The organism is Lysinibacillus sp. G1-3 (assembly GCF_056322905.1).
In genome coordinates, this window is record NZ_JBWHYQ010000011.1 from 1 (window position 1) to 55,426 (window position 55,426).

A 55,426-nucleotide genomic window follows, 5' to 3' on the forward strand; every position below is an offset into this window, starting at 1 on the left:
ATCACACACGAAAACAATGGACACTAAAAAAGATGGCTCCGGCAACTTACCGAAGCCATCTCATTGCGGCTTAACTTACAACTACATCCCTTTTTATTAAACTGTCTACAAAATAGGGTTCAGTTCAAATATCTAAAGGTAGTTCTCTTTATATAAATGAAATCAGTACCATAACACTCGAATATGTGAGTGCATTAGAAATATTAACTGGAAGGAGAGATATACTAAATTTGACAATGTTAAATTGGCAGGGGATCTTTTCTAAAAAATTACGTAGCCCTTATAGAAAGTGGTGTCCAGCTTGTTTTGAAGATTGGAAAATGACGTCCAAAGAAATATATGAGCCATTAATATGGTTTTTAGCAGATATTCAAACATGTGATATTCACGAAACACGATTACGTGATTGTTGTCCGGTGTGTAATAGAAAATTACTTTTTTTGCATAGTCATTACCAAACTGGTTATTGTCAATATTGTGAATCATGGTTGGGGAATCAAGGTGAAATTGGTGACATAACTATTTCTAAGGAAGAAAGATTTACTCTATTGAATTACAAACAGTTAATAGAAAACGCACCAAAGCTTGAATATTTCCCTAGTAAAAGATTTATAGGGAACTTTTTAAACAGAGTAATAAATGATTTAGGTTTTAGAAGTAAGCGTAGGCTTGCTGATTTTTTAGGATACAATCCTACCACTGTTTGGGAGTGGATTAATAATAAATACTTACCCTCACATGAAAGTTTATTTAAAATTACCCAAAAGTTAAACTATACTCTTTATGAAATAATTTATAAAGATAATATAAAGTTAGACATAGATATTACACCATATAATTATGAAAAAAAGAAAAGTATCCCATTAAGTGATATTCAAACTACATTAGTAAAAGAATTACATACACCAGAACCAATGAGTTTATATAGGATTGCAAAGGAAGGAGGTTTTGGCATTGATACTGCACAAAGACATTATCCTTTATTATGCCAAAAAATACAAAAAAATTATAAATCTTATTCAAAGCAAAGGAAGGTACAAAAACAAAAAGAGATAGAATCATCATTAAATGAGTGCCTACTTATACTTAGAGAGATTCCAATTAGTTTTGAACAGTTTTTAAAAGAAAGTGGTCTAGCAAAAAAAACGGTAAGAAGAAATGCACCGGATTTATGTAAAAAAGTTAGTAAAAGATACATAGAATACTTATCAAAATTGAAGGAAGAAAGAATAGAGAGAATTTTGTATGATATTCGAGAAGCAGCAATTAAATTGCATGACAATGATGTTTACCCTAGTATTAGTAAATTACAAAAAGCATTAGGGAATAAGAGTGTGTTTTTAGAAGATGATATTAGAAATGGTTGGGAAGAAATAGTCTTAAGTCTAGGTTATAAAATGAAATAGAAAACTTTCCAAATTTAATCCATTAAAAAATATCGAAATTAGAACTAATTTTTAAAACATAGTTTAGTTGTACGTTGGTAATGATAAAACTAAAATTGAAATTTATACAAATAAACTATTCTGGTTAGTCCTTGCGAAAAACAGGGTTTACTATTTAAAGTTTGATTGATGACTAACTTATATAAAACAAGTTTCCAAAAAGTCGCTGGAGAACACATTGAAAAGCCAAGAAACGTTGTTAAATCAATGTTTTTCGGCTTTTTCTATGAATATCATTGATAAAATTTTTATACTTAATTAACAAAAGCTAATTACTACAACGGTTGGTGAGCATTTTGAACATTTCTGCAAATGACCACCTATCTTATATACATTCTCTATTCGGAGTACTAAACAGATATATATAAAGCCAATTTTTTTGTCAGTTAATATAATTTTTGAAAACAATAATAAATCTGGCATTTTATGTATTATAATTTAATTTATATTAATAGAACGTGTGTTATTAGATTAATATGTATATAAAATTCAAGTTAAAGGGGATTCTATAAGTATGAAAGTAAACTATTTAGTATTTAAATTAAACCTTCAGCCGAATACTATAATTGATTTTAAAATTAATGGTGAGTTGAATTACTTAATTAATGAGTTAGTGCCTACCGTATTAGATCATGTAATTGGTATAAAACAAGAAAATAGTTTATTTGAATTACTTCCAAGAAAGTTTGATGAAGATGGATTTGAAGAGGAATATAAAAAATTAAAGGCAATTACTTTAAAATTACATGGATTATATAACAAAATATTATTAAATTATAAAGAAGACGGAGAAATCCATTATACGAAAGAATTTTTAGATTAAACGAAAACTGTATGAGAGTTAGAAGTGAGTTCGAAAAAAATATCCTTCAATTAAAAAGGCTTATAATTTAATCAATGACGAAAAAATGGAAGAAGAATTAAATTTCGAATTCGATAATAAAATTGGGACAGGTATAACTCATTTAAGAAAATTTTATAAGATTAAATTGTATAAGGAAATTTTTAAAAAGAAATCGATAAACCTTTTAAATTTAAAAGCCTATTATAAACCTTCAACAGAAAACATTTTCGTTGAATCAGAATCTGAATCAGATGCTATGGATTACATTATAGAATTAGAAAATATTATAAATAACAATCCTTATACTTCTGCGCAAATAGGTATGATTAATATCAATCCTATATATGATTTAATTTCATTTGACCAAGAAAAATATTCAGAAGTTAGCTTTGTAATTGTTTATCCAAATGGAAATCCATCACTAGATAGACATAACATATTAAAAAAATCTGAAGCTAAAGAATTACATACTACTTTATATGGAGCAGATGGTCAACCTTTAAAACTAGAAAGCATAGAAGAAGAAATAAATGAGCAGGCGAAAAAAGGTTATTTAAAATCAATAGTCGTAAAAGGAAATAGTAAAGGTAAAGAAGTTATTAAAAAAATTAAAAAAATTACTAATCTGGATACAATCTTTTAGGGAAGGAGATTATCCAAATGGAAGATAAATTTTATAAAAATCCCCTGCAAGTAATTTGGAAAGCAAAAAAAGTTTTGATGCCGTTTTATTTAGTTATACTTTGGCTACTATTATTCTTTGGTTCAATTATAGGTGCTTTTTGGTTGGGTTATTTTGATTTAACAAAATTCAAGATGGGAGACTATTTTTCAGTATCATCTACAGGTCTAGCATTAACTTTAGCTTTATTCGCTGCTGGTAAAAATGTTTTTAGCGATGAGGATATAAAAATCTTAGCTGAGTATCAAGATAGCAAAGTTGAAAAAGGTCAAGCTTTAATACATTTTCTAGGTCCATATGTATTTACATGTGTATTATTTTTAATTACTGGTTTGGTATCGATATTCGTACCATTCATTGATATAAAATTGAAAGCGGTATATGTAATTTTAGGTAAGCTTTTTTATATTAATTTTTTGAGTTTAGGTTTACTTAGTTTATTTAATTTAGTTATCACAATGCTAAGTGATGTATATTTATCAGCATATAGAAAATGAAATTTTTTAGTAGTGTTAAAAATAGGAGATAAAAAATTTCTTGGAGGTTGTGATTTTACAGTGTATTAATGGAAGGTTTGAGAAAGAGATAATAACAGGTGTAAATCTAGAAAAAATAAAGAAACAAATTTCTTGTGATTTCAATCAACCATAAAATTTCTTAAAGTAAAAAAATCAACCATAAAGACTCCTAAAGTATTGAAATTTGTCTGGATATCCAAGTTGTAATTAATAATTATGGCTATTTATTTTAAATTACCCTCTTATAAAGTGCCTTAAGCCCTTGTGGCCCTAAGTCTGGAAAGTTTATGGTTTATTCTTTGGAATTAAATGCTTTACGTCACATATCCGTTTACTTCTACAAAATCATGCATTCCCACTTACTTCCTTATCTTATTCCGAATATGCAGCAAACATGTTGATGGAGCTAGTGAAACATCAACAGGGACTTTTATGTTTCACAGGTGCGACTGATTTTGTCACAAGAGTACAAGTAAACTAGTCAATAAAATTCTAAATTAGTGATAATGATTTTAGGTCGTCCTTTTTTATATTTTTTGCTTGTTGGAGGGCGATCTTCGTAACGATACTCAATTTTTCGTATGAAGCGTTGTACGAATTCGCTTTTCTCTTCTTGATTTAATTGTGTGAAACAATTATTGAATGTGACTACAACATTCTTTATAGCATCTAAATTAATTTTTTCAGGTTCTTCATACCCATCTAATTGTTTCTGTAGGTTATTGAGGACAATTTTAGTATCATGCATAAGTTCTTCAAATTCAGCGTCATCGATATGGTCAGCAGCCCATCCACGTTGATACTTTAATCTTTGCTGCTCTATCTGTTTGATTTTCTGTATAATTTCTTCTGTTTCAATATGGAGGGCTGGTTCAGGTGCTTCTAAATCAGTGAAATTAATATTTTTCATGTATTCTGTCAGTCCCTCGATAAAATATCTTTCACCAGGTCTTTTTTGAGTCCGTTTATACTTTAAACAGTAATTACATCTATAAGTGTAACCAACTCGTTCTAAACCATCAGCGCGTTTTCTTATAAATCTTGTGGCTACTAATCTATGCCCGCATTCATCATTAGGACAAACTAAAACCCCACTGAAAATACCTGTGCTTTCAATATCTTTTCTAAATTGCTTGCCCCTATCATCAAGCATCTTTTGTAATCTTAGGAAACGCTCTTTTGTAATATAACCTTCGTGTGTGCCTTCTCGTATCTCTCCTTTACGCCTTGATGCTCCATATAACGCAGGATTTCTTGCTATGCGTAATACCGCATTAGCACTCCATCCTCTACTCTGATCTATTACTCTGTAATGGCTACTTATGCTATTGTAAGAGCATCCAACTTCTAATTTATTTATAATATCAAGCACGTACTTACCTTTGTCATTTTTCACTAATTTATCATTTTTATCTACATCGTACCCATAAGGTGGTTGACCTACCCATTCACCATCTGCTGCCTTTTCATCTAATGCCATGATAATCCTTTCTGATAAATTTTCCGTCTCCCATTGGGCTAATAGGGCAACGAGTCCAATGAACATTCTGCCCATCGCTGTGGTTGTATCGTAGACTTCAGTGGCGGAACGGAATTTACAATTGTACTCTTCAAGTAAGTCGAGCATCTGATGTAAATCACGTACAGAACGGGTGAAGCGATCAAGTCGATACACTAAAATAATACTGATTTTTTGTTGTTTAATATCTTCTAATAACAGTTGTAATTTTGGTCTTTTAGTATCTTTTGCTGATACACCCTCATCTACATAAAATTTATATTCTGACCAACCTTGAGCTTTACAATATGCTACTAAGCTTTCTTTCTGTGCTGCAATAGAATAACCCTCATTAGCTTGTTCGAGTGTACTCACTCGTACGTATAAACCTACCACCATATTTCTCACCTGCTTGTATATAAGAAAAGAGCGAGACGAATGAGTCTGCTCTTAACTTTTTAATTTCAAAACGTTTTGTAATTAAAGTATCATTTCGAAACTTATTGCTTTTCCGATAATTCTTGCTGGGTTATTTTCGTCAACGATATATGGAGCGTATTTAGGATTCTCCGGCATTAAAAAAATCGTATCACCTTGTTTTTTAACTCGTTTAAGCGTTGCTTCTTCGTCACCGTTTACTAATACAGCTGCAATTTCACCATTTTCAACATCTGGTTGAGCTCGTAAAAGAACAATTGCACCATCAGGTATTGTTGGTTCCATGCTGTCACCTTTAGCTTGTAATGCGAAGATATCTCCACTTGGTAAACTATCTGCAGGTTTATAAATATAGTTTTCTATATTTTCTTTAGCCAAAATAGGATCTCCACAAGCTATTTTTCCTAGGATAGGAACAGCAACTTTTTCTTCGCTTACAGTATTAATGTTTTTAATATCAGATCCAAAAAGTAACTCTATTACATCTACTTCTAATACTTCAGCAAACTTCGGTATTTCTTCCATAGATATTTTTCGGATGCCCTTATAGTATCTTGTAATTGTACTTCTATCTGTTCCTATTCTTCGTGCGAGTTCAGCACCGCTGATTCCTTTTGCTTCTGCTATTTTCTCTATTCTCTTAGCGACTTCTATGGATTTCAATTAATAGCACCTCCTTGATAAATATACTATCACGTTTCCTTATAGGAAACAATAGGAGGAATTAAGTAATATTTTTAATCTATTAATATATTTTTGTTGACTGAATGGAAACACTGATGCTATTATTTGGTTAACAAATGTTGGAGGTGAAAATATGAAATTCAACCATAATCGATTAAAAGCTGAGAGAGTCGCACGAGGTTTGACAGTTCAAGAAATGGGTGAAGTTTTGGGTGTATCAAAAGGGACGTATTCAAAAAAAGAAAACGGAAAATTACCAATAGATGTTGACGAATTTTCTTTAATTACAAATAAGTTTGGAATTGAACGAGAAAATATTGTGATTTTTTTTACACTTAATGTTTCCGAAATGGCAACTCTCGGAGAAATTCATGTATAGTTTGGTGCCGAAGTGTCAAAGTGTCAAAGTAGGAAGCTAAATAGATTAAAAGTAAAGCGCGCTGTGATACCGAGCCGATGACGGTATAGTATTCGGACTTATAGCTTATTTGACGATAGCAACGTTAAAAATCAAAAGAAGGAGATGGTTAAAAATACAACCAGTTAAACCACCGGATATTCCGACAGACACGTACAAACGTATGAAAGATTTTTTTATGCGGACATCGATACCTCGGATATTAGCGGAACAAGCGAAACAAAAAGAAAAGGTGGTGAAGTCAAATGAAAATCAAAGTAGCAGAGTAGAACGTAATGTCGGATAAAGATAAACAAGCTGCATTAAATAAACGAGCGAGAGGTTAATCTAATGAACATTAATCCTGTTCCAGTTGTATTAGTCGGTGAAGCATTAATGAGTGGTGTAAGCCCACTGTATGAATTACACCAAATAGCTTGCGAGTTACCATTAAACGTTTTGTCAGATGTTAAACAGCGTATAGGTGACTGGCTAGCAAGTGGAGGAAAAGAAACGGATCCATACATTAAGCAACAAGTCGCGTATGCTCAAAAAGTTTATCAGGCATTGAAGGGAGAGTGAAGAGTGTGGAGGACAATAAAAAATCCTCACCAGTTGCTGGAACAACAAGTGAGGCGAAGTCGAAACAATACATTAACACTCTAAAATTACAAAATGGTGATCATAAACTATGTAATTTCTGCAAAGAGGTGATTTGTATTTCAGACAACTATTGTGGGTATTGCGGAAATGCTAACCCCAAAGAGAATTCTTTACAGTTTCGCTAGCAACATCAACAAGTAAATTTTTCAATCCATCTTGGATGTACTTAGCAGCGTTAGGAATAAACTTTTTATATTTTGCCGTCGCTAATGGTGTGGTCGGAGTTTCAACAATTAAATCTGGCAAAGCACTCTTGATTATAGCTTTATCCTCATCAGACAAGTTATCATCTAACGCTATTAATTCAACTGCATTATTTAATAGTGTTTCAGTCCAAGGGAATGGTTGACCACAATTATAGCAATAAGCAGGAGAGTCATAATCAAAATCAATAGAGTATTCGGTCTCATAAGCTCCCTTAATAGCTGTGCTGCAACATGGACAGTGAGAGATAGTTATTTCACCGCATTTTTCACAGTAAGGTATGCTACCAAACTTTAAATTTACTGAACTAATAATATGCCTATTTGTACAGATAGTCGCATTGTGATAAAAAGGAGAAATTGAATTCATAAGTATCACCTACCTTTCTACCAATAGTTTAACAGAAAGGAAATATAAGGAGGGATAAAAATGAAGCTTCAACTAGCGAGTGAAATGAAAAAAGTTTCAAACGAAGCAGCTGCAAAATTCGAGAAGGATTCATTAGAAAGTGAATATTTCAAAGATCTAGTTAAAGGTATTGAATCAAAAGCAGAACAAGGTAGCAGTAAATTCACTTACATTTATCAAGGTGATGAACCACGTATACTAGGGGTTTTTTCAAAAGAGTTAAAGAAAGCTGGCTATACAATTCTAGATAATAAGGGCGTGACAGGGTTCACGGTAAATTGGGGTGAGTAAATGGAGAAGGTACAGGTTAGTCAAGATGTTGCGGATGCTTTAAACAATTTAATAAAAAACTACACAGAAAAAACAATTATTGATGCGCATGTAAGGTATCCAAATGGATGGAACCTAAACTCAAACAAAGCCTTAAATGGATTGGATTTAGATATTCTCATTCGTGCCTTGTATTGCGGCTATATTGTTGAGAAAACGCCAGAGGATAAAATAGCAGATTGGTATGAAGAATTAGAGTTATATCGCGCTAATAAAACTAATCCTCTAAATCGTATTCAAGAGGCAGATTTTAAAATGATTGCTATTAAATGCACTGTAGACACATTAGGAATCAAAATCAAAGGAGTGAATTGTTAATGAAATCAACAGGTATTGTTCGTAAAGTCGATGATTTAGGACGTGTGGTTCTTCCAATAGAACTACGCCGCACATTAGGAATTGATGTAAAAGATGCTTTGGAAATCTTTATCGATGAGGGTCAAATTATCCTTCAAAAATATCAACCAAATACAGAGAAAGATGAGGTTGTTGCTTCGCTGAAAAAGATGGCTGCAGGTGCTAAAAATCCAAATGTGCTCGAGACAATTAATCGTGCAATTAAATTAATTCGGTAGGTGAAAAACATGAACGATTGTCTTTTAGAGGTCCTGGGCGATTATTTTGTAGCTAACAATCTAGTAAATAAAGGTTGGGAGTTTCATGAGTTTGTAGCCGAATGGCAACGAGGAACTATAGTGATGGCAAAAAAATAAGAGCCTATACCGCTGCAACGGTTCAGGCTCCAATCAAAATAATTATCTGAAATAAGTATATCAAATCGGGAGGTTGTTTCCTAGTATGACGAGAAAACCACTCGAAAAAACAATTGAAAATCAAATAAAGAAATGGCTCGAAACGCAAGGTTATTGGTGGATGAAGGTACACGGTGACATGTTTCAAAAGTCGGGTGTACCAGACATCCTAGCTTGTATCAATGGAAAGTTTGTTGGCATTGAAGTAAAGCGACCAGGTGGCGTAGTGAGTGAGCTCCAAAAATACAATATCGAAAAAATACAAGCTGCAGGAGGTGTAGCATTTGTTGCATACAGCGTCGAAGATGTCCGAATTAATCTCGACCGATTCCATGTTATATGAGTATCAAAAAGAAGTATTAAAAGCTGCTAAACCTAATTGGCTCTATGCACTTGATACGGGTACCGGTAAAACCATCTTATCTATTCATCATTATTTGCTTCATAGCAACGGTGAACCTCTTTTGATTGTGGCACCACCACAAAAAATTAAAGAAGGTGGATGGGATAGAGATATTCAAACGATTGTTAACTATTACGGCATTGAAATAAATTATGACCTATTAAGTTACGGCAAGATTGCTAGTGATTGGAAGAATTACAAAGGTTGGTTCGTTATTTTCGATGAATGCCACTATGTAAAAACATCCTCATCACAGCGTGGTAAGGCTGCTAAAAACTTAGTGAAAGCAAGTACGTATTTTCTTCTTTTATCTGCCACACCATCTAGTAACGGATGGGTCGATACGATTAATTACTTTATTATGTTTAATTTGGCTCAAAATAAAACGCAATTTGAACGCGAGTTTGGTATATTCGACACCTTATATCTTGGTAAACGCCGCGTTAATAAGGTTGTTGGTTGGAACCGTGAAAGTATACTCAAGCAAATGTATCAATCCTTTAGTGTGAAGCTTTCCAAAGATGATTGTTTGGACCTTCCGCCGATGGTGATTGAAGATGTATTTTTCAAGCGATCCACTGAGTATTTGAAGCTTAAGAAAGACCGTATTTTAGAGGTTGGTAGCGAGAAGGTTGTCTATGATACGTATCCAAAACTAGCACAAGGCTTGCGATTCTACGCCAATCAAAAGAACAAGCTTGAATATATCGAAATGCTTGCAGAAGGTACCAACGAAAACATTATTATCTTCTATAATTTTAAAGCTGAAAAAGAAACATTGCTTTTATTACTGGCTAAGTTGAAGAAAAAAGTGTTTGAGGTTAGTGGTCAGAAATCAGAGTTACCACCACGCGATCGATGGTCCAAATTAAAAGGAAGTGTAACGCTTGTTCAATATCAGGCCGGTGCTGCAGGTATTGAATTACAATATGCAAACCTTGTTATTTTCTATACACCAACCTATAGTTTGCAAGATTATGAGCAGTCATTAGGTCGAGCATATCGTAATGGCCAGGATAAAAAAGTTACAGTCTATCATTTCATTACAAAAGATACGATTGAGGAATTAATATATGGTGCTTTGAAAACAAAGAAAGACTTCACGGACGAGCTTTTTGTGAAGTATATGGAGGGGTGAAATGTGTGGCTAAAAATGTAAAAAGAAAGGTTACTCAATCAGTAGCTGATGCAATGCAAGAATTAGAAAAATGGATGGGCGCTGATAAAGAGCGTTCTGAAAAAGTGTTAATAGTTGCTGAGTTGTTAGCTTATGGTTATGAGGTTGTTCCTACTCCAGAAGAAAATTTAAAGGTATTTTATGAAGGACTGGATCAAGATACGTATGACAGAGGAATGAAAGCTGGCATAAGTCACACTTTATACACGTTAGGTATCAAAATCGAAGGTGTGAATGAGTAATGGCTGAAACAAAAGAAAAAGCTGTACTCATTGACCTTGGAAATGTACGGATTAAAGAGTATGACAGCTTAAATGTACAAATTGAACGCCTCGAAGAAGTCTTTAATCCAACAACCAAAAAGACAACATCTAAGTGGCGATTTAAGGGCTATTCAAATACCATTTTGAACGCTTTAAAACTAATCGTTAACAAAGAGTTATTCATTGATAGAAAAGGCGCTAGTGGTTTGAAAAACTACTTAAAACAAGTAGAAGAAATACACAACAAAATAGCGATAGCTCTGAAAGGGGAAAAATAAATGTTCCAAACAGATGATAAAAACGTCACTGAAAACCGCCAAACCTTTGTAGGTGGTTCAGATGTTCCAATAATTTTAGGTCTAAGTAAATACAAATCACAATTTGAGCTTGCGAAAGAAAAAACTGGCGTAGTACCAACTGTGTTTGAAGGAAATGAATACACAGTATATGGCCAAACAATGGAGCCACAAATTCGAGACTACATTAACGTAATAAACGAAACGAATTTCCAACCGGATACAGTTATTAATAAAGAGAGTCGTATCCGCGGCAATTGTGACGGGGCTGATTATGACGAATCATTATTACTTGAAATTAAAACACATGGTAAAAAGCCAACAATGGATGTTTATAAAGTTCAAATGCAACTGTATATGAATGAATTTAATTTACCTGCAGCTTGGTTAGCACTCTATGAACGTCCAGATAACTTTGATGCTGAATTTGATCCGGAGCGTTTACAAATTGAAGTTGTACATCGTGATGAATCGAAAATAAATGAAATTTTACAAGCCATTGAGTTGTTCTGGAAACGCTGCGGGGCATTAAATCAAATTCCGGAAATGTCTGAGGCTGAATTTTATTCTATTACCTTAGAAGAAAAAAATGAGATTGCTATTGTTGCTAGTGAAGTAGAAAAATTTGAGCTGCAAATTCAATCGTTCAAAGAAATTGAGGCGCAATATAAGGATATGAAATCCAAGCTATATCAATTAATGATGGACCACAAAGTGAAGTCATTTGAAACGGATCTGTGCACTATTACCTTGGTGCTTCCAACTGAATCCACAACAATAGATACAAAAGCTTTACGTGAATCACATCCACGCATTGCTAAAAGGTTTGAAAAGGTCACGCCTAAAAAGGGCTATACAAAAGTATCTATGAAAAAAACTAAGGAGGCTAAATAATCATGGCACTACCACCAAATAAACCAAAGAAAACTATTGAAACACCACGTAATTATTTCATCTGGGGACCAACAATGAATGGGAAATCGTATCTTGCGAGCGAGTATCCTAATCCAGTTATTTTTAATACAGATGGAAATGCAGCACAAATTGAAACACCGTCAGTAGACTTGAAAAATGAGCGCGATCCAAAGACTGGCGAAATTAAGGTATCTGTAGTTGAGCAAATGTTAGGGCTCATTAAAGATTTAGAAAAAGGTAATCATGGGTTTGAAACTGTTGTTATCGATGTAGTGGATGACTTAATCACACTGATTGAACAAGCAATTTGTGAAGAAAATAGCGTTGATTATGTTGGGGATGTTCCATACGGAAAAGGATGGGGCTTACGTAAAACCTTCATTACGTCTATTGTGGTACGTCTTAAAGCCTTGCCAATGAATGTTATCTATATTAGTCGATATGCAACAAAGCTTGAAGGTACTTTAGAAAAGCCAATTCCATCGTTAGGTGACAAAGATTTAAACGTAGTAAATGGCAACTGTGATCTAAACATCATGTGTCAAAAAATCGGTAAAAAATATCTTCGCCGTGTAGTGGATCGCCGTAAAAATTATCAACGTGATTGGATTGAGGACGAGCGTATCTTAAAAATCTTAGATTCTGTAATTGGTGCTTTCGATAAAGGTTCTGCTGCAGTTCCACAAACTGAGAATAAGGTTGAAGAAAAGAAAACACTAACTGAAATTGCTGAGAAAGTATCAGTTGAGTTAGAAGATGGTTCCAGTGTGTCAGTTACAGTAAAACCAAACGATAACCTAGCAACTGAAACAATGTATTTTCAACATGAAGGCTCAGGAGAATTTATCAAAGTTGAAAAAGGTGAGTCATTAGATTTCTTAGACAAAGACATCTATGATCCGCGTACTAAAGAAGATTATGAAAAACAAAACATCGAACAATATGTAAATGACAACCCACCGCCAGCCAATGAACCGAACACAACAGTAAAAGCACCACGTACAGCAAAACCTGGAGCTCAAAGAGCACCGAGAGCTCCACGTACTAAATGATTTGTCCATATTGTCATAAACCGGCTGAGTTTATCAGTTCAAAGGATTTTTATGGCACGAATTATCGTACCAACGTATATGTATGTAGGCCATGTGATGCTAGGGTAGGTACACATGGGCGAGGTAAAACACAACTTGGAACAATGGCAAACGCCGAATTGAGAGAACTACGTAAATTATGTCATGCACGATTTGATGTACGGTGGAAGTTTGGAAAAATTAGTCGTTCAAAAGCTTATGAACAGTTAGCCGATATGATGGGATTAACCCGAGAAATGGCACATATCGGTATGTTTGATAAAGAACAATGTAAAAAATTATTATCACTATTACCAAAGGAGACGAAGAATATGAGTAACTTAGCAGCTATGGCTCAAAAATTATTAGCAGAGGGATTTGATCCTAAAACATCACCGGTAGATGATTATGAGGCACTACCAGAAGGTGGATATGATGTTGTACTTTCAGAGGTACAGTGGCGTGTAAATGATAAAGGTACAGAATGGTTACAACTAGACCTTGAAATTTTAAATGAAGGCTATGAAAATCGTAAACATTTTGGAATGATCTTCTTCACCGAAAAAATGATGGAACGTGCATTAAAACAAACGATGAAATGTGCATCGGCCCTTGATATTGAATTAGATCCATCTGTATTTGGTTCACCTGAGACAGATTTAGTCAATGCATTTAAAGAAGCGTTGGGTACCCAATGCGAAATGGATATTAAGCATTCTAAATCTAAAAATGGTACATTTGTTAACTTCTCATTAAGTCAACCGGAGCCATTCTAATATGTTCAAAGTGTATGATTTTGAGGTTTTCCCTAACGATTGGATGTGCGTCATCTTAAATCTGGCCAACAATAGAATCATACGCGTACACAACGATAAAGAGCGCCTAAAAAGCGCTCTTTCTTCAAAAGATATTCTTGTTGGCTTCAATAACTATCACTATGACGACATCATTTTATGGGCGATATTAACGGACCAGAACCCATATGAAATTAGTAAACAAATTATAGACAGTACTTTTAGACGGAAAGTAAGTTGTGGTTTTCTTACCCTGGACGTGAAGCAAGAGCTTATAAATAAAGGACTTTCATTAAAAGAAGCAATGGCCAACTTAGGTATGAACATAATTGAAACACCAGTAGATTTTGAACAAGAAACATTGTCACCAGAGGAAGTTGAAACGGTTTTTAATTACTGTGAAAACGATGTAAGAGCAACCGGGGAAGCTTTTCAAAAACGTGAAGATTATTTCACTTCTAAATTTGAAATTATTGAGACTTTCAAATTACATCCATCTGATGTGAAAAAGACACGTGCAAATTTAGCATCTTCAGTATTGAAAGCATTCAAAATTAAGAGCCATAAGCGAGATCGATTAAAGCTCAGCTATGACAAGCGACTCAAAATAAATGAATTACCAAAATCCGTTGTTGATTTTTATAACAATATCCATATTTCCTATTTAGAAGGTGGATCCGTAACGGATTTAGAGAAACGACAATTTGAATACAAACTTGCTGGATTAATTCATACGTATGGCTTCGGAGGGTTACATGCAGCGAAAGAAAATTATTTAGGAGAAGGGTATTTTATTCACATCGATGCGAAATCTTATTTTCCAACATTAAAGATCAATAACGGCTTTATAAGTAGAGCTGCAAAGATGCCTGAAAGATACGAAAAGATATACCAGGAACGATTAAAGTATCAAGCTGCAGGGGAAACAAAAGAGGAAATATATAAGATATTACTTAATGCTGCAGTAGGTGCTTGCAAGTCAGAGTTCAATGCGCTATTTGATCCGCAACAATTTAACAACATCGTAGTAAATGGCCAATTAATTCTTACGCATTTGATTGTGTTATTAGAGCCTTTTATAGAGCTCATTCAATCAAATACAGACGGCTTAATTGTTAAATATGAGGACAAGTCATTTCGGCCATTTATCGATGAGATTATTAATCGATTTAGTAAACACTATGAAATAACTTTCAAAATAAACGAGATTAATAAAATCGCTCAACGTGATGCCAATAATTATTGTATACGCTATTCTGATGGGAAAATCGTAGCAAAAGGTATTATGAAAAACTTTGAAGGTGGTACCTGGGAACGCAATAGTTTATCCATCATAGATACAGCCCTTGTCAATTACTACATGCATGATATACCCATTCAAAAAACGGTCATTAATATGTTCAAGAAAGATTTAACTGCTTTTCAATTGGTGGCTAAACAAGGGAAATTCGAGGGTTTGACTTGTGAGGTATTTGAGGATGGCCAAATGAAAATGAAACCACTGCAGAAAGTAAATAGGATCTTTGCAACGAATGACCCAAAGCGTGGTGGTGCTTATAAAGTACGTGATGAAAAATACCAAAAGGTTTCTAATAGCCCAGAGCAAGCTATTGTATGGAATGGTCCACTTGATCAATTTGAGAAACGAAAAATCGATTTAAATTGGTACGTGAAAATGATTCAAAAACAATTATTTGTGTGAGGTGATACTAAATGGGCGTACCAAGAATTTTACATTACCCTGGTTCAAAGTGGAGCATGACTGATTGGATTATTAGTTATATGCCAGAGCATTCAACGTATTTAGAGCCATTCTTCGGATCGGGGGCAATATTCTTTAATAAAGAAAAATCAGCAATTGAAACAATTAATGATATGGATAGCCAAGTAGTGAATTTGTTTAAAGTTATCCGGGATAATCCGGACCAACTGGCACAACTTATTAATTTCACTCCGTTATCTCGTGAAGAGTATTACTCTGCTTATGAAATGGATCCGGATCCAATCGAAGATGCAAGAAGATTTTTAGTCCGTTGCTGGCAAGCGATAGGGGCAAAAACAAGTGACAGAACTGGTTGGAGGAGCCTTATTTCTGCAAACGGTCCAGATACAGCTAAAGAGTGGAGCAAGCTTCCAAAAAAGATTTTGCTTGTTGCAGATCGATTGAAAGAGGCTCAGATTGAACATCAACCAGCAATAAAATTATTAGAACGTTATGCGAGGAATGATGTACTTGTTTATGCTGATCCACCATACATCATTGAAACACGTACAAAACGTCATTATAAACACGAAATGACTATCGGTGACCATATTGAACTTTTGGAAGCACTAGATGCACATCCTGGACCGGTATTACTAAGTGGATATGCACATGAAATATATGATAACAGGTTATCTCATTGGAGAAGAGAGGTTCGAACAGTAATGGCTGAGGCAGGAGCAGTACGTGAAGAAATATTATGGATAAATCCGATGGCTGCTACACATGGACCAAAGCAACAGACATTATTTTAAAAGGAGTGTTTCCCATGACAACAGAAACAACAGTACAAACAAATGATATTCAAATTAATGTTCTTTTCAAGAAAATGCAAAAGGATGATAAAAAAGAAGTTTTAATGTTTCATATTTTATCAGATGAAACGAAACACGCGGCTGATTTATTAAGGTTAACAGGTAAAATGACCATTTTAACAATTTCAGATGATGAGGGACCCTATGAGTCGATTCAAGCTGAATTTGTAAACTTACAGCGTGACAATAAAAAGACAGTACTCAAATTTAATGTAGCAACTGAGGATGTAGACCGAGTAAATGCTATTTATCCAGCTGCAGGTACGAATGTTTCTTTATTAATACAACCTCAGCAAATGAGTATTGATGATATAGAAGAATAAAAAACACCAAACTGAATTTCAGTTTGGCTTAAAAAATTGTTTATCTAGGGTCGGTTGAAGATTAGAAATTATTGCTTGTGAAAGCTGATAATACTCTAATGCATTTTCTGTAGTGATATGTGTTTCAGAAGAATTGAGATGAACAGCTTCATTTCTTAGTCTCTTTAATTGCATAATGGAATTTGCTGTATTTTTACTAATATATCCACGGTCTATTAGTAAGTCAAGTTTTGCTGTTGTTATGAATCTTAATTTTCCTACGTGTTTTACTCCAAGGTCATTAACGATTTTATTAATCTCTTGTTCCAGTTCAGAGTAGGCCATACTGAGTAAAGCAGATGGCGAGGTTTTCGCAAGAAAGAGGATTCTATCATCCTCTTGTATTTTCTCACTTTTATTGGGAACATCATTGCTAGTAGCCTCATCAAGATTATTTGCAACCTGATTTAAAGTTTTGTCAAAATCTATCTCAATATCACTATATTTAAGCTTTGAAATATTTAAGAACAAACTATTAATAGGTTTTTTTAATACTAGAATAACCACAATAAGTGCAATTGGCCAAGCCAACGATTTAACTAGTGATGAAATAAATTGATAAATATCCATAACGAGCTCCTATGCTTTTTTGTAAATAATACCATGGAAGTTTCGCTTAGGAAAGGAGGTGCTACGGTTTGAAGTCTACAATAAAGCCATTGCGCTATATCGAGCTAGAAGAAAAGAAGCCTAAACACTCATTCGACATATTTTCTACGGATCACAAAAATTATAAAGATGCTGGTGTCATTTTAACAAAAGATATAGTGGTCGTGGATTTTGATACACGCTCAGATGCAGCTGAATACATCTATACTGTATATCCAACCTTACGTGTGGAAACAAGTCGAGGCTTTCACCTTTGGTATAAACGTCCAAAGGCCGAGGGAATGACCACACCAATCAAAAACTATACAGATAAAACAACGGTGGCCGGATTAAAGGTCGATTATAAAACAGGCACGCGCTCACAGGCTACGATTAAGCAAAATGGCAAGCTTCGACCAATGGAAAATGCTCATTATCTTGAAGATGTGAGTACGTTACCAGAGCTTCCTTTGCTCTTGTATCCTTCTAAATTAAAACATAATTTACTAGGCATTAAAGAAGGGCAAGGGCGCAATAGTGCAATATATAGTCATTTGCTCACTACGTTAGAGCAGTATGGCACCGATATGATCGACAACGAAACGCTGCAGGTGCTTGCAACCTTCATTAATACCAAAGTATTTGCTGAAGCAATGGATGATGATGAGTTAAATAATACGATCAAATCAGTTTTAGATAAAAAGCCAGCACCTAGTTCGCAACAATGGCTTAATCCAAAGGATATGGTCATGACAAGTGAAGTATTAGCTAAACGTTTAGATCTCCATTATTACAACAATCAAATCTATTTTAAGCAGCTGGACCGTTATATTAGCGATTCTAATAAACTACTGCGTGAAATAGACAAAAATATTAAATTAAAGCCAGCTCAGCATAAGCAGCTGCTTGAACTATTTAAAATTAAATCGAATGTTGTAGAGGATAACGATTTTGTTATTCAGCTGCCTAACGGTGTGATTATCGATGATGGTGATCCTATAATAATCGATGCAGGTTTTACACCGTATTATTTAGATGTTCAATATGATGAAGAAGCTTATGACGAACATGTTGATCAATTCTTGGATTTCTTCACTTGTAATCGAAAAGATTTAAGGAATGTGATAGAAGAAATGTTTGGCCATATTTTAATGACCAAAGGGTTCCCGCACAAAGTATTCTTTTACAAGTCGGAAAAAGGGAACAATGGTAAATCAACATTATTAAAAATGTTAACTGCATTTACCAATGGACTTGAAACAAACGTACCATTAGATAAATTTGATGATGATACAGCCGTATACGGTATGTCCGGTAAATTAATGAACATAGCCGATGATATAGATGCTTCATACCTGGACAAGTCTGCCAACTTTAAAACACTTGCGTCTGGTGATCCAGTTATGTTGCGACCAATCTACTCGAGCCCAATTACCATACGTTCAAAGGCAACACTTATTTTTACATGTAACAAGATGCCACAATTCAAAGATAAATCTGGCGGTATAGGTCGGCGTTTAGTTGTAATTCCTTGTGATGCTGAGGTTAAAGCTATCGATGAAAATTTAGATGAAAAACTTTCGAGTGATGCAGCTAAATCTTATATTTTAAGATTAGCACTCGAAGGAATTAAAAGAATACGCCAAAACGGTAATAAACTATCTGATTCAGCCACAATTGAACAACAGACCATTGAATATTTCATTCAATCCGATAGTGCTCTTTCATTCTTACATTATTATAGTGATGAAATTGAAGAAAAGCGCACGCGTGATGTATATGCCATGTACGTGGTCTACTGTGAAGAAGAAGGGCATAAACCCGCTGGAAATACCGAGTTCGGTCGTCGTATGAAGAAGGAAGGTTGGGAATCGAAGGTAGTAAAAGTTATGGGAAATTCCGTACGTGTCTATAAAAAAGTTACGGATGAGGTAACGGGATAAGGGTGAATATCAGTAACCTATCACAAACCTTTATATATTAAGGGTTTATACATGTTTTTGATAGAAAGACGGTTACAATTTAAAAAATACATCTGTAACCTCTACAAACCCTTATTATATATATATTTATATTATATATTATTTCTTTTGTTACAGATAAATAATAGATATAAGTATATAAAAAATAAATAAAGAGAAAAAAGAAGAAATAAAAAAATATATAAAGAAAACACACCTAAAAATCTGTATATTTGTAACCGCAAATATGAAAACGTTGATATATCAACATTTAGAAGGTTACGTATATCTTGAAACTCTTTGTAACACAATTTGTAACCTTTATTGAAAGTAGGTGCATAATGTGAGTAAATTCGCATGGCTCAAGGATTATCGAGAGCTTGAATATGAAATTGCATATTTAGAGCTTAATTTAGAACGAACGAAAACAGAATTGAAACGTTGGGTACAAGGTGATTTAGCTAAAGTGAAATTAAATGCTGATAGCCAAGGAAGTAAAGTAGAAGATGTTATTGAACAGATCGAATGGGAATTAGCCCATAAGATGAATAATCTATTTAATATAAAAAAGTTAGTAAAGAGCTTTGAAGGACTTGAACACAGAATATTAATTGGCAAATACATTGAGCATAAAACGTTGGAGCAAGTAGCTGAGGAATTAGGATATAGCTCTCAATATATTTATAATAAGCATGCACAAATAAGACGTATGGTATCATTCGCTGAAAACTATACGGTATAATCTTCACATAATATTACCTTAAGTTAAACCAATGTTAAGTATTGAAAATCCGTTATATGATGGTAATGTGATAATTACATCACAAGCCATAAACCTCCATTCAGTTCAGCATGAGGCCGTACTACTTGTGCGGTCTTTTGTTTTGAAAATTATAGAAACATCTGTTCTTATTTGTGCTATTATATTTTATAACAGTACATGTTGGAGGAATGGCACATGAGAGTAAATACAATGGATAAATATCAACTAACAGAACTAATGAAGGAAGTAAAAGATTATATTACTAGACCAGATGTATACTTTTCTCATTTACGGAAAGAAGATATTGAAGAAATATTAAATCCACCAACTGATAAGGATGGATATGTACACAAGTATTATCTTACCGATAGTACAAAAATGCTTATTGAATTAATTTCAGATGTAGTTATGAAGAAGTCACACTCACAATGAGTCGTGGCTTTTTATTATGCCTGAGAAGATGGTCAATGAAAAAACATCTACAATTAGTAGATGTTTTGAAAGGTTAGGACTATTTCTTTTTTTCTGTACGTACACCTTTAAACTTCCCACCAGAAGTTTTTTGGTCCATGAAACGTCCTGTGTTTGTATCGCGTTTGATGTAGTTACCATTAGGTCCTTTGAATTGACTACGACCTGTAACTGCACCATCACGATGGTTACCTGCATTAACAGCCATTATATCACCTCCTAAATAAGAAAATTCGACAATTTGTTGGGAAATCCTTCTAGAATCTTTGGGTCCTTCTGAGGCCTTTATTGCATGCGGGGCTTGCGAGCCCCAAAAGTGGTCTATTTTTATTCGAAAAATTTTACTTTCGCTTTCGCTTGAGGGAGCTGAAAGTTACAACTTTGAAAAAAATCCTTCATCTAATATTTTGGAAAATGAAGCGGGGATATAAGCATAAAAGCGAAAGTGAGGTGTGAGATATGACAAAATCAAAAGCGAAAGTAGATAACCTTACTACTTTGGAAATTGGAACAAGTGAATTTGCAAAATTGGTAGGAAAAACGCCGCAATGGATTCGTCAGTTAACACGTGATGGTGTACTCACACAATGCGGCCGTGGAAAATACAATATGGCGGAAAATATTCTCGCTTATATTGAGCATGCTTCAGGTGGTAAAGAGGAAGAAGGGAAGCCACGTCATGTTGATGTTAAAACTGAGCATGAAATTTTAAAGAAAGAAAAAACAGAATTACAAGTGCGGCAATTACGAGGGCAATTACACGCTGCAGAGGATGTCCGCCTGGTAATGGGTGATATGATTTTAAGCGCTAAATCGAAATTATTGTCATTACCAACACGGATTAGCCCGCAGTTGGATGGTGAATCTTCTAAAACGATTGAACAAATTTTAAATCAAGAAATCGCAGATACTTTGAACGTTTTAGTAGATTATTCGCCTAAACTTTTTGAAAAAGAAAGTAGCGAATAAATTGGTTAAAGAAAAAACAATCGATTTATTTAAAGATTTAGCGCAACTGTGGTCCCCACGTCCAAATCTAACAGTTTCAGAGTGGGCTGATAATTATCGTATTTTGACTTCTGATACATCTGCTGAGTCGGGTCCTTGGCGTACAAGTCGTGCACCATATATGCGAGAAATCATGGACTGTATTACAGATTCAGACATTGAAGAAGTAGCGATTATGGCATCAGCTCAGGTTGGTAAAACAGAGTTTATGTTGAACATGGTTGGTTATCACATAGATTATGATCCATGTCCAATTATGTTCATGCTGCCAAACAAAAAATTAATTCGATATTTCTCAACAACAAGGCTCTCCACGATGATTCAAGCAAGTAAGGCATTACGTGATAAAGTAGCAAAAAACGCAGGTAACACAATCGATGAAAAAGCCTTTTTGGGTGGTTCAATTGCCATTGTTGGTGCAAATGCAGCTAAGTCTTTATCAAGTAGACCAATTCGAATTTTGCTATGTGACGAGGTAGATCGTTATCCGGTGTCTGCTGGTAAAGAGGGAGATCCGATTAATTTAGCAAAAATGCGTACAACAACTTTTCCATCTAATCGTAAGCATGTTTATGTATCGACGCCACTTGATAAAGGTACTTCGCGAATTGAGCAGTTGTATGAAGATAGTACGATGGAGCAGTGGTCATTTGCTTGTCCTTCATGTGGTACATTCCAGCCAATTAAATGGGAGCAAATAAAATTCGAGTATCATAAAACAGAAGATAACGAATTTATTGTGGATGAAGTAAATCATGCTTGTAATGAATGTGGGTGTTTACATAGCGAACGTGAATGGAAGCGTGCTGAAGGTAAATGGATTGCACAAAAGAAACATTCACGCCGTCGTGGCTTCCATTTGAACCAATTTGCCAGTCCATGGGTAACGTGGGAGAAAATCGTGAGAGATTTTTTAGAAGCGAAACGGGACGGACTGGAAAAGTTGAAAACATGGAAGAACACCGTTTTAGGTGAGTCATGGGAAGAACAAGGAACAACTGTCGATGAAGATATTCTATTTGAACGTCGTGAAAAATATGATGCCGAAGTTCCAATCCCGGTTAAAGTGCTAACTGCTGCTGTCGACGTCCAAGACGATCGATTTGAAATTGAAGTGGTCGGTTGGGGCGCTGGTCGAGAGTCATGGGGGATTGAATATCATGTTTTATATGGAGATTTGAAACAAGAAGAAACATGGCAGCAGCTTGATTTATGGCTCCAAAAACGTTGGAGCAAATCAAACGGTAAACAATTTGGCATAACTTGTACTTGCATAGACTCAGGTGGTCACTTTACACAGGAGGTCTACCGTTTTACAAAAGCTAGGGAAGCGCGGCGAATTTATGCTATTAAGGGCGCAAGTGCGGTAAAAGGTGAGTACATTCCACTTTTAGCAGGTACATCAAGACCAAAACCATTGAAAACGCTACTTGTTCGCCTTGGTGTTAATGATGGGAAGGCACGTGTTCTCTCCAGCCTTCAGGTAGATGAATTTGGTCCAAACTATTGTCATTTCCCAAAAGGACAAGGCTATGAACTAAATTATTTTCTTGGTTTAACAGCTGAGAAGCTGGAAACACGTCATGAAAAAGGGAGACCTTATCATATATGGGTCAAGAAACGCGCTCGAAACGAACCGTTTGATTTACGTGTGTATAATACAGCAGCCATCGAAATAGTAAATCCGAACTTTGAAAAAGAATATGCTGGTATTTATGGAGTTAAGAAAAAAAGAAAAAGAGTAAGGGAGGTAAATTATTGATGGCTATAACATTAGGGGAAGCTCAAGAAAATCTAAGGATCTGGTTAGAAGCTGAGCGTGCTATTGCAAATGCACAAAGTTACACAATAAGTAATCGAAGTTTAACAAAAGCCAATTTATCTGAAGTCGCTAAGCGAATTACCTTTTGGGAAAATAAAGTTGCTGAGCTTGAAATGACTAATAAAGGCAAGCGGATGCGAAGAACAAAACAATTTATTCCCTGGGATTGTTAGAAAGTAGGTGAAAAGCGTGGAAATTGAGAACATAAAAAAAGAATCTGATCAAAAATTACCTATAAATTCTGTTGTACCAACAAATACAGGCTATGGGAATCATGCAGCAAGTGGTACAAAACGTGCTGTTGTAGGTTGGATTAGTTCTTTAAGTGATCCGATTGATGATATAGAACGTAATGTTGAAAAAATGCGCGAACGTTCCAGAGATTTATATATGGGTGCGCCTATTGCTAGTGGATCATTAAAATCCATAGTAACCAACGTCGTCGGTTATGAGCTGAAATTAAACGCTCAAATTGACGGCGATTTTTTAGGCCTTTCACAAGAAGAATCTGAAGCTCTTGAGGATACAATCGAGCGCGAATTTGAATGTTGGGCTGATTCGAAGAATTGTGATGCGAATCGTATGTGTGACTTCGGCCAATTGCAACAATTGGCACTTTTATCGACATTAGCTTCGGGAGATTGTTTTGCAATTTTGCCCTATAAAAAAAGGGTGGGGTCATTGTATGAACTTACAGTGAAATTAATTGAAGCTGATAGGATTTGTAATCCAGTGATCAATACATTTTATGAAGAACGGTTAATCAATGGTGTAGAGATAGATTCAACAGGCGAGGTTATTGCCTATCACATTGCAGATAAACATCCAAATAGCTCTTTAACTGGTCAAAATGATTGGAAGCGAGTTGAAAAGTATGGAAAGCTCTCTGGACGTTTAAATGTTATTCATTTATTAGATATAGAACGTCCAGAACAACGTCGTGGAATACCGATTTTAGCACCTGTTATCGAAGGCTTAAAACAAATTGATCGATATACAGATGCTGAATTAATGGCAGCTGTAATAAGCGGTATGTATTCAGTATTTATTACAACAGAAGCTTCGTCGCAAAACGAGTTTGGTGGAGGTTTTGGGGAAGAAGATAACGACTTTGAGGAAGATGATTCAAAAATAAACATCGGAAATGGCTCAGTCACATTTCTTCGTGAAGGAGAAAAAATTCAAGAATCTAATCCAGGTAGACCAAACCCAAATTTTGATGCTTTTACAACAGCTATTTTTCGTCAAATAGGGGTTGCTTTAGAGATTCCTTATGAAGTATTAATGAAACACTTTACTTCATCCTATTCAGCGTCAAGAGGTGCTTTACTTGAAGCCTGGAAAATGTTTAAAAAGCGTCGAATGTGGTTAGCTAAAAACTTTTGCCAGCCTATTTATGAAGAGTTTCTTGCAGAAGCAGTTTTAAAAGGACGTATACATGCACCTGGCTTTTTTGATGATCCTTTAATTCGAAAAGCATATTGTAGTGCAGAATGGAATGGACCAACACAAGGTCAATTAGATCCTAAAAAAGAAGTAGAAGCGGCAATTTTACGTATTGAATCAGATTTGAGCACTCGTACCCGAGAAGCACAAGAATTAACAGGAACTGATTTCTTCCGTAATCATGAATTGAGAAAACGTGAGGAACAGTTGCGAAATGAAGCAGGTTTTAATGCACCTGTAAATATAAATATTCAATCTGACAAATCAGATGAAGGAGGTGAGAAAGAATAATGAGAGTGGAAATTAAAGGACCTGTTATTAACGATGGTGATCAATGGATATACGATTATTTTGGTATTCCAGCTGTGAGCCCCGGGAAGGTAATAAACTCTATCGACCAGGCTATTAAAAACAACCATAAAGATTTACAGGTTGTGATAAATAGTGGGGGTGGCTCTGTTTTTAGTGCTTCTGAAATTTACACTGCGCTAAAATCTTTTGCTGGTACAGTTAATGTCGAAATTGTCGGTGTTGCTGCAAGTGCAGCGTCTGTAATTGCAATGGCAGGAACGAATGTTATGATGTCGCCTACTGCACAAATGATGATTCATAATGCAGCAAATGGTGCACATGGTGATTATCAAGTAATGGATGATAATAGTGAGTTCTTGAAAAATGTAAATGCTTCGATTATTAATTCCTATACTGCAAAAACAGGTAAATCTAGTGATGAATTAAAAATTATGATGGATAAAACAACATGGATGACAGCTCAACAAGCTAAAGAGCATGGATTTATAGATGCAATTATGTTTGAAAAAGAAGTCGATGCGGTTGCTGATTTAGGCATTAACAGCGTAATACCTCAAGAAGTCATTGATAAAGTAAGGCAACAAATGGCAAGAGATCCTGCAGCGAATGTTGTAAATCAAGCTAACAATTTAATAAATGAAAATAAAGATAAAGTTAAAGATAATGGAGGAAATGATGTTATGGACTTACAGACGTTACAAAATGAACATCCGGAACTATTTGAGCAAGTGAAGAATATGGGGTATGCAGAAGGGGTAAAAGCTGAAAACTCTAGAATCAAAGCAATTGAAGATATTGCAGTACCGGGGAATGAAGCCTTAGTTAACAATGCGAAATACGAAAAGCCTATTCCAGCTGCACAATTTGCAATTAATGCTTTAAAGGCTCAAAAAGAACAAGCTCAAAATCAATTAATCAATATGCAAAAAGATGCTGCACCATTAAACAAAATTCCTGGTTCTAATGCGCCGGTTCAATCCAATCCTATGGATGAGGTAGAAAAAGAGGCTGAGGCATTAGGTAATATTTTTGCAAAAGGAGTGTAATAAGAATGAAGTTAAATGAACAAGTGGGTTCTTACGAGCCAAGCAATTTAATCTATGACACTGCATTTCCCATTCAAACAGGATCAGCTAAATTAAAAGCTGGCCAAGGTCTTTTATTACAAGGCACAATCATTGGTAAAGACAGTGACGGGGAATATTTAGTAGCTAGTACAACAGCTACAACACCAATTCTTGCAGATGCCATTTTGACGGATGACGTTGACACAGGTAGTGAGCCTGGTAAGTCTGTTTTTGCTGAAACCTATATTTCAGGATCATTTAATTCAGATGCTTTACTTACAGATGGTACAGATAAAGTATCTGTTCATTATGATGTTTTACGCACTAAAGGAATTTATTTAAAGGCTTCAATTTAAGGAGGAACAAACATGCAACTATATAAAACTCTTACAATCTTAAAAGCTATTACTCAAATGCCAAAAGTGCACACATTCTTGCGTGACACTTTTTTTAATGGAGTTGAAAAATTCCCAACTGAAGATGTTCTGATCGATTACACAAAAGGAAAGCGAAAAATGGCACCTTTTGTAGCACCTCGTACAGGTGGTGTAACAGTTAAACGTAATGGTTACCGTACTGAAAAATACACTGCACCACGCATTGCTCCACAAAAATCGTTAACAATTGACGATATTACAAAGCGTTTAGCTGGTGAGAGTGTAATTAGTACAAGAACACCAGCCCAACGATCACGAGAGCTTTTAGCAAATGATTTGATTGAATTAAATGAAATGATTAGTCGTCGTGAAGAGTGGTTAGCTGCTCAAACATTGATTAACGGTAAGGTTATTATGAAGGGATACACTGGTGAAGGTCCTGATAGTTTTGTAGAACAGGAACTTGATTTTAACTTTACTCAAGGTGTCACTTTATCAGGTACTGACAAGTGGGATAACTATACTCAAAATTCTGAGGAAGAATATGTTTCAAATCCGTACCAAGATATTAAAGAATGGCGAAAATTAGTAACAAAAAATTCAGGTGCAGCACCTGATACATTGATTCTTGGGGAAAATGCAGAAAAAGCATTTATCAATCACCCTATTATCAAGGAAATGTTTGATAAAAAGAACATGAATTTCGGTAATATTGAACCAAGTATTAAAAGTGATGCTGTAACTTTCATCGGTAAGTTACCAGGGTTAGGTGTTGAAATCTATACTTATGACGATTGGTATTTAGATGATAATGGAGAAGAAAAACCATATATCCCTGTTGATACGGTCATTCTAGCTAAGAAAAATTTCGCGGGCTTCGCATACGGTGCTATTACACAGATGGAGAAAAATGACGAGTTTATGACTTACGAAGGTGAACGTGTTCCTAAAATATGGGCTGATCATCAGAATGAACAAAAAATGGTTCGCCTTGCATCTCGTCCTATCCCAAAGCCAGGAAATGTAGATGCATGGTTAACTTCAAAAGTAGTCTAGGAGGGTTTGTATGAAAGGATACAAAGTACTATCTCCATTACGTCATAATGGTGAACGATATTATTTAGGTGATTTTCTCGCAGAATCTGCAATAACAGAAAAAGAGAGTGCTAGACTTTTAAAATTAGGTGTTGTTACTGCAGTTGTAAAAGAGGATGAGAATGTAATTCCAAATGTTAAAGAACCAACTGAAACCAAGGTACTGGAAGATGAACCTATTGAAAAGACGCTGGACCTTAACTTTGAATTAGACGAGTTAAAAGATGGTGCTAAACAACAAGGACTAGAATGGAAAGGTAACATTAGCAAATCAAATATTATTGCTTTAATTGTGGAAAATGATAAAACGGCTTATTTCTTAGATCAATTAGAGGACTAAGGGAGCGTGGAAATATGAATTTTAAGGAAGCATTAGAAAAAGACCTTTCTAGTGTTTTTTTTAATGCCAATGAATTTGCAGAAGAACATGAGTTAGATGGGAAAACGTTAGGCTTAGTAGTTGAAGATACTAGCCTTGAAGAACTGAAAGGCTATGGGAAAGACCAACTTAGTGCTGCACAAGAAGTGTTTTCACATTTTAAAACAATTTTTGTGAGAAGTAGTGATTTTTACGTCCCGAAAGTTGGTAATGTTTTAGATTTAGACGGGAATGAATATTACGTAGAAGAATCCTCAGAAGATATGGGTATTATTAAAATCGTTTTATCGGCCAACGATAGTTAGGAGGATTAATTATGATCCAAATACGAGTTGATAATGCTGAAAGAATTGAAAAGTTATTTGAAAAAACACCAAAAGAAGCAAAAAAAATATTAGTGAGAGCTATTAACAGGTCTGCAACTGCTGCAAGAACAAGAAGTAGTGTATTAATACGGAAAAATTATATCGTGAAATCTGGAGATATAAAAAAACTTATAAAAATACGAAATGCAACAGCTAGCAATTTATCTGCTCAGATTCGAGCAAGTGGTCCTGTTACACCATTAATGAAATTTGATGTTACACCTAATTCTCCAGAGAGTGTAATTGTGCGAGCTCGTGTAAAAAAAGGCAGTAGCCGAAAAGTAATTAAGCATGGGTTTGTTAATACAATGAGCAATTCACATGTAAATGTATTTACACGTGTAGGCAAGAATCGACTACCAATCAAAGGGTTATATGGTCCTTCAATTGCACAGATGATGGGTAAAGATGAAATAGCGGAAGAAATAATTGAACGTGGCCAAACGGTGCTTGATGAACGTCTAGAGCATGAACTAAACCGATTACTTAGAGGGTGACCTAAATGTTAAATATCGATTTAATAGACAAGCTAGTTGTATTTCTAAATGAGGAATTGAAAGAAATGCGATTAACTACCAAAGATGAAAATATCGAAAAAGCTCCTACGGTATATGACGGCTATTTACCTCCAAAAGAAAAATCTTCACGTAGAGGTGGAGATACAGAACAAGAGGATTATCCATTTGTCATTGTGCGTTTTTTAGATGAAGATGATGAACAATATAAAGAGAATGTCGCCACACTTAGATTAGTTATTGGAACATATAGCAAAGATGAGCAACATGGTTGGCGCGACACGTTAAATGTCATTAATAGAATAAAAATTGCATTAGGAAAAAAACAAATATTTGGTGCAGCCGTACTAACAGGAAAAATGAGTACAACGTTATTTGAAGAACAAATGAAACCTATGTGGCATGGTGTTATGGATGTACAGTTCAATTTACCGCCAGTAGCTTGGGACAGGAGTGTATTAGATGACTATTGAAGTATCTGAAAAGGTATCGCCTGAAAATGTTGGCGATGCAATTAAAAAGGCAAAAGAAAAAGAAGGTGCATCAACTGAACAGGTTGACAATGCAGTTAAAAAAACAAAAGAAAATGAGCAATTAATTTACGTTGGACCTCCCGTAAAAGGGGTACAACGTTTTTCTGTTTTTAAAGGTGGTTATCCGAAACACGTAGAAAATCATCTTGAAGCGTGTCCAGCTTTTAAACAATTATTTGTACCTATTCAGAAGTTAAGCGATGTTCAAATGCGTTTGAATGATTCTGGAACAGTAGAATCGATGTTTTACAAAAAGGTAATAGAATACTTTGAGGGAGTGAAGTAATATGCCACATGGATCTCGTGTGTTTGAGGAACCAACAAGCCCTGGAACACCATCCGTTGTTTCTAGTATCGTACCAGTTGTTTTTGGTACAGCGCCGGTCAACTTAGTTGAGGGCATGGACAATATAAATAAACCTATAATGTGTAAATCTTTAACGGACTTTAAAAAGCAGTTGGGGTACTCGAAGGATTGGGACAACTATACTTTATGTGAAGTAGCAGATGCAGCGTTTGTTGAATATGAAGTTGGGCCGTTTATTTTTGTTAACGTACTAAATCCCGGAGTGCATAAAAAGAGTGTTACAGAACAAACGTTAATAATCGAGAATAATAAAGCTACGATAAAAAATTATGGTGTACTTAAAAAGTCACTAAAGTTGATAGCAAGCAATGAAACGTTAAAAGAAGATGTAGATTACATCGCGTCATTTAATGATGTTGGTTTAGTTACAATCGCGTTTTTAGCTCCCCAAACAGCAGTCACAGCGGAATATGATATGTTAGATCCTTCACTTGTTACAGCCACTGAAATTATCGGTGGATACGATGTTGATACAGGAAAAGCATCAGGATTAGAGTGTATCAATAAGGTATTTCCACGCTTACGCCTGGTGCCTAGTCTAATCCTTGCACCAAAGTTTGCACTTGATCCAACCGTAGCTGCAGTCATGCGAGCAAAAGCAACTTCTGTAAATACGTATTTCAAGTCCTTCGCTTTAACAGATGCAGATACAAGTGAAACTGTAGTGTTTACGGATGTATCTGGTTGGAAAAATGATAACGGCTATACAGGTAAACTAGAAGCTTTTTGTTGGCCACTAGTAGCTAGAAAAGATAAAGTGTATCACTTATCAACTCATTTTGCTTGTAACGTCTTAAAAGTTTGTGCAATCAACAATAACTATCCATATGAATCTGCATCAAATAAATCGATTCCTATCGATAAGTTAGTTGTGAAAAACGGTGACAAATACGAAGAAGTAGAACTGGAACCGAACCAGGCAAAAATTTTAAACGATCAAGGTATTGTAACAGCATTGAACTTTGTAAATGGATTTGTCACATGGGGAAATTACACAGCTGCTTATCCAGATGTTACAGACGTAAAAGATAAATTCCATGCGACCCGAATAATGCATAATTTCATTGGCAATACAATTGTACTTAAAACTTGGGAAAAAGTAGATGGTCCAATTCGTCCACGCATGGTTGATGAAATTGTTGACGAGATGAACATGTGGATGAATGGTTTGCAAGGTGATGGAGCAATTATCGGTGGACGAGTAGAAGCTCGTGCGGAAGATAATCCAGGTGAACAGTTAGCAAACGGCAAAATAATTTTCCGTTATTTTGTAGCTGAACCAACACCAGGGCAAGAAATTGAAAACATATTACAAGTAGATAAGTCTTACTATGACACAATTTTTAACTAAGAAAGGGGAACGATAACATGGCAAAAATCCCTGAGAAATTAAATGATTTTAGAGTATATGCAAATGGCAGTCCTGAAATAAAAGGGGTGTCTGATTTGCAATTACCTCCATTAAATCCAAAAACTGAAACTGTAAGTGGTGGTGGGATTATGGGGGAGTATGATTCCCCCAATTTTGGCCACTTAGAGTCAATGAAAGCCACAATTAACTGGCGGGTAATTAATGATGAACTATTAGAATTTTTAAAACCAGAAGCGATTAAGCTAGATTTCCGACTAGCAAATCAAGAATATGATGGTTCAAAAGGTAAACATGAGTTTGGTGTTAACCGTATCGTTATACGTGGAATTCCAATTAATAATGATTTAGGTAAGGTGGCAAAAGGGTCAGCTTATGAAGGGTCATCAGAAGTTGAAGTTTTATATCTAAAAATGGAATATAACGGCAAACCTTTGGTTGAGATTGATAAAATCAACTATATTTATCGTGTCGGAAATGTCGATTATTTGGAGAAATTACGTGCTGCACTAGGTATATAAAAAACAATTGATAGGGGATAGAAAAATGAAAACTGAAAACTTAACTGAACAAAAAAATGAACAAGTACTAGATCAACAAACAAACGAGCAATTAAACGATCAAGAGGATAAAAATAAAACAGAAAATGAGAATCCGGAAATTATTACGGTTCAAATTAAGCGTCCTATCGAAATTGATGATGGGGCGCTTTTAAATGAAGTAAAGCTTGATTTTACAACAATGACAGGAAGTCAGATATTAAAAATCGATAAGGAATTAAGAAAAGATGGTAATAGCTTTAATGATTTGTGGAATCAAGCTGTTGTTTTAAAGTTGGCATCAAGAGCATCTGGCATTATTGAAGACGATTTAGAGAAATTGCATGCGGCTGATTTTTTAGAAGTGGCGTTCCAAACAAGAAATTTTTTCATCCTTTGGTAGGTGATAAAGGGGCACTAGAATTCAGAAAAATTTATTTAAAGTTATGTATGACTTTTCCTGGTGATATGAAATTTTGGTTAAATGAAAGCTTAGCTGAATTAAACGCATGGTTTGAAGCATTAAATGATTTGGAAGGAGCTGAGGATAGTGTCTAAAACGTTTGAAACAACGGTTCAGATAAACGGTGCTATCGGGGGCTCATTAAATAGTTCATTTAAAAGTGCTTCATCTGGGCTAAAGGATTTAAGCAATAGAGCAAGAGCTGTACAACAAGAAATGAATCGCTTGGGCAGTGATTATAGAAAAGGAACTATACATCAATCTCAATATGCCGAAAGTACAGCAAAACTATCACGCGAGTTAAAACAGCTTGAAGGCACTCAGCGAAGGGTTAATGCGCTGAAATCGACTTATAATAATACGATGAGTAAAACGAAAGCAGTTGCAGGAGGTGCAGCAGTTGGTTCAGCTGTCGCTGCTACTGCTGTTGCTGTTTCTTCTCTAAATACAGCAGCCGATTTTGAAGCACAGATGGCAAAGGTAGGGGCTAAAACAGAAGCCTCTAAGGCAGAAATGCAGGCTCTAAATAAAGAAGCTTTACGATTAGGTGCAAGTTCAAGTTTATCATCTTCACAAGTTGCTGTTGCTATGGATGAACTTGGTGCCAAAGGTATGGATGCGAATAAAATTATTGCAGCCATGCCAGGGTTAATTGCAGCTACAGAAGCGTCAGGAGAAGATCTTACTCTTGTTTCAAACGTTGTTACGTCTGCAATCAATGCGTATGGGATGGAAGCAAGTGAGGCTAGTAGAGTTGCTGACGTTATGGCCATGAGTGCTAATAAGACAGCCGCAGGTGTTGGTGATTTAGGATATTCATTTAAATACGCAGCGCCTGTTGCTAACACGCTTGGTATTAAGCTAGAGGAATTAGCAGCATCTACAGGTATTTTAGTCGATAAAGGTTTAGCTGGAGAGCAAGCCGGAACAGCCTTACGTATGGCCTTAGTAAGACTTTCAAAACCTCCAACAGAAGCAGAAAAAGCACTTAAAAAATTAAATATTACTGCAGTAGATTCTAAGGGTAATTTTAAAAGTCTAGCTCAACTCTCTACTGACTGGGAAAAATCTACTGCAAAGCTTTCTGATACTCAAAAGGTCCAATATGCTTCAACTATCTTTGGTACAGAGGCAGCGACAGCTATGCTGAGTTTATTTGAGTCTGGCCCGAAAAAACTTAGTGAAATGACAACAGCACTTGAAAATAGTGGTGGTGCTGCAGCAAAAGCAGCCGCAATTATGAAAGATAATTATGCAGGGTCAAAAGAGCAAATGTTTGGCGCGTTAGAATCAGCTCAGATTGCTTTCGCTACACCAGCACTTGATGTATTAAAAGATACATTTGATGGTGTTTCATCAATGATCGAAAAGAACATGGGTGGCATTGAGAAGGCAGGAAAAGCTACTGCAAAGGTTTTAAGAGATATTACAGCGCCATTTAGCACTCAAAAGCCGATTAAACCAAAAATCACACCTGATATGGATCCTACAGATGCTAAAAATATGATGGTTCAATACAACAAAGACCTTCAAAAATACGAAATGTTTAACGATATGGGCTTTGGTGAAAAAATTGATTACATGTTAGATACGACTACGCAAAAAGCAGAAGCATGGTTAGGTGGTTCGGGCGGAGAAGCGATGGGCAGAATCTTTACTAAGTTAGGTACAATCGCAGGGAAAGCGTGGATTGCCGGATTAACTGGTGCTGCTAGTGGTGCATTATCGAGTGCCATGGAGGGAAATTTTAGCGGAGCTTTAGGTTTAGGTGCTGCAGCTTGGATGTTGGGTGGCGGAATACTCATGAAAGGCGCAATAGGTGCCGGTAGATGGGCTATGGAAAAAAGAGGCGGTAAAGGTGGTAAGAAAGAGAACAAGAAAGACTCAGCAAAAGGTACAGAATCAGGCGATCTAGTTACTACATCAACAGAGTCAAAAAAGAAAAGTAAAGGCAAAAATTCCAAAAACACGTCAGTAAATACATCAACGGGCAGTAGTAAAGGGAAGAAGTCTATCTTTTCATCTATCTGGGATACAGGTAAAGGCCTTGCCAAAGGTGGCGGGAAGGCTTTATCGACTGCAGGTAAATGGGCTGGCAAAGCCGTTGCTCCGGTTGGCATTGCTTTAAGTATAAGCGACATTTTCAAATCAAGTGATAAAGTGAAAACCGCTGGGGAAACTGCAGGTGGTGGTCTTGGTGGCTGGGGTGGAGCTGCATTGGGTACTGCGATTATGCCTGGTATTGGCACTTTAATTGGCGGAGCAGCAGGATATTTCGGTGGTAAATACTTAGGTGGAAAAGCTGTAGATACAGCAAGAGGTAGTGGTGAAGTTGCTAAAAGTACACCAGAACCGTTGCGGACGTTGGCACCTAGACCAACATTGGCACAGAATCCGACACCAGTACCCGGATCAACAAAACAGGCGAGTCCTGAAGCTGCTAAATCCATCGATACTACAAAGTTAAATGAATCAGCCAATAAACTTGCGACTACCTTAGAAACTACTAATACAGCCGTTACACCAATAGCTACAAGTGCTCCGCTGATAGGTCAAAATATGACTACACTTGCAACAAGTTTAGTAACCACTAATACAGCGTTTACAGCAATATCAACAAGCGCTCCGTTGGTAGGCCAAACTATGACTATGTTAACGGGATCATTTACAGAGCTTCAAACAAGTGCTAGTACCACAGCTGCTAATATGAATAATTTAACGATGTATTCAGGATTAGTAAGTACAGACTTTGTTACATCGTTTTATTCGCTTAAAGCAGCAACTGATCAATCAACATCTAACATGTCAAGTCTAGCGGCAGCAATAGCATCGGCAACTGGAATGTTCAATATGCAAGGTATTCAAACGGCGACACAAGCTGTAATTGCATCTTTAAACAGTCTTAAAACACGTATTGATAACGCGCAGGTACCAACTGGAGGCGGTACTACATCTAGGAGGACTGCACTTGAGTAGCAGCTATCGAACTATACAAGGTGAAACGTGGGATTTAATTGCATATAAGTTGTGGGGAAGCGAGTATTTGCTTCCTCTTTTATTTGAAGCCAATCCTCAATGTAGAGATATTTTAATTTTCGAAGGTGGGCTTTTATTAAACGTTCCTGAAGTTTCAGTAGAGGACATTACAGAAAGGCCTGAATGGTTAGGAGAGGAAGATGAACTATGAGTACGAAACTTGCCAAAAGTACAAACCTCAACATTCTCTATAATCATCAAGATATCAAAGAAACACTAAATAAGCACTTAATCTCTTGGACGTACACAGATAATTTATCAGGTGAAATAGATGATCTAAATATTGAATTGGAAGATACAGAGGCGTTGTGGCTTGGTGATTGGTTTCCATCAAAAGGCTCTCTTATCCAAGCTACAATCGAAAAATTGAATTGGGAAGACAGTTCCTTTAAACAGCAAATCGGGAAATTTGAAGTTGATACGATTAATGGTAGAGAATCTGTGATTTCCATTATGGCATTGGCCACATCCGAAAAGTCCAGTTTACGTGGAGAAGAAAAGAGTAAGGCATGGGAAAAAGTAAGATTAAAAAGTGTATTTGCTGAAATCTCGAAAAGAAATGGTATGAAATTGGTTTGGCAATCTTCAGACAATCCTACAAAGGATCGTGTTGAACAAGACAACGAAACAGACTTAGCTTTTATCTATCGCCTATGTAAAGAGGAGGGTCTATGCTTAAAAATCGCAAATAACAGCATTGTCGTTCTAAATGAGGAAGATTACGAAAAACAAGAAGCTAAGTATTACATCAGACGTAAAAGCAAAGAAACCGACTTAATTAAGGTAATAGAGCGAAGCTTCGAGAGTACATTAACAGACACGTATAAAGCTTGCAAAGTTACACATACGGTAAAAAAGAAAACCATCTCTGCTACTTTTACACCCAAAAAACAGCCTAAGACTGGCCGTGTTTTAAATGTAAAACAAGAGGTGAAATCCCAAGCGGAAGCATTAAGAATAGCCAAGAAAAAGCTTCGTGAAAAGAATAAAGAAGCTACAACAGTAACATTAAAAGTGTATTCATTAGTAGCTCTTTATGCAGGCATGACATTTAACTTGGTTGAGTTCGGAAAATTAAACGGTAAGTACATTGCATCAAAAGTGGTGCACAATGATTCATCCACTACATTATATTTACGCAGATGTCTGGAGGGATATTGATATGGAAGAATGCCAAGTAGTAAGTGTTGACGAGGCGACAAGAATTATTCGTGTGAAGCGTTTAGAAAGTAATGATATGATATCGCGCGAAATTCAGGTGTTTAAAGGTACTGAGCTACCAAAAGTAGATGCACACGTTGTATGCTCATTCACAAATGGAAAGGGTTATATGATAGGTGAGATAGAATAGAGGTGATGTTATGGGCACAATCGCAACATTTGGTGATTTAGTGTTTACGGTATCAGCTCAGCAAGTGAAAACATTTGATGAGTTAAGTCGAACGATGGAAGCTAGATATACCAAGCATGAAATTAAGCATCAAAAACCCATTCTAGAGTTCGAAGGTTTAGATATAGATCCAATTACTTTTGATATACAGCTACGTGCTGCATTAGGGGTCAATCCAATAAAAGAACTTGAGAAATGGCATGAATATATCCGAAAAGGGAAACGAGCAATATTAGTGATTGGAAACCGCCCTTTTTCATATAATGCTTTTGTCGTAAATAGAATCACTGAGAAATATCCGGATATCGACAACAGAGGTAGAATGCTGGCCATTGATGCGACAATTGAAATGTTGGAGTATCCCATTACTATTAAATCATCAAAGAAAACTACTCAAAAGACGGCTAAAACCTCAAACAACAGCAATAGCAGTAAAACATCTAAGAAAAAAACAGGTACTATTACAATTACTGTGCAGTCCGTTAATATACGTTCTGGACCAGGTACAAACCATAAAATTCTTGGGTGTGCATATAAGAATAACACTTTAACCGTCTATGAGAAAAAAGGTGATTGGTACAATCTCGGCAGTGGAAAGTATATAACAGCTAGTACTAAATATTCTAAGTTTAAAGGAGTGAGTTAACTTGTATGAAGTAGAAGCCATGACAAATATTGATTACGGAGCGACAGGGGTACAAGAAGTACTGCAAAATGTCGCTTTTGTTTTGTCTTCTTATAAAATGACTTGCCCTTTAGATCGTGATTTTGGTATAGAGTCTGTGATCGATAAGCCTATTTCAATTGTTAAAGCATTGCATAGTGCAAATGTTGTTGAAGCAATAAATCAATTTGAGCCAAGGGCTATTGTCAAAGAAATTGAAATAACAGGAGAAGCTGAACAAGGGCTACTTAGACTGAAAGTGAAGGTGACAATAAATGACGAATCGCTTCAATTTACCTGATGTAACGTTTTTTGATAAGTCACCTGAATCTATTGTCAGCGAAATGCTGCAGCATATAAATGATAAAACAGGGCTAGAGTTTCAACGAGCGGATCCACGGAGAAAAATTGTTGAATCACTAGCTACTTTTGTATCTTTCGAACGTAATCGAGCTGAGCATGCATTAAAACAAAATCTCTTACCATACGCGGTAGACGATATGTTGGATCTAAAAGGGGACGAATTGGACACAGCAAGATTAGATGAAAAAGCTGCTACTACGATTATAGGATTCAATTTAGAGGCTACTAGAGGTGTAGCTTTACCGATTCCACAAGGAACACGGATAAAAATTGCAGAGGCATATTTTCAAACAACAAAGGTAGCAGTAGTTCCTATCGATACCAATTACATTGAATTACCAATGACTTGCACAGAAACAGGTGAAATCGGTAACGATTATCTACCAGGTGAGACAGTTACACTAGTGGATCCATTGCCTTACGTAAAATCTGTTGTTAACACTGTTGTTTCAAGTGGTGGTGTGGAAATAGAAGATGATGATCCATATGCAGAGCGTATCCGATTAGCACCAGAAAAATTTTCTGTTGCTGGACCAGAATTAGCGTATAAGTATTATGCATTAACATCTAGTCAAGATATTGCAGATGTTGAAGTAGATAGCCCCTCACCTGGTGTTACGCGAATAGTGGCTCTACTTAAAAATGGTGAAATTCCTACACAACAGCATTTAGATGAAATCTTGGCAATTTGTTCTCCAGGTGATGTAAGACCACTCACAGATAACGTAATAGCGACTATTCCTGATGTACTAAATTTCAGTATAGAAGTGCAATATTGGTTGCCTAACTCAAAAGCAACAGTAGCTGATGGGCTCATGCAAAAAATCGAGGCTGAATATCAGGACTATTTAGTTTGGCAACGTTCTAAATTAGGCCGTGACGTCAATCCAAGCGAAATCGTAAATAGATTAAAAAGTACACAAACAGAGAAGCTAGCAGAGCGTGTGGAGGTAATCGGGGTAAGTTATACCGAAATTGAAAAAACAAAAATAGCTGTTGTGGATGAGCATAAATTAACATTTATGGGGTTCATCGATGACTAGCTTAATAAAAAAATTACTACCTTACTCCTTACAAAGTGATCCATTCACAATTGCATTGGCCGAAGCGTTTGAAATACAAATCACTCAACTATATGACGAGTTTAGAGCTATCTCTAATCTGTATTTATTAACTAATGCACCAAGCATGCTTGTCGATTTTTTAGCACATGAGAAGCATGTTGATTTTTATGAGGGGTTAACCCTTGAAGAAAAGAAAAATGTTGTAAGAAATGCTTTACACATACATCGAAAAAAAGGGACAAAATCTGCGCTATTACGTGTATTTGAATTGTTGAATCTGGAAGGAAAAATAGATGAATGGTTTGAATATGATGGAGATCCTTATTATTTCAAGGCGAGTATAGATGTATCTGATAGAGGCGTTGACGATGCCACAATCAAACTTCTGGAACGTTTAATTAAAACATACAAAAACAACCGATCATGGCTTGAAGTACTTGATATTAATTTAACTTCTAGACAAAACAAAATTCTTGTAGGATCCGCAACACTTACCGGGGAAGAAATTGTGGTGTATCCATATATAGCTACTGACTTGTCAACAAACTCAAAAATTAAAATAGCAGCTGCTAATACAGCAAACTCTGAAAATCTAACCATTTATCCGAGAGGAGGAAATTGAATTGAGCGAAAGATTTGACACAATACTTACAAATGCTGGTTTAGCAGCCGTTGCAAATGCCACGATTACTCAAAAACAAGTAAACTTTGCAAAATTAGGTGTAGGTGATAGTAATGGTGCCTATTACACTCCTACACAAGAAGCTACAGCACTACGCAATCAAGTGTGGATTGGTAATGCATCATCTGTAACAACCGATCCAAACAATCCTAATTGGATTGTTGTTAAAGCTGTCATACCAGGAACGGTTGGTGGTTTTGAAATTCGAGAACTTGGTATTTTTGATGAAAATAATGTTTTGCTAGCAATTGGGAAATTACCACAGACATACAAGCCTATTTTTTCAGAAGGTAGTACCAAAGAGCTCACTATTAAAGCTATCTTTGAAGTGACTAATACAAGTGCTGTCACATTGAAAATAGATACTTCTGTTATTTATGCAAGTGAAAAATATGTAGATGATAAAGTTGCCACTGTTGTTTCAGGACTTGAAAATGTACAAAAACAGCTTAATCAGCAAGCTGCAGCTATTGACACGAAGGTTGATAAACATATTGGACAAGACGACGGTCATGTCAGATATTTAGGTTCTAGTTCTGCAACTAACAATATGATTGTTTCTAATGATAATCTAGCTTTACCTTTAGATTCTGACGGAAAGATAAAAATTGGTTCGGCGTTTAGATTCCGTAAAGAGACAACTAACACAGGAGCCGTAACTCTACAACTCAAACTAAAAGGTATAGTATATCCTACTTACCAAGTGCTAACAGGACGAGGTGGCGCATTAACTGGCGGCGAAATGATCGCAGGAGGAATTTACACTTTAGCTTTCAGCGGTTCGGCTTTTATCTTACAGGGTGAAGGGGGTGGATACTATAAAGACGACTTAATAAATGTACAAGACCTTATCGGCAGACCATATTTAGACACAAGCCAAAGACTCCCGTTAGACGCCAGTGACCGTAACGTTTGGGCTAGATTTACAAATCACGAAATAATCACATCGAATGGTATAGAGTATGCTATTTCACCTGCGGTATACAGCACGCGTAACTCTTATATTTTTTGTACCGAAGTTCTGACAGGTAATACGCTGTGGATAAAGAATGTAAAGTACGAATACAAATCACGCCCCATTGTGCATAATAACAAGATTTATATTAGTTATCAGGACTACGATGGTGTAATTGGTGGAGGTCACGGACTTGAGGTCATAGACATCGGAACAGGTAATACGTTGAAGACTACAAGAGTAACGACGCCAACGTCTTACCCGACAAGTGTCCCTGATATTTGTTTAACTGATAACGGTAGCACTAAAGAAATCGTAGCGATTATTGATAACTACGACAGCCCGTATCATTCATGGCTTGTACGATTTAATCTTAACGGCGATGTGATAGCTTACAGTAGTGACTTAATTGGCTATTACACGGACGGTAGACCTTTTTATATACAATACGCAGACGGTTTAGTGTACGTAGCTAGTGGTAAAACTATGTATGTCCTTACCTCAGCTGGTTTTGGGTTTATGGGAAAAATGGCTCCATTATCGGGCGAGTATTATTTACTAGCAATAGCCGCTAACAATATCGGCGGTGTATCTTATAGCGATTACCTGGGGTACGTCAAAGTCTATTCGCGAGCACTAGCTCAACAGGTCGCGTCGATTCCCGTTTCTGGGAATCAAACGTCTGGGCTAGTTATTAAGGGTGACTTAATGGGTTACGCAACGCCTACCGAAGTATTTACCTACAGATTAACAGCGGATGGCAAAAGTGCGGGAGCGTTGACTAGTCTTCCATATCCAACAGAGATTTCAGATGTAACTACCTCGAAATGTATCGGACTTTCGGAAAATGCGGTAGTGCCTCCAGTGAATTCAACAAAATACCGCCCATCGGTGTTTACCAAACTATTAAAAATCAAAAAATAAAGGGGTATTAACATGGGTAAAATATTTTTATTTTTACAAGACACAGACGAGCCAAACAAAAAAAGAATCGGTTCATTTCATTACATGCCTGAATTATTGTCAGAGGAAGAATTAAAATTAGGTATTCTAGTGGACGAAGTACCACAACCCGAGAATATACCCGATAAACATGGCGAGTTATTCTACAACACAGACACACAGACACTATTTTACGAATATATCGACGTCGTGTTACCGCCAACGTCGCCCGAGCAACTTATTAAAGACTTACAAAAAGAGCTAAACGCCGTAAAAACAGAAAATAAAACGTTAATGTTGGCATTGGCTGAATCAGCAGAGGCACAGCAACAAGACAAAATAGAAAATCAATTAGCTATTGCGGAATTGGCAGAATTAATAGCAACTAAGGAGGTTTTATAATAATGGCTAAATTATATTGGGATCTAATTAAAGAGAATTTACGAACGATTGACCAGGTGCCAATGTTGTGGCGAGAAGCTGTACAAGCATTAATAAATAAAGAAAACAAGTAAACGCAGCATAAGCTAGCGTTATTTTTATAGTATTGCAGGAAATCACTCCCTTTTGTAAAGTAGATGAAGGGAGGTTTAATTATGATTAAAGATGTAAAAACAATATTAAATGAACTTGGAGTAAACGAGTTATTGGTTGCTATGTTAATTTTAATAACGGGATTAGTGATATTTTCTTTGAAAAATTACGATAAATCGGAATATGAAATTGTGTTATCTAATTATTTCAATAAATTATTAGTAATCATATCTAAGGCATTACCTTTATATATAATAATTTTTATAATTTATATTATAAGTGTCGCCTTTAATAATGATGGAATTGCCTTTATTGATGTAATGTTTATGAGTTTTATAGTTATTTCTATAATATTTTTTGTTCATATTATCATGGTGCAATCTGTAGGTTTTACGAATATTAAATATGACTATTTTATTTATATTGATGAGAATCCAAAGAAAAAAATAATTAAATTAATTAATAATGAAATTATGATAGTTGAAAATACTGATACACATGAAATTGAATTTACAACAAAGTGGAAAGATAGTAGGGTTAAAAGAGAAGTGTCAAATAAAGGTATATTTAAAGAGCTTTATGATGATTTGAAATATAAAAAAGCCATATGGCTTAGCTTATTCTTATTAATTTTTACAGTAATACTCTTCGGAATCGGAATTTTATCAAATAATAAAGGCTATTTATTAATTTTTATATTCTTAGGATTTATTCTGATTTTTAATGTTGTTTCTATATGGTTAAATATTTTATTTATTAAATTAGAAAAAAAGATTAATAGAAAACCACAAACATAGGCTGATAGTATTAGCAATTAACTATCGATACATCTATTCAATGTGAATAGTAATGACAAAGAGGAAATTTAATTATTAATTCAATAGCACTCTCAACCGATGGTGCTTTTTATTGCCTTCCACAGATTATTGTGGAAGGCTTTTATTATGCAAAAAGGGAAGTGTTCTAATGGAAAAATGGATCGCTGCAGTAAGTGGAGCAATTGGCACGTTGGTTTCATATTCGGTTGATGGTTTAGGAATGGCTGTGACTGTTTTAATCGGTTTTATGGCTATTGATTATGCTACAGGTATTATGAGCGGAGTCGTTAATCAAAACTTGAACAGTCGAGTAGGTTTCAACGGTATCATCCGAAAAATTTATTATTTAATGCTAGTCAGTTCAGTGTATTTACTGTCGCTAGTTATTCCAGGTATCGAGTACGCAGGTGATGGGGCAGCCATTGCATTTTGTGTGCTCGAATTTATTTCAATCACGGAGAATGGTACAAAGATGGGCTTACCAATGCCTGACTTTATTAAAAATATTTTATCGATCGTAAAGGATAAATCAGGAGAGGGTGAAGTGAAATGAGCACAAGCGTAACTACAACATGTCGGGATATTTCTGAACTATTGCCACCAGCTAGATTAGCTGTGCAACTCTTATTCCAAGAATGCTTTAAAGCAGGCATTAAGAACATCTTCATCACCGAAACATATCGTTCGCAGGAAAGGCAGAAATATCTATACGCACAAGGACGTACTAGACCAGGACAAATTGTTACTTGGACACTAGATAGCAATCACAAATCACGACTCGCGTGGGACGTTGCTGTTGGCCCTCCGCAATCTTTATATGATGTAACTACACTTAGTCGGATTGGAGCTATTGCACGTAAGCTAGGTATTACATGGGGCGGTGATTGGGTAGGCAGTATTGACCGACCTCATTTCGAGGTTAAATCAAATTGGGTAATTCCTAAAGGTTATAAGCTTGAAGGACAAGTAATCGTTCCAACTAGTAGTACTGTAAAGGTGCAATTAATTGTGGAAGACAATAAGCCGAAACCAACTGAAAAGGATGATGATAAAATGGAATTTACAAACAAGACAACTAAAGCCGCAGTACGTGACTTTATTAAACAAGCAGTAGATAAAGGTTTAATTGATAAGTCATGGTTAGATAAATTCGACAATGGAACAATGACTACAGGTGATTATGAAGGTTTGAAACTTATCATTGCACAGCGTAGTAAGTAAAATGTAAAGACCAAGATAGCTTAATTGCACAGGTGGTAAAGGAAGGTATTATTCAATCTTCACATTTGAATGAATTACAAAGTGGGCGATGACAACTGATCGTTTGGTAGGATTGAATATTACTTTTCAAAAGCGTAGAGGTTAAATAGTAATAAAAACAGCAAAGCTCTTTTAAAGAATATAAAAGAGCTTTGCTTTATAAATATTATTAATTAGTCTTTGTATTTAACAACAGTAAAACAAACACCAATAGGCTTATATGCATCGCCATCACCTGTTTTTTTACCATCTCTATACACATCATATTGTTTTACTAAGTACGTTGGGTGAGCAGCAACGTTCCATTTTTCCCCTTTTGGAACCTTTCCTGACCATTTATCTGTTACTTTATATTCTTTACTTGCATCAAAGCCAAGGGCTGCTGTTATTACACTTAAATCGACTTTTACATTTACATTAAACGATGCTTTAACTTTTTGACTAATTGACATTTCAGCATTTCCTGCAGGATAGTGAGATGATCGTAAAACTTCTACTCCACATACTTCACCAGTATGATAAATCTTAACTGATGGTGGTCCTTTGAAAAATGTAAAATCAGGCAGTGAATTGGTTTCTTCTACAACTTCATTGCTTTGTGGTAAATAAATAGAAATACCTATTATTTCCTTGCCGTCTTTTTCTAATGGAATGCTGTTATCAATTGCTGCTTTTTCAAAATCAATAACATCATATACTTTACTTCCGTTATCTGATTCAAGGTCAGATTCTATTAAATTATAGTTAGAAAAGTCATATGTACATGAATCCTCAGCGACAGTATTAGCTGATGCAGTACTGAAATTACTAAGCGCGAAAGTAAAAGCAAGTACAAACGCGAAAATAAATTTAAATGTGTTTTTCTTCATTATTTTCTCCTTTTTGGTATAATTAACAATTATGTACCGGTACAAAAAATATTGTAACATAATACCAAAAATAAGCAAGATTGGAAGTGTGATTTTTGAGAATAGTTGGTGTAGTGCTTTTAATTATGTCTGGATTGATTTATACTTTAGAACGTGGATTTACAATGCTTTCAACTAGCATTGTTAAAGCTGGATTTTTTGCAGACGGAATGAGCGGAGAAGTTCCAGATGTTAAAATAAGTACATTTACCGATAATTTATTTGTTCCACTTTTTTTTGTTTTAGGAATAATAATACTAATTTATAGTTTTTTTAAGAAATAAAAAAATGAAGAGATTTTTTATGTTACTTATAAAGTAACAAATGCCCAGGTACTCAATTAATTTTGAGCCTGGGCTTTTTTTCTTTTATAATATTGGTATATTTAGTAATTCAAAGTATACTTTATAAGAAATACATATTAGGAGCGATGAAGCTATGGTTAAAGCTTTAAATTGTCCAAACTGTGCTGCAACATTTGATCCAAAGGAAAATGTTTGCGAGTACTGTGGTAGTTATATCATTACAGCAAAAGCAAAACAGATTACTTATGATTCAAATGAATTTAAACTAGCAAACAAAAAAATCTTCTTCCACAAGATTGAAATGAATACAAATGAATTCCCTATACGCTCAGGTGTAGCAAATATGTATTACAGTGCTACAAAGTCTGATGGAGGTCGTTTGTTATTAACGAATCAACGTCTGATTTTTTGCGCTCACGCTTTTAATATTAATCCTAATTTATATTGGGAACTATATTTAGATGAAGTAAATCATGTTGAAATTGGGCTAAATCTTCTTATTACACAAAGAATTATTATCTTTGATACGGAAGAAAATAAAACAACATTTATCGTCTATGGCGGGAAAAATTGGATAAGTGAATTGGATAATGCTTTAAACAGAATTAAATAGCGAACACAAAATACAAGGGACTAGGTACTCAAATGAGCGCCTAGTCTTTTTTAGTTCTATAATTTTTTTCTTGCAAAAACCAAACGTTCGTTCTAATATGTATACAAACAGATGTTCTTGTTTTGTCGATTGAAAAGGAGAGCTTATGATGCCAATAACAACAAATGATAATACACAACTAATATTTGGAGTAGGGGATATATCGATTCAAATTGGATATGACAAATTTAAAAGTCCAGGTATTGTTCAATTTGTGGAAGTAGACTCATTACCAATAGGCACAACTGTAGAAATTGGCACTAATGAAAATGTGAAAATGGATGAGGCTCCGGTAACATTTATTTTTAATCAATTAGAAAGTTTAGACGTGGTGATTAATCAGTTACTAAAATTACGTATGGTAATGGGAGGAAATATAGATGCGAGATCAGTTAGTTAAAGCAATGCAACGTAATCAATTAGTGAATATGATGTACATGGCTAAAGATGGTCAAGTGTCAAAAAGGCGTATTAAGATTATTAAAGTTGTCGGGGATTCGTTTCAAGCTTACTGCTTCAATAAACAAGCAAAACGTACATTTATGATTTATAGTGTGTTGGCAGTTGCTCCAGTCTTCCACAAGGAGCGAGAGGTTGTATGATAAGTTTTGAGCAAAGGCGACTACTACACAGATATGTAGTTTATGATATGGCTGTTCAATCGTTGCAGCGAGACTACAAGGTGATTGAAAATCTTAAATTGAGCAAAGTATATTTGCCAATACTTGATAAGCTTTTAGACGACATATCACAAGAATGTTACAACGCAAAGAGGCTGTTGGCCAAAGATAAAATTAGAGTCGTGAAGTGGGAAAAGACTGATGAATATTTTAGTGATCTCGTAGTTGCAACAGCTGGTGAAGACCTAGTGCTTACGTATGCTAATCAAGCCCTGAAAACGCAGGTTGAAAAATTATTATTAAGTCACCAAAATAATTAATCAAGTACAATTAATTTTGAGCCTGGATCTTTTTGAGTTTGTGCAAAAAATGGATATAATGAAACTAGTATTGTGACGCAGCAGGGAAAGATTAAGAGTTGCGGCGGAAAGAGGGCGAGAAATCTTGGGATTTTATGAATGGCTTATTGGATTAGTGAATACACCGAGTTTTATCGGCTCAATTACTGGAACGATAATTTCTGGATCCGTAGCGGTAATAATCATGAATATGCAATTTAGACAAAATAAAAGAATTAAGGAAAAGGATAACTTAAACAAAGAACTTAAAGCAATTCGATTATTTTCACAAACAATTAATAATCTAAATAATCATCTTTCTTTCATCTACATAGTAGGAAAAGAACAAGATCCTGGTGATGCATTGTCTATGAAGAGAGAAAAATTGCTTGCTATACGGACTGAAGAACTTTTGAATCAAGTAAAACAGGAAGACTTCAGCCATGTTAGCCATGAATTATATTTAAAAGTTATGTGCAATTTGTTGGCTTACCAAACGCAAATAGAGTTGTTTGAAGAGGATCCTCAAAGATACAAGCATCATAATTGGCAAGAGAAGTTATCAAAACACAGAGATGTTGTTAGGTATAGCACTGAGGAAATGGAGAAATTGGCAGATGATATTGAGAAGAAATTAAACTAGGGATTATACCCTTGGCCAATCAGAGGACAATAATTGATTACAGTGTTACGTTATTCCATTTGTTGTCCCCTTTCATTTACTTGTCAAAACCTTCTTATAATAGTGAAAAAATGTGAAGTTATAATAGTATGCGAAATTAAACCAGGCGCTCATAAAATGTGAGTACCTGGTCATTTTTGATTATTCGTCATAAGGTCTGTATTTAGCATGCAATTCTTTTGCTGCTTCTTTTCTCGCTTCCACATCTTCACGTAAAAACATTCTATCTCGTGGTAATTCTTTGATCGGAGTTAACTTTCCCCGTTTTACAAGTGAATTTAATGATTGCCTAGAAATTTGCAATTCCTCCAACACTTCTGATGATGTTAAAATTTCAGTTTGAACCAATTTAATAAAATCTGCCTTGCTATTGAAAGAGTAGTTTTTCGACATTGGATTTTACCACCTAGCTTTTATTATTTTTTTCTCATTAAAACAACTGTTGCACCAATAACTAAAAGTGCTGCGACTGTGAAAATTAAAGTTAAAGTCATCAATATAACACACCTTCTTTCTTGATGTTTTGTTTGTATCTCAATTTAAAATGGTCTATAGTTAGTGTGAAGGCTAAGGGTGCTAGCCTTAACCTTCGTTTTTAAATTTTGTTTCGGACGCTACTTCTTTGAAGTGGTGTCTTTTTTGTTGTTCTTAATCACTATCTGTAAGTTTATCAGTGTGATTATTAAGTTGATGAACGCTGTTAGTGCTACTACTCTTTCAATCTCCATTTTTCTTACCCCCTTTCTATACTCTTATTATATCAAACCTACATACTTGAGTAAATAGATATTGTTGATTTATTTTCCTTTTGTGTTAAAAATTTTCGTAAAAAAAAGCCACTCATTTTTGAGTGACTCAAAACCTTAATTTTATATTTTTGTTCCATCATCTAGTAAGAAATTACTTTCAAATTTTGCTCCACACACTTTTGCTATTTCCTCTAATTCGCTCACTTTAAAATCATCACGACGCATTTTATTAGATAAATTTTGTGATGATGTTCCCAATGCTTCAGCTACTTCAGTTACTGTCTTCCCTGATTTAATTAAGAGTATTTTAATTTCTTCAGTTTTTCCCAAAATAACACCATCTTTCATCTTATATTGATATGTTAATTATACACTTAAAAATTACAGTGTAAACTATAAAATTTAAAAATTAATTAAAAAGTGTTTACTTGGTAATTTAATTATGTATAATGTAACTATAAAGTTTCAAAAGTTATTCTTGTGTGAAAACACAATATCAAAAGAGAGGTGAAAAAAGTGGCATTCGAATACCTAGCACAATACATAACATTCAACTCAGTAACTGATATGGATAAGACTGTGGAAGAGCATATGGCGGATCATTACTACGATTTAACAGAATCAGAAAGGGCTATAGTTTTTAAGCTTGCTTCACACAGCTTGGAGCATCCAGGAGTATGCCACCTTAAAGCAAGTACCATTGCTATATCATTGGAGGTCAGCACAAAGACCGTTTACCGTAGTGTAAAGAAATTGGTTGAGTTAGGAATTATCGAAAAGGTACCAAGCACTAAATTAAACGGCATCAAAGGGGCTAGTATTTATCGCATATTACCTTATGTCCCATCGAGCGTGTCCCAACGAGAGATAGTCGATGAAGCTAGTAATGACGTGGTTTGTCCTCCGCAATCTGAGAATCAAGCATTTAACTCTTTTAATCTTTTAAGTTCTAAACAAGCAAATAATATTATGAGTCTAGAAAATGAATTAGCTTTGCAAGCTGAAAAGAAAACAGAATGGATGAATGAGTACCAAGTGATGCTGTTTGATTTCATGAATAGCTTGCCGTTAGCAGATAACTTAAAAGATGAATTACATAAATGTGTTTTAGCTTCACAAGTAAATTCTGTGGATGAATTTATAAAAGCTAAGAACGTGATGTTCAAAATTGCCGTGGATATAAAAGAGGGTGTACTGACGGTTGCTAGTACATTAAGAGCCGTATTCGTAGGGGCATATAGTAAAGCTGTAGAGCGATTAAGTATTAAGTCTAGTAAATCATCATCTATAGAAGAAACTCCATCTAAGGAACGTCCAGTACCTTTCTATAACTGGCTGAATGAGAGTGATAGTCGTTCGTAAAATATGTAATAGACCAAACTTAGAAAATTGGCTACTTTGGTAAAGTGCCTTTTACTAAGAATCAGTATTTTTGAAGAAAGGTTTTGGTTTTGTGATAAAGTTATTTTCTGCTAAAGAAATTTATCTAAAAGGTGATAAAAGGCTATGCTCAATAATGTTCCGTTGAAGAAGTCAATCAAATTGTCACGGCTTCATTAATGCGTAACATGACTGTGGACTTCTGACAGGACAAATAAAAAAAGATAGAGCTATTCACTCTATCTCCTTTAATCAATCTTTTTTCTTGCCAAAAAACGTCATTTCTACCGTAACTGTATCATAGTTCCTGAAAGTTACCAATGATATATTATATTCTCCCATATCCCAAACAGAATCATACAACAAAGAAGTAGATGTGTTTGTATTAAAAGTCTCACTCGGCACACCAAATTCCTCTATCACTTTTTCTTCATACATTTTATGTAGTCCTGATACTGTGTCAGGTATATTTTTCTCTTTACTCCAATCAAATGAATGCGAAAAATACCCTAAATGCCCTTTGTTTTTAGCAAACAAATACTGTGTTGTACCAGATAAACCATATCTTGCTCTATTTGTAATAATCCTACCATCCTTCGTAGAACTAGTAATATTATTCTTCACGAGCTCGTACACAGAATCGTAAGACATGCCACGCTTAATATCAGAATCTTTATAATCACTAATTGGTATATCCTTATATTCAATTCCTTTGTCCTCTAAATATTTTACAGTCCTATACAAAAATATTGCTAAGTGCGCTCTTGTAAGTGTTTCATTAGGTTTAAATGTTCCATCTGCATATCCAGTTGTAATACCTGCTGAAGTTAATTTTTTTATTGCATCGTATGAATTAAGTGTTTTAGGTACATCTTTAAATTCTATATTTGAGTTACTCGGTAAATACTTCCCAAACGCTCTATCAATAAATAAAGCAAAATGACTTCTTGTTAAAGCATTAAGGGGTTTAAATGTCCCATCCTCATATCCAGTTACAATTCCTTTATCAACAGCCGATTGAATTAATCCACTGTAAGCGTTGAATTTAAATACATCAGAAAAATCTGTATCTCTTGGGGTATCATCTAAACCTAGAGCTAAAGCTATAGTTATAATTGCAGTACCTCTATTCGCTGGATTCGTAGGGTAAAAATGAGAAGCTGAATATTTCCCTCCTACTATACCTCTTTCCTCTAAGTAAATAAGTTCATCATAGATTGCACTTGATGCATTTATATCCTGATACCGTAATTCTGCACTAACTTCCGTATTTAACATCAAAGAAGCTAATACCATCAAAAAACTTAAAGCCAAACTTAATACTAATCTTATTTTCATAAATATATCCTCCTATTGCCCTATTGAAATACGACTTATTTTTACTTCTTTTTCCTTAGTTCCGTTGTGAATTTTATCATACAAAAGAAAAATATGCCATAAAAAGTGGTGGTTTCCTGTATTTTGATGTGCATAGTACGTGGAATATACCTCACTCTACCATTGTAATTGATTAAAAAGGGTATTTTCTCTTGACCGAAATCGAAAACTTACAAATCTCTAAAGCTATCACAAAAATACTAGATATCCAGTAGTCCAGGTATTAGTTGCAATATCATTCCCAGTCGCTAGTGTGATTATGATAGGAGCTTGTTTCTTCTTTATGTTCGGAAACAGTGAACGTGCTTGGAATACAATTATGAACGATGGATTAGGTTATGTATTAATACAAATGTCACCATTGTTTTTGGAGATACTTAGAGCGATTGGTAAAGCTATTTAAAAACTTAAATCAGAACGGTAAAATTTTTCAAATAAATAAAACATGAGGTAGAATTAAAATATTATAGAAACTAAAATTGAGAAAAATATAGGAGGATTAAAGATGAAACATTGTATTTATTTAAAGAAAACAGAACCAGAAGTAACTTTCTTATCTGAAGAACATATTTTTCCCGCTGGTATAGGTGGAATTCAGAAACTTCCAATGGAATTTGTGAGCCATGATTGTAACAATGCTTTTTCCAAATTAGAACTACCATTTATGAGAAATTCTCTTATTGCTCTTCCAAGACAATTTTATGGGCCAGGAAAAAGAGGTAATTTAAATCCAAAGAATGCGACTAAAGGGCAAATAAGTATTATTAATGGAGTAACTAACGAGAATGATATTTCTTTGGGATATATTAGTTTAGGAAACACATATAGTATTTCACAAGTGAAAATTGATTTAAAAGGTACTTGTCAATTTATTTCTAATGGGTCTTCTGTTGACCTTAGCAGCCTAACTTCAGAATTCATTGGAAAGTTAGAAAAATATAATGGGAACTATACATTATTTGAAGATGAACGGATAAAAGACAGTGAGTTTATTCTGGGTGAAAATGATGGGAAATGGTATTTAGCCCTAAGTAATAAAGATCTCGAATCGGAAATTGGTAAATATGTACAAATGTTAATAGAACAAAAACCTTTTGAGAATGGAACACCTAATGTTACAAAGGAACAACCTAAAATAAATCAAACACTTCAGTTTGATGAAAGTAGTTATTACAGAGTGTGTGCTAAAATAATATTTAATTACCTTGCATTTGTAAAAGGTCAACACTTCGTTTTACAAGATTCTTTCGATCCTTTGCGTAACTGGATTGTAAATGGAGGAGAAAATCACTTTGCTTGGATAAATGGAAAAGAGGCCATTTTACCCGATATACAATTTCCTGATCAATCGCATAAACTTTTTATCACTAAGTATGGAAAATACTTAATAGGATATATTAGTTTTTATGGTGACAGCTTTGATACAGTAGTAATATTATGTGATGATTTTAAAGGTAACTTTGATGTAGAAGGTTTTATCTGCGATTGGAAAAATAGACAAGAATTTAAATTTATTGATTATATAAATTCGATGCAAGAATGTTGATTAAATGGCTTAAAAAGACCACTCCGTGATGGGTGGTTTTTGTGTTCTTTGATGAAAATAGATGCTGTTGCAACATTATGGGTTATAATTAAATAATTGTAAAAATAGTGTAATGTGTAAAAATAATTTATACTAGAAACAGAAGGTTGCAAAATTTGTTAAAAAGGAGTTTATATTTTGTTTAAATTAATAGATAAGTTAGATAAAGAGGTAAAAGTGATAATAGTTATCGGATTGTTACTAGTATTAAGTTTCGGCGGATATATGGTAAAAGTACAATACGATGAATATAAATGTAATATAAATAACACAAGTGGTAAGAAGTATGTTGGTGATTTATGCCATTATATATTAGATGGATTTCCTACTGATAATGAGGATCCAGCAGTCAAGACAGATCCTGAACGAAGAAATGAGGAGTTTAAGCGTCAATTATTTGAGGATGCTAATAGACTAGATAAGGAAGGATATTAGTTTGTGCGTTATTGACATATGTTATGTTGAAGATAAGAAAACAAATGTTTTAAATAGTACTTACATAAAAAAAGACCACTCCGCGATGGGTGGTCTTTTTTGTGTTTGTAATTGGCTGTACGCCTTTCTATAACTGCCTGAGATGATAATTATAATAGAAGGAAATACATTTTTTTATGAACTTGTACTTTTATAACAGGTGCGACAGGCTCTGGCAAGTCAACATCCTTGTATTCACTAATCCATTACTGTTCGACAGAGCTAAATCGTCATGTCATTTCTTTAGAAGACCCTGTAGAAAATAATCAAGCTAATCTTTTGCAGATTCAAGTAAACGAACGAGCTGGCGTTACATATGCTACAGGTTTAAAGGCTATTTTACGCCACTCACCTGACGTTATTATGATTGGTGAAATACGCGATAAAGAGACTGCAAAAATCGCAATCGAAGCTTCTTTAACAGGTCATTTAGTAGTCTCGACCATTCATGCTAAGGATTCGGTAAACTGCCTTTATCGTTTTATGGACTTGGGAGTATCAATAGAAGAACTTCGTCAAACTGTGGTAGGTATAGTCGCTCAAACACTTTTCCAATCACCCGTAATACAGGAAGAACGTCGTGCATTGTTTGAAATACTAAGTGATGTTCAACTTCAAATGGCCATTACAGCAATTATGCAAAAAACTAGCTATGAACTGCCACATGATTTAACACTTGCAGGACAAAAAGAAATGATAGAGAGTCATCAATATGCGAATACGAACGTTTATTGAAAGAGTTCAATTGGCTTACATTAAGGCAACAAAATGGCGTGTAAGGGAGCAAGCTCATTTTTTTAGTCGATTAAGTGTGTTAATGCAGGAAGGTTATTTATTCCCGCAGGCTATTTCTATTTTATTACCTCATCATATTGAAGCGCATGAAGACATACAAAAGCTAATCAATGAAAAGCTGAGACAAGGAGGCGGTGTTTTAGGAGTTTTTGAAGCATTACAACTTCCAAAACAGCATTTAGTAGCCATTACAGTTGCAGAAAACAATGGACATATGATTGAGACGTTAAAAGGTGTGGCAAAGCAAATGGCTTTGAGTGAAGCGACGAAGAAAAAATTAATGAAGCTACTCCTATATCCTGTAGTACTTATTTTATTTTTGTTGCTGTTGTTTTTAGTGTTTCGTACCATATTCTTTCCTAATATTGAAAAAATGGTGACTAGCCGAACTACTGGCACTGAGGAGACAAGCATTGCTTTGTCAAAGGCATTATTGCATCTTCCCGATGCTTTAATGTTCATAGGCATTGCAGTATTTTGTTGTATTTTCATTTTTCACTTTACTCTCAAACGACGTCCGATTGCTCGTCAGTTAAATATTATTCTAAAAACGCCTTTGATTCGGATTTATACACGAATGGCTTTGACGAGACAATTTGCTGCTTATTTAGGGAGTCTGCTACAAAGTGGGTTTTCTTTACAGGCAAGTCTACAAATTTTAGAGGAGCAGCGACTTCAACCGTTTTTACAATATCTAGCGCGATGTATAAAGGATCGCGTTGTTTTGGGTGATTCGCTAACGCAAGCAGTTAAATTAATGACAGTTTGGCAGAAGGATTTCACGATATTTGTTGAACATGGAGAGCAAAGTGGCTATTTAGGAAAAGAGCTAGTACTGTACAGCGAATTATTGACGGAAAAGCAAGAGCAACTATTGCAAAAAATCCTTGCGTTTGTGCAGCCTACCTTCTTTATCATAATTGCTATGTGCATAGTTGCCGCATATGTAAGTTTATTATTGCCAATATATCACATGATAGAACTAGTATAGGAGGTTAATAATGAAACGTATAAAGCAGCAAGCAGGTTTTACTTTGATAGAAATGCTAATTGTTCTTCTAATTATTTCTATATTAATTTTAATTACAATCCCCAATGTTACAAAACATTTTGCTACCGTCGATGAGAAGGGCTGTAAAGCGTATGTTAGCATGGTGCAGGGACAAGTAGAGGCTTATCGAGTAGATTTTATGGATTATCCAACAATTCAAGAATTGGTAGAGAAAGGCTATTTAAAGAAGGATGAAACGACCTGCCCTAATAAAGAAGAGATTATGATTACTAAGGATGGAGAGGTACGATTGGCGAAAACCTCTACCGATACTGGTTCTAGTAATTGATGAATATTACTAAAAGTGAACGTGGCTATACGTTTGTTGAAATGCTAATAGTTTTGTTTATCGTTATGTGTTTGTCAGCGATTGTCGTCAAGTATTCGCTTAAAGTAGCAGAGACTAGGGAGCTTGAGCAATTTTTTACACAAATTCAATTAGATATTCAATATATACAAACTTATAGTATGCATCAAAGGGAGTATATCTCGATGAAGTTTGAGAGTTCATCAAAGAGATACATTATTAAAAAGAATATTTTTACAGAATTATATGAACGCCCTTTTCCGAAAGGGGTTGAGTTTATGCCGGCATCGAGTTCAATTTACACGATTATGTACAACTATAATGGAAACGTCATG

The 55,426-nt window shown here is 35.1% G+C and carries 73 protein-coding genes and 1 pseudogene (1 of these 74 cut by a window edge); 65 read left to right on the forward strand and 9 right to left on the reverse strand.

All coding sequences use genetic code 11. The features are described from left to right. The first annotated feature begins 236 nt into the window (after positions 1-236). The 4 genes from ACVYAD_RS12845 (at position 237) to ACVYAD_RS12860 (ending at position 3,468) form a co-directional block, all read left to right on the forward strand. A complete protein-coding gene (locus tag ACVYAD_RS12845) occupies positions 237-1,406 on the forward strand; it encodes a TniQ family protein (RefSeq protein WP_476426839.1) in 1,170 nt (389 codons plus the stop codon). A 553-nt stretch (positions 1,407-1,959) separates the two neighbouring features. After that, on the forward strand, positions 1,960-2,268 hold the full coding sequence (locus ACVYAD_RS12850; RefSeq protein WP_476426676.1) for a hypothetical protein: 309 nt from the start codon (positions 1,960-1,962) through the stop codon (positions 2,266-2,268). An 85-nt stretch (positions 2,269-2,353) separates the two neighbouring features. Continuing rightward, the gene (locus ACVYAD_RS12855) at positions 2,354-2,932 is read left to right on the forward strand and encodes a hypothetical protein (RefSeq protein WP_476426677.1); all 579 of its coding nucleotides are present in this window, start codon (positions 2,354-2,356) and stop codon (positions 2,930-2,932) included. A 17-nt stretch (positions 2,933-2,949) separates the two neighbouring features. Next, a complete protein-coding gene (locus tag ACVYAD_RS12860) occupies positions 2,950-3,468 on the forward strand; it encodes a hypothetical protein (protein WP_476426678.1) in 519 nt (172 codons plus the stop codon). 502 nt (positions 3,469-3,970) lie between these two features. Here the strand turns inward: ACVYAD_RS12860 and ACVYAD_RS12865 are convergent. Both ACVYAD_RS12865 and ACVYAD_RS12870 read right to left on the reverse strand, forming a co-directional pair. Then, positions 3,971-5,386 (reverse strand): recombinase family protein, encoded by a 1,416-nt coding sequence (locus ACVYAD_RS12865; RefSeq protein ID WP_476426679.1) that lies wholly within the window; start codon positions 5,384-5,386, stop codon positions 3,971-3,973. Positions 5,387-5,467: 81 nt separating this feature from the next. Further along, positions 5,468-6,088 carry a LexA family protein gene (locus ACVYAD_RS12870; RefSeq protein WP_476426680.1) on the reverse strand — a complete coding sequence of 207 codons (621 nt, stop codon included), beginning with the start codon at positions 6,086-6,088 and terminating at the stop codon, positions 5,468-5,470. A 154-nt stretch (positions 6,089-6,242) separates the two neighbouring features. Here ACVYAD_RS12870 and ACVYAD_RS12875 point away from each other — a divergent pair, with 154 nt between their 5' ends. Further along, positions 6,243-6,488, forward strand: coding sequence for a helix-turn-helix domain-containing protein (locus ACVYAD_RS12875; RefSeq protein ID WP_476426681.1), 246 nt, complete (start codon positions 6,243-6,245; stop codon positions 6,486-6,488). Positions 6,489-6,857: 369 nt separating this feature from the next. After that, entirely contained in the window at positions 6,858-7,088 is a 231-nt protein-coding gene (locus ACVYAD_RS12880) for a DUF6877 family protein (protein WP_476426682.1), read from the forward strand. A 171-nt stretch (positions 7,089-7,259) separates the two neighbouring features. Here the strand turns inward: ACVYAD_RS12880 and ACVYAD_RS12885 are convergent, their stop codons facing one another. Next, complete coding sequence (locus ACVYAD_RS12885) at positions 7,260-7,742, reverse strand: DUF2321 domain-containing protein (RefSeq protein ID WP_476426683.1); 483 nt, start codon at positions 7,740-7,742, stop codon at positions 7,260-7,262. 60 nt (positions 7,743-7,802) lie between these two features. Here ACVYAD_RS12885 and ACVYAD_RS12890 point away from each other — a divergent pair, with 60 nt between their 5' ends. The 14 genes from ACVYAD_RS12890 (at position 7,803) to ACVYAD_RS12955 (ending at position 16,681) form a co-directional block, all read left to right on the forward strand. Further along, the gene (locus ACVYAD_RS12890; protein ID WP_476426684.1) at positions 7,803-8,072 is read left to right on the forward strand and encodes a hypothetical protein; all 270 of its coding nucleotides are present in this window, start codon (positions 7,803-7,805) and stop codon (positions 8,070-8,072) included. Next, positions 8,073-8,429, forward strand: coding sequence for a hypothetical protein (locus ACVYAD_RS12895; protein ID WP_476426685.1), 357 nt, complete (start codon positions 8,073-8,075; stop codon positions 8,427-8,429). Then, the gene (locus ACVYAD_RS12900) at positions 8,429-8,686 is read left to right on the forward strand and encodes an AbrB/MazE/SpoVT family DNA-binding domain-containing protein (RefSeq protein ID WP_476426686.1); all 258 of its coding nucleotides are present in this window, start codon (positions 8,429-8,431) and stop codon (positions 8,684-8,686) included. Before ACVYAD_RS12895 ends, ACVYAD_RS12900 begins: the two co-directional genes overlap by 1 nt. Before the next feature lie 9 nt (positions 8,687-8,695). Beyond that, the gene (locus ACVYAD_RS12905) at positions 8,696-8,824 is read left to right on the forward strand and encodes a hypothetical protein (protein ID WP_337990332.1); all 129 of its coding nucleotides are present in this window, start codon (positions 8,696-8,698) and stop codon (positions 8,822-8,824) included. Positions 8,825-8,909: 85 nt separating this feature from the next. Then, positions 8,910-9,206 (forward strand): VRR-NUC domain-containing protein, encoded by a 297-nt coding sequence (locus tag ACVYAD_RS12910; protein WP_476426687.1) that lies wholly within the window; start codon positions 8,910-8,912, stop codon positions 9,204-9,206. Next, positions 9,148-10,404 (forward strand): helicase-related protein, encoded by a 1,257-nt coding sequence (locus ACVYAD_RS12915; RefSeq protein WP_476426688.1) that lies wholly within the window; start codon positions 9,148-9,150, stop codon positions 10,402-10,404. The genes ACVYAD_RS12910 and ACVYAD_RS12915 overlap by 59 nt, the downstream gene beginning before the upstream one ends. Before the next feature lie 5 nt (positions 10,405-10,409). Continuing rightward, a complete protein-coding gene (locus ACVYAD_RS12920; protein WP_476426689.1) occupies positions 10,410-10,685 on the forward strand; it encodes a hypothetical protein in 276 nt (91 codons plus the stop codon). Next, positions 10,685-10,984: a hypothetical protein gene (locus ACVYAD_RS12925; protein WP_476426690.1), complete on the forward strand. Its 300-nt coding sequence runs from the start codon at positions 10,685-10,687 to the stop codon at positions 10,982-10,984. The genes ACVYAD_RS12920 and ACVYAD_RS12925 overlap by 1 nt, the downstream gene beginning before the upstream one ends. After that, on the forward strand, positions 10,985-11,896 hold the full coding sequence (locus ACVYAD_RS12930) for a YqaJ viral recombinase family protein (RefSeq protein WP_476426691.1): 912 nt from the start codon (positions 10,985-10,987) through the stop codon (positions 11,894-11,896). A 2-nt stretch (positions 11,897-11,898) separates the two neighbouring features. Then, positions 11,899-12,969, forward strand: a complete 1,071-nt coding sequence (locus tag ACVYAD_RS12935; RefSeq protein ID WP_476426692.1) for an AAA family ATPase — start codon at positions 11,899-11,901, stop codon at positions 12,967-12,969. Next, positions 12,966-13,763, forward strand: coding sequence for a zinc-finger-containing protein (locus tag ACVYAD_RS12940; RefSeq protein ID WP_476426693.1), 798 nt, complete (start codon positions 12,966-12,968; stop codon positions 13,761-13,763). The genes ACVYAD_RS12935 and ACVYAD_RS12940 overlap by 4 nt, the downstream gene beginning before the upstream one ends. A gap of 1 nt (position 13,764) precedes the next feature. Further along, positions 13,765-15,483, forward strand: coding sequence for a DNA polymerase B (locus ACVYAD_RS12945; protein ID WP_476426694.1), 1,719 nt, complete (start codon positions 13,765-13,767; stop codon positions 15,481-15,483). Between the two features lie 11 nt (positions 15,484-15,494). After that, positions 15,495-16,298, forward strand: a complete 804-nt coding sequence (locus ACVYAD_RS12950; RefSeq protein WP_476426695.1) for a DNA adenine methylase — start codon at positions 15,495-15,497, stop codon at positions 16,296-16,298. Between the two features lie 14 nt (positions 16,299-16,312). Beyond that, a complete protein-coding gene (locus ACVYAD_RS12955; protein WP_476426696.1) occupies positions 16,313-16,681 on the forward strand; it encodes a hypothetical protein in 369 nt (122 codons plus the stop codon). 18 nt (positions 16,682-16,699) lie between these two features. On the opposite strand, the gene ACVYAD_RS12960 is transcribed toward ACVYAD_RS12955, so the two are convergent. Next, positions 16,700-17,290: a hypothetical protein gene (locus ACVYAD_RS12960; RefSeq protein WP_476426697.1), complete on the reverse strand. Its 591-nt coding sequence runs from the start codon at positions 17,288-17,290 to the stop codon at positions 16,700-16,702. Between the two features lie 68 nt (positions 17,291-17,358). Between ACVYAD_RS12960 and ACVYAD_RS12965 the strand changes: the two genes are divergently transcribed. The 3 genes from ACVYAD_RS12965 to ACVYAD_RS12975 all read left to right on the forward strand — a co-directional run bounded on the left by ACVYAD_RS12965 (position 17,359) and on the right by ACVYAD_RS12975 (position 20,464). Next, on the forward strand, positions 17,359-19,251 hold the full coding sequence (locus tag ACVYAD_RS12965) for a phage/plasmid primase, P4 family (protein ID WP_476426698.1): 1,893 nt from the start codon (positions 17,359-17,361) through the stop codon (positions 19,249-19,251). Between the two features lie 361 nt (positions 19,252-19,612). Continuing rightward, positions 19,613-20,011, forward strand: a complete 399-nt coding sequence (locus ACVYAD_RS12970) for a hypothetical protein (protein WP_476426699.1) — start codon at positions 19,613-19,615, stop codon at positions 20,009-20,011. Between the two features lie 216 nt (positions 20,012-20,227). Further along, entirely contained in the window at positions 20,228-20,464 is a 237-nt protein-coding gene (locus ACVYAD_RS12975) for a hypothetical protein (RefSeq protein ID WP_476426700.1), read from the forward strand. Between the two features lie 79 nt (positions 20,465-20,543). On the opposite strand, the gene ACVYAD_RS12980 is transcribed toward ACVYAD_RS12975, so the two are convergent. Then, positions 20,544-20,711, reverse strand: coding sequence for a hypothetical protein (locus tag ACVYAD_RS12980; protein ID WP_476426701.1), 168 nt, complete (start codon positions 20,709-20,711; stop codon positions 20,544-20,546). A gap of 251 nt (positions 20,712-20,962) precedes the next feature. On the opposite strand from ACVYAD_RS12980, the gene ACVYAD_RS12985 reads away from it, so the two are divergent. The 29 genes from ACVYAD_RS12985 to ACVYAD_RS13125 all read left to right on the forward strand — a co-directional run bounded on the left by ACVYAD_RS12985 (position 20,963) and on the right by ACVYAD_RS13125 (position 43,829). Continuing rightward, complete coding sequence (locus ACVYAD_RS12985) at positions 20,963-21,472, forward strand: hypothetical protein (protein ID WP_476426702.1); 510 nt, start codon at positions 20,963-20,965, stop codon at positions 21,470-21,472. 1 nt (position 21,473) lies between these two features. Beyond that, positions 21,474-23,273: a phage terminase large subunit family protein gene (locus ACVYAD_RS12990; RefSeq protein WP_476426703.1), complete on the forward strand. Its 1,800-nt coding sequence runs from the start codon at positions 21,474-21,476 to the stop codon at positions 23,271-23,273. After that, complete coding sequence (locus tag ACVYAD_RS12995) at positions 23,273-23,506, forward strand: DUF6148 family protein (protein WP_476426704.1); 234 nt, start codon at positions 23,273-23,275, stop codon at positions 23,504-23,506. Before ACVYAD_RS12990 ends, ACVYAD_RS12995 begins: the two co-directional genes overlap by 1 nt. Positions 23,507-23,522: 16 nt before the next feature. Next, positions 23,523-25,070, forward strand: coding sequence for a phage portal protein (locus ACVYAD_RS13000; RefSeq protein WP_476426705.1), 1,548 nt, complete (start codon positions 23,523-23,525; stop codon positions 25,068-25,070). Further along, complete coding sequence (locus ACVYAD_RS13005; protein WP_476426706.1) at positions 25,070-26,137, forward strand: head maturation protease, ClpP-related; 1,068 nt, start codon at positions 25,070-25,072, stop codon at positions 26,135-26,137. The genes ACVYAD_RS13000 and ACVYAD_RS13005 overlap by 1 nt, the downstream gene beginning before the upstream one ends. A 5-nt stretch (positions 26,138-26,142) precedes the next feature. After that, positions 26,143-26,514 carry a head decoration protein gene (locus ACVYAD_RS13010; RefSeq protein WP_476426707.1) on the forward strand — a complete coding sequence of 124 codons (372 nt, stop codon included), beginning with the start codon at positions 26,143-26,145 and terminating at the stop codon, positions 26,512-26,514. Positions 26,515-26,526: 12 nt separating this feature from the next. Then, the gene (locus ACVYAD_RS13015) at positions 26,527-27,591 is read left to right on the forward strand and encodes a major capsid protein (protein WP_476426708.1); all 1,065 of its coding nucleotides are present in this window, start codon (positions 26,527-26,529) and stop codon (positions 27,589-27,591) included. A gap of 10 nt (positions 27,592-27,601) precedes the next feature. Then, a complete protein-coding gene (locus tag ACVYAD_RS13020) occupies positions 27,602-27,970 on the forward strand; it encodes a hypothetical protein (protein ID WP_476426709.1) in 369 nt (122 codons plus the stop codon). Positions 27,971-27,984: 14 nt separating this feature from the next. Then, positions 27,985-28,314, forward strand: coding sequence for a hypothetical protein (locus ACVYAD_RS13025; RefSeq protein ID WP_476426710.1), 330 nt, complete (start codon positions 27,985-27,987; stop codon positions 28,312-28,314). Positions 28,315-28,325: 11 nt separating this feature from the next. Continuing rightward, on the forward strand, positions 28,326-28,871 hold the full coding sequence (locus ACVYAD_RS13030; RefSeq protein WP_476426711.1) for a phage tail protein: 546 nt from the start codon (positions 28,326-28,328) through the stop codon (positions 28,869-28,871). Positions 28,872-28,876: 5 nt separating this feature from the next. Beyond that, a complete protein-coding gene (locus tag ACVYAD_RS13035) occupies positions 28,877-29,362 on the forward strand; it encodes a hypothetical protein (RefSeq protein ID WP_476426712.1) in 486 nt (161 codons plus the stop codon). Beyond that, positions 29,352-29,708, forward strand: coding sequence for a hypothetical protein (locus ACVYAD_RS13040; protein ID WP_476426713.1), 357 nt, complete (start codon positions 29,352-29,354; stop codon positions 29,706-29,708). The genes ACVYAD_RS13035 and ACVYAD_RS13040 overlap by 11 nt, the downstream gene beginning before the upstream one ends. 1 nt (position 29,709) lies before the next feature. Beyond that, positions 29,710-31,140, forward strand: a complete 1,431-nt coding sequence (locus tag ACVYAD_RS13045) for a phage tail sheath family protein (protein ID WP_476426714.1) — start codon at positions 29,710-29,712, stop codon at positions 31,138-31,140. A gap of 17 nt (positions 31,141-31,157) precedes the next feature. Further along, complete coding sequence (locus ACVYAD_RS13050) at positions 31,158-31,679, forward strand: phage major tail tube protein (RefSeq protein ID WP_433595130.1); 522 nt, start codon at positions 31,158-31,160, stop codon at positions 31,677-31,679. Positions 31,680-31,704: 25 nt separating this feature from the next. Continuing rightward, entirely contained in the window at positions 31,705-32,100 is a 396-nt protein-coding gene (locus ACVYAD_RS13055) for a hypothetical protein (protein ID WP_433595129.1), read from the forward strand. Positions 32,101-32,247: 147 nt separating this feature from the next. Continuing rightward, positions 32,248-35,136: a phage tail tape measure protein gene (locus ACVYAD_RS13060; protein WP_476426715.1), complete on the forward strand. Its 2,889-nt coding sequence runs from the start codon at positions 32,248-32,250 to the stop codon at positions 35,134-35,136. Then, positions 35,129-35,347 (forward strand): tail protein X, encoded by a 219-nt coding sequence (locus ACVYAD_RS13065; protein WP_476426716.1) that lies wholly within the window; start codon positions 35,129-35,131, stop codon positions 35,345-35,347. Before ACVYAD_RS13060 ends, ACVYAD_RS13065 begins: the two co-directional genes overlap by 8 nt. Continuing rightward, entirely contained in the window at positions 35,344-36,357 is a 1,014-nt protein-coding gene (locus tag ACVYAD_RS13070; protein ID WP_476426717.1) for a phage late control D family protein, read from the forward strand. The genes ACVYAD_RS13065 and ACVYAD_RS13070 overlap by 4 nt, the downstream gene beginning before the upstream one ends. A gap of 1 nt (position 36,358) precedes the next feature. Beyond that, a complete protein-coding gene (locus ACVYAD_RS13075; protein ID WP_476426718.1) occupies positions 36,359-36,547 on the forward strand; it encodes a hypothetical protein in 189 nt (62 codons plus the stop codon). A 10-nt stretch (positions 36,548-36,557) separates the two neighbouring features. Next, positions 36,558-37,232 carry a phage tail protein gene (locus ACVYAD_RS13080; protein WP_476426719.1) on the forward strand — a complete coding sequence of 225 codons (675 nt, stop codon included), beginning with the start codon at positions 36,558-36,560 and terminating at the stop codon, positions 37,230-37,232. Position 37,233: 1 nt separating this feature from the next. Beyond that, the gene (locus tag ACVYAD_RS13085) at positions 37,234-37,551 is read left to right on the forward strand and encodes a GPW/gp25 family protein (protein WP_476426720.1); all 318 of its coding nucleotides are present in this window, start codon (positions 37,234-37,236) and stop codon (positions 37,549-37,551) included. Then, positions 37,526-38,656: a baseplate J/gp47 family protein gene (locus tag ACVYAD_RS13090; protein ID WP_476426721.1), complete on the forward strand. Its 1,131-nt coding sequence runs from the start codon at positions 37,526-37,528 to the stop codon at positions 38,654-38,656. Before ACVYAD_RS13085 ends, ACVYAD_RS13090 begins: the two co-directional genes overlap by 26 nt. Further along, on the forward strand, positions 38,649-39,299 hold the full coding sequence (locus ACVYAD_RS13095; protein WP_476426722.1) for a phage tail protein I: 651 nt from the start codon (positions 38,649-38,651) through the stop codon (positions 39,297-39,299). The genes ACVYAD_RS13090 and ACVYAD_RS13095 overlap by 8 nt, the downstream gene beginning before the upstream one ends. A 1-nt stretch (position 39,300) precedes the next feature. Next, positions 39,301-41,238 carry a phage tail protein gene (locus ACVYAD_RS13100; RefSeq protein WP_476426723.1) on the forward strand — a complete coding sequence of 646 codons (1,938 nt, stop codon included), beginning with the start codon at positions 39,301-39,303 and terminating at the stop codon, positions 41,236-41,238. A gap of 12 nt (positions 41,239-41,250) precedes the next feature. Further along, positions 41,251-41,658 (forward strand): hypothetical protein, encoded by a 408-nt coding sequence (locus ACVYAD_RS13105; protein WP_476426724.1) that lies wholly within the window; start codon positions 41,251-41,253, stop codon positions 41,656-41,658. A gap of 2 nt (positions 41,659-41,660) precedes the next feature. Beyond that, a complete protein-coding gene (locus ACVYAD_RS13110; RefSeq protein ID WP_476426725.1) occupies positions 41,661-41,771 on the forward strand; it encodes a CD1375 family protein in 111 nt (36 codons plus the stop codon). A gap of 81 nt (positions 41,772-41,852) precedes the next feature. Beyond that, positions 41,853-42,587, forward strand: coding sequence for a hypothetical protein (locus ACVYAD_RS13115; RefSeq protein WP_476426726.1), 735 nt, complete (start codon positions 41,853-41,855; stop codon positions 42,585-42,587). 169 nt (positions 42,588-42,756) lie between these two features. Beyond that, positions 42,757-43,161 carry a phage holin family protein gene (locus ACVYAD_RS13120; protein ID WP_476426727.1) on the forward strand — a complete coding sequence of 135 codons (405 nt, stop codon included), beginning with the start codon at positions 42,757-42,759 and terminating at the stop codon, positions 43,159-43,161. Then, positions 43,158-43,829: a M15 family metallopeptidase gene (locus ACVYAD_RS13125; protein ID WP_476426728.1), complete on the forward strand. Its 672-nt coding sequence runs from the start codon at positions 43,158-43,160 to the stop codon at positions 43,827-43,829. The genes ACVYAD_RS13120 and ACVYAD_RS13125 overlap by 4 nt, the downstream gene beginning before the upstream one ends. A gap of 212 nt (positions 43,830-44,041) precedes the next feature. On the opposite strand, the gene ACVYAD_RS13130 is transcribed toward ACVYAD_RS13125, so the two are convergent. Beyond that, a complete protein-coding gene (locus tag ACVYAD_RS13130) occupies positions 44,042-44,737 on the reverse strand; it encodes a hypothetical protein (protein WP_476426729.1) in 696 nt (231 codons plus the stop codon). A gap of 95 nt (positions 44,738-44,832) precedes the next feature. On the opposite strand from ACVYAD_RS13130, the gene ACVYAD_RS13135 reads away from it, so the two are divergent. The 6 genes from ACVYAD_RS13135 (at position 44,833) to ACVYAD_RS13160 (ending at position 47,334) form a co-directional block, all read left to right on the forward strand. After that, positions 44,833-45,060, forward strand: a complete 228-nt coding sequence (locus tag ACVYAD_RS13135) for a hypothetical protein (RefSeq protein WP_476426730.1) — start codon at positions 44,833-44,835, stop codon at positions 45,058-45,060. 154 nt (positions 45,061-45,214) lie between these two features. Then, a complete protein-coding gene (locus tag ACVYAD_RS13140; RefSeq protein ID WP_476426731.1) occupies positions 45,215-45,694 on the forward strand; it encodes a PH domain-containing protein in 480 nt (159 codons plus the stop codon). Between the two features lie 145 nt (positions 45,695-45,839). Next, the gene (locus tag ACVYAD_RS13145; protein WP_476426732.1) at positions 45,840-46,133 is read left to right on the forward strand and encodes a hypothetical protein; all 294 of its coding nucleotides are present in this window, start codon (positions 45,840-45,842) and stop codon (positions 46,131-46,133) included. Then, positions 46,114-46,335 (forward strand): transcriptional regulator, encoded by a 222-nt coding sequence (locus ACVYAD_RS13150; protein WP_476426733.1) that lies wholly within the window; start codon positions 46,114-46,116, stop codon positions 46,333-46,335. Before ACVYAD_RS13145 ends, ACVYAD_RS13150 begins: the two co-directional genes overlap by 20 nt. Further along, positions 46,332-46,673, forward strand: coding sequence for a YhjD family protein (locus tag ACVYAD_RS13155; RefSeq protein ID WP_476426734.1), 342 nt, complete (start codon positions 46,332-46,334; stop codon positions 46,671-46,673). Before ACVYAD_RS13150 ends, ACVYAD_RS13155 begins: the two co-directional genes overlap by 4 nt. Positions 46,674-46,797: 124 nt before the next feature. Beyond that, complete coding sequence (locus ACVYAD_RS13160) at positions 46,798-47,334, forward strand: hypothetical protein (protein ID WP_476426735.1); 537 nt, start codon at positions 46,798-46,800, stop codon at positions 47,332-47,334. 180 nt (positions 47,335-47,514) lie between these two features. Here the strand turns inward: ACVYAD_RS13160 and ACVYAD_RS13165 are convergent, their stop codons facing one another. Together ACVYAD_RS13165 and ACVYAD_RS13170 are read right to left on the reverse strand one after the other, a co-directional pair. Further along, complete coding sequence (locus tag ACVYAD_RS13165) at positions 47,515-47,766, reverse strand: helix-turn-helix transcriptional regulator (RefSeq protein WP_476426736.1); 252 nt, start codon at positions 47,764-47,766, stop codon at positions 47,515-47,517. A gap of 476 nt (positions 47,767-48,242) precedes the next feature. Further along, positions 48,243-48,452 (reverse strand): helix-turn-helix domain-containing protein, encoded by a 210-nt coding sequence (locus ACVYAD_RS13170; protein ID WP_332290312.1) that lies wholly within the window; start codon positions 48,450-48,452, stop codon positions 48,243-48,245. A 186-nt stretch (positions 48,453-48,638) separates the two neighbouring features. Between ACVYAD_RS13170 and ACVYAD_RS13175 the strand changes: the two genes are divergently transcribed. Next, positions 48,639-49,484: a helix-turn-helix domain-containing protein gene (locus tag ACVYAD_RS13175; RefSeq protein WP_476426737.1), complete on the forward strand. Its 846-nt coding sequence runs from the start codon at positions 48,639-48,641 to the stop codon at positions 49,482-49,484. Between the two features lie 270 nt (positions 49,485-49,754). On the opposite strand, the gene ACVYAD_RS13180 is transcribed toward ACVYAD_RS13175, so the two are convergent. Beyond that, entirely contained in the window at positions 49,755-50,840 is a 1,086-nt protein-coding gene (locus ACVYAD_RS13180) for an S-layer homology domain-containing protein (protein WP_476426738.1), read from the reverse strand. A 544-nt stretch (positions 50,841-51,384) separates the two neighbouring features. Here ACVYAD_RS13180 and ACVYAD_RS13185 point away from each other — a divergent pair. From ACVYAD_RS13185 to comGD, 6 genes and pseudogenes are all read left to right on the forward strand, one after another. Then, positions 51,385-52,425, forward strand: coding sequence for a hypothetical protein (locus ACVYAD_RS13185; RefSeq protein ID WP_476426739.1), 1,041 nt, complete (start codon positions 51,385-51,387; stop codon positions 52,423-52,425). A 177-nt stretch (positions 52,426-52,602) separates the two neighbouring features. Continuing rightward, complete coding sequence (locus tag ACVYAD_RS13190) at positions 52,603-52,899, forward strand: hypothetical protein (RefSeq protein ID WP_476426740.1); 297 nt, start codon at positions 52,603-52,605, stop codon at positions 52,897-52,899. 189 nt (positions 52,900-53,088) lie between these two features. Then, positions 53,089-53,673: pseudogene (locus ACVYAD_RS13195) on the forward strand (ATPase, T2SS/T4P/T4SS family); the annotation flags it as partial. Beyond that, the gene (comGB, locus tag ACVYAD_RS13200) at positions 53,651-54,724 is read left to right on the forward strand and encodes a competence type IV pilus assembly protein ComGB (protein WP_476426741.1); all 1,074 of its coding nucleotides are present in this window, start codon (positions 53,651-53,653) and stop codon (positions 54,722-54,724) included. The pseudogene ACVYAD_RS13195 and the gene comGB, both read left to right, overlap by 23 nt. Positions 54,725-54,734: 10 nt before the next feature. Further along, positions 54,735-55,073 (forward strand): competence type IV pilus major pilin ComGC, encoded by a 339-nt coding sequence (comGC, locus tag ACVYAD_RS13205; RefSeq protein WP_476426742.1) that lies wholly within the window; start codon positions 54,735-54,737, stop codon positions 55,071-55,073. Continuing rightward, on the forward strand, positions 55,073-55,426 hold the 5' portion of the coding sequence (gene comGD, locus ACVYAD_RS13210; RefSeq protein ID WP_476426743.1) for a competence type IV pilus minor pilin ComGD. It continues 87 nt past the right edge of the window; the window shows 354 of its 441 coding nt (coding positions 1-354); the start codon lies at positions 55,073-55,075; its stop codon lies off the right edge, out of view. Before comGC ends, comGD begins: the two co-directional genes overlap by 1 nt.

Excerpts from the sequence above, each read along its gene's own strand:
- ACVYAD_RS12845 (WP_476426839.1), top strand. The coding sequence starts at position 237 with ATGTTAAATTGGCAGGGGATCTTTTCTAAAAAATTACGTAGCCCTTAT.
- ACVYAD_RS12850 (WP_476426676.1), top strand. The coding sequence starts at position 1,960 with ATGAAAGTAAACTATTTAGTATTTAAATTAAACCTTCAGCCGAATACT.
- ACVYAD_RS12855 (WP_476426677.1), top strand. The coding sequence starts at position 2,354 with ATGGAAGAAGAATTAAATTTCGAATTCGATAATAAAATTGGGACAGGT.
- ACVYAD_RS12860 (WP_476426678.1), top strand. The coding sequence starts at position 2,950 with ATGGAAGATAAATTTTATAAAAATCCCCTGCAAGTAATTTGGAAAGCA.
- ACVYAD_RS12865 (WP_476426679.1), bottom strand. The coding sequence starts at position 5,386 with ATGGTGGTAGGTTTATACGTACGAGTGAGTACACTCGAACAAGCTAAT.
- ACVYAD_RS12875 (WP_476426681.1), top strand. The coding sequence starts at position 6,243 with ATGAAATTCAACCATAATCGATTAAAAGCTGAGAGAGTCGCACGAGGT.
- ACVYAD_RS12880 (WP_476426682.1), top strand. The coding sequence starts at position 6,858 with ATGAACATTAATCCTGTTCCAGTTGTATTAGTCGGTGAAGCATTAATG.
- ACVYAD_RS12885 (WP_476426683.1), bottom strand. The coding sequence starts at position 7,742 with ATGAATTCAATTTCTCCTTTTTATCACAATGCGACTATCTGTACAAAT.
- ACVYAD_RS12890 (WP_476426684.1), top strand. The coding sequence starts at position 7,803 with ATGAAGCTTCAACTAGCGAGTGAAATGAAAAAAGTTTCAAACGAAGCA.
- ACVYAD_RS12895 (WP_476426685.1), top strand. The coding sequence starts at position 8,073 with ATGGAGAAGGTACAGGTTAGTCAAGATGTTGCGGATGCTTTAAACAAT.
- ACVYAD_RS12900 (WP_476426686.1), top strand. The coding sequence starts at position 8,429 with ATGAAATCAACAGGTATTGTTCGTAAAGTCGATGATTTAGGACGTGTG.
- ACVYAD_RS12905 (WP_337990332.1), top strand. The coding sequence starts at position 8,696 with ATGAACGATTGTCTTTTAGAGGTCCTGGGCGATTATTTTGTAGCTAAC.
- ACVYAD_RS12910 (WP_476426687.1), top strand. The coding sequence starts at position 8,910 with ATGACGAGAAAACCACTCGAAAAAACAATTGAAAATCAAATAAAGAAA.
- ACVYAD_RS12925 (WP_476426690.1), top strand. The coding sequence starts at position 10,685 with ATGGCTGAAACAAAAGAAAAAGCTGTACTCATTGACCTTGGAAATGTA.
- ACVYAD_RS12930 (WP_476426691.1), top strand. The coding sequence starts at position 10,985 with ATGTTCCAAACAGATGATAAAAACGTCACTGAAAACCGCCAAACCTTT.
- ACVYAD_RS12935 (WP_476426692.1), top strand. The coding sequence starts at position 11,899 with ATGGCACTACCACCAAATAAACCAAAGAAAACTATTGAAACACCACGT.
- ACVYAD_RS12940 (WP_476426693.1), top strand. The coding sequence starts at position 12,966 with ATGATTTGTCCATATTGTCATAAACCGGCTGAGTTTATCAGTTCAAAG.
- ACVYAD_RS12945 (WP_476426694.1), top strand. The coding sequence starts at position 13,765 with ATGTTCAAAGTGTATGATTTTGAGGTTTTCCCTAACGATTGGATGTGC.
- ACVYAD_RS12950 (WP_476426695.1), top strand. The coding sequence starts at position 15,495 with ATGGGCGTACCAAGAATTTTACATTACCCTGGTTCAAAGTGGAGCATG.
- ACVYAD_RS12955 (WP_476426696.1), top strand. The coding sequence starts at position 16,313 with ATGACAACAGAAACAACAGTACAAACAAATGATATTCAAATTAATGTT.
- ACVYAD_RS12960 (WP_476426697.1), bottom strand. The coding sequence starts at position 17,290 with ATGGATATTTATCAATTTATTTCATCACTAGTTAAATCGTTGGCTTGG.
- ACVYAD_RS12975 (WP_476426700.1), top strand. The coding sequence starts at position 20,228 with ATGAGAGTAAATACAATGGATAAATATCAACTAACAGAACTAATGAAG.
- ACVYAD_RS12980 (WP_476426701.1), bottom strand. The coding sequence starts at position 20,711 with ATGGCTGTTAATGCAGGTAACCATCGTGATGGTGCAGTTACAGGTCGT.
- ACVYAD_RS12985 (WP_476426702.1), top strand. The coding sequence starts at position 20,963 with ATGACAAAATCAAAAGCGAAAGTAGATAACCTTACTACTTTGGAAATT.
- ACVYAD_RS12995 (WP_476426704.1), top strand. The coding sequence starts at position 23,273 with ATGGCTATAACATTAGGGGAAGCTCAAGAAAATCTAAGGATCTGGTTA.
- ACVYAD_RS13005 (WP_476426706.1), top strand. The coding sequence starts at position 25,070 with ATGAGAGTGGAAATTAAAGGACCTGTTATTAACGATGGTGATCAATGG.
- ACVYAD_RS13010 (WP_476426707.1), top strand. The coding sequence starts at position 26,143 with ATGAAGTTAAATGAACAAGTGGGTTCTTACGAGCCAAGCAATTTAATC.
- ACVYAD_RS13015 (WP_476426708.1), top strand. The coding sequence starts at position 26,527 with ATGCAACTATATAAAACTCTTACAATCTTAAAAGCTATTACTCAAATG.
- ACVYAD_RS13020 (WP_476426709.1), top strand. The coding sequence starts at position 27,602 with ATGAAAGGATACAAAGTACTATCTCCATTACGTCATAATGGTGAACGA.
- ACVYAD_RS13025 (WP_476426710.1), top strand. The coding sequence starts at position 27,985 with ATGAATTTTAAGGAAGCATTAGAAAAAGACCTTTCTAGTGTTTTTTTT.
- ACVYAD_RS13030 (WP_476426711.1), top strand. The coding sequence starts at position 28,326 with ATGATCCAAATACGAGTTGATAATGCTGAAAGAATTGAAAAGTTATTT.
- ACVYAD_RS13035 (WP_476426712.1), top strand. The coding sequence starts at position 28,877 with ATGTTAAATATCGATTTAATAGACAAGCTAGTTGTATTTCTAAATGAG.
- ACVYAD_RS13040 (WP_476426713.1), top strand. The coding sequence starts at position 29,352 with ATGACTATTGAAGTATCTGAAAAGGTATCGCCTGAAAATGTTGGCGAT.
- ACVYAD_RS13045 (WP_476426714.1), top strand. The coding sequence starts at position 29,710 with ATGCCACATGGATCTCGTGTGTTTGAGGAACCAACAAGCCCTGGAACA.
- ACVYAD_RS13050 (WP_433595130.1), top strand. The coding sequence starts at position 31,158 with ATGGCAAAAATCCCTGAGAAATTAAATGATTTTAGAGTATATGCAAAT.
- ACVYAD_RS13055 (WP_433595129.1), top strand. The coding sequence starts at position 31,705 with ATGAAAACTGAAAACTTAACTGAACAAAAAAATGAACAAGTACTAGAT.
- ACVYAD_RS13070 (WP_476426717.1), top strand. The coding sequence starts at position 35,344 with ATGAGTACGAAACTTGCCAAAAGTACAAACCTCAACATTCTCTATAAT.
- ACVYAD_RS13075 (WP_476426718.1), top strand. The coding sequence starts at position 36,359 with ATGGAAGAATGCCAAGTAGTAAGTGTTGACGAGGCGACAAGAATTATT.
- ACVYAD_RS13080 (WP_476426719.1), top strand. The coding sequence starts at position 36,558 with ATGGGCACAATCGCAACATTTGGTGATTTAGTGTTTACGGTATCAGCT.
- ACVYAD_RS13090 (WP_476426721.1), top strand. The coding sequence starts at position 37,526 with ATGACGAATCGCTTCAATTTACCTGATGTAACGTTTTTTGATAAGTCA.
- ACVYAD_RS13095 (WP_476426722.1), top strand. The coding sequence starts at position 38,649 with ATGACTAGCTTAATAAAAAAATTACTACCTTACTCCTTACAAAGTGAT.
- ACVYAD_RS13105 (WP_476426724.1), top strand. The coding sequence starts at position 41,251 with ATGGGTAAAATATTTTTATTTTTACAAGACACAGACGAGCCAAACAAA.
- ACVYAD_RS13110 (WP_476426725.1), top strand. The coding sequence starts at position 41,661 with ATGGCTAAATTATATTGGGATCTAATTAAAGAGAATTTACGAACGATT.
- ACVYAD_RS13115 (WP_476426726.1), top strand. The coding sequence starts at position 41,853 with ATGATTAAAGATGTAAAAACAATATTAAATGAACTTGGAGTAAACGAG.
- ACVYAD_RS13120 (WP_476426727.1), top strand. The coding sequence starts at position 42,757 with ATGGAAAAATGGATCGCTGCAGTAAGTGGAGCAATTGGCACGTTGGTT.
- ACVYAD_RS13125 (WP_476426728.1), top strand. The coding sequence starts at position 43,158 with ATGAGCACAAGCGTAACTACAACATGTCGGGATATTTCTGAACTATTG.
- ACVYAD_RS13130 (WP_476426729.1), bottom strand. The coding sequence starts at position 44,737 with ATGAAGAAAAACACATTTAAATTTATTTTCGCGTTTGTACTTGCTTTT.
- ACVYAD_RS13140 (WP_476426731.1), top strand. The coding sequence starts at position 45,215 with ATGGTTAAAGCTTTAAATTGTCCAAACTGTGCTGCAACATTTGATCCA.
- ACVYAD_RS13145 (WP_476426732.1), top strand. The coding sequence starts at position 45,840 with ATGATGCCAATAACAACAAATGATAATACACAACTAATATTTGGAGTA.
- ACVYAD_RS13150 (WP_476426733.1), top strand. The coding sequence starts at position 46,114 with ATGCGAGATCAGTTAGTTAAAGCAATGCAACGTAATCAATTAGTGAAT.
- ACVYAD_RS13155 (WP_476426734.1), top strand. The coding sequence starts at position 46,332 with ATGATAAGTTTTGAGCAAAGGCGACTACTACACAGATATGTAGTTTAT.
- ACVYAD_RS13165 (WP_476426736.1), bottom strand. The coding sequence starts at position 47,766 with ATGTCGAAAAACTACTCTTTCAATAGCAAGGCAGATTTTATTAAATTG.
- ACVYAD_RS13180 (WP_476426738.1), bottom strand. The coding sequence starts at position 50,840 with ATGAAAATAAGATTAGTATTAAGTTTGGCTTTAAGTTTTTTGATGGTA.
- ACVYAD_RS13185 (WP_476426739.1), top strand. The coding sequence starts at position 51,385 with ATGAAACATTGTATTTATTTAAAGAAAACAGAACCAGAAGTAACTTTC.
- comGB (WP_476426741.1), top strand. The coding sequence starts at position 53,651 with ATGCGAATACGAACGTTTATTGAAAGAGTTCAATTGGCTTACATTAAG.
- comGC (WP_476426742.1), top strand. The coding sequence starts at position 54,735 with ATGAAACGTATAAAGCAGCAAGCAGGTTTTACTTTGATAGAAATGCTA.